Here is a 56797-nt window from a genome sequence, read left to right on the forward strand (position 1 = left end):
TGAGCAGCGCCATCACGCCGCCGATCAGGAAGAACACGAACGACGTCGTGAGATACAGCGTGCCGATCGTCTTGTGGTCGGTGGTCGTCAGCCACTTCACCACGACATTGCCGGGCTGCTTGCGCCTGACCGGCAGCTCGCTCTCGTACGAGTCTTCAGCTGCCGCGGCACCCTGGGGTTCGTTGAGGATGCTCACAGGTTTGTCGTCTCCCGGTTCTTCTCGTGGCTCGTCTGCGCGATGCCGGCGGGAATGTAACCGGTCTGCCCCTTCTTGGCGAGGTCCTTGAGGTGTTGCTCGTAGCGCTCGGGGGAGACGACCTTCACGTTGAACAGCATCCGGGAGTGGTCGACGCCGCAGAGCTCGGCGCACTTGCCGAGGAAGGTGCCCTCCTCATTGGGGGTCACCTGGAAGGCGTTGGCGTGGCCCGGGATGACGTCCATCTTCATCAGGAACGGCACCACCCAGAAGGAGTGGATGACGTCTCGCGAGGTGAGGACGAAGCGGACCGTCTCACCCTTCGGGAGCCAGAGTGTCGGGCCCGGGTTGCCGGTCTGCGGGTTCCTGGTGGCCGGCGTACCGACGTCGTAGACACCGCCGGCGTTCGCGGGGAACACGTCCTTGAACCGCGCCGGAATGGCGTCCAGGTTCTTGTCGGTCTTCGCGTCGCCGGTCACACCTGGGACGTTCTCGACGTAGTTGAAGCCCCAGCTCCACTGGAAGCCGACCACGTTGATCGTGACGTCCGGCTTCTTGGAGAGGCTCAGCAGCTTCGTCTCGTCCCGTGCCGTGAAGTAGAACAACACCGAGATGATGATGATCGGGACCACCGTGTACAGCGCCTCGATCGGCATGTTGTACCGGGTCTGCGGAGGAACCTCGACCTTGGTCCGGCTGCGCCGGTGGAAGATGGCACTCCACAGGATCAGGCCCCACACCAGCACGCCGACGGCGAGCGCGGCGGCCCAGGAGCCCTGCCACAGGGAGAGGATCCGCGGAGCCTCTTCGGTGGCCGGGGTGGGCATACCAAGGCGGGGGAAGTCCTTGTATGTGCAACCGGTGGCGGTCGCCAGGACCAGGCCCGCGGTCATTGCCATCAGCAGCTTCCGCCGCATCGGGCGCCGCGACTTGGGGGTCCCGCCCACGCCCTTCAGGCGGTGGGGGAGGTCGGAGCCGTTGGGACTCACGTAGCGCCTTCCCGAGAGTCTCGCCCGCGCGGTCGGCTGCGGCCTTCTCGCTGGTCGGTCGCCGCCCTGCGACGGGCAGGGGTTTGGATGTTTATGCGGACCAAACCCTAGCCCACCCCCTCCGGGGCGTTGCGGGGAGGGTGCCGTACGCGCCGCGGGTCGTGCTGAAAGGGGTGAGGGCCCCGGTGGGGCGCCCGATGACCCGGTGGGTTTCGGGTTTCCGGCGGGTGCGGGTACGGCGTGGTTGATCACGCGGTTCCCCAAGCCGCTTCGGGGCGTCTAGCGTTGCCGTATGGCTTATTTCGATGCCGCTTCCGCCGCTCCGCTGCATCCCGTCGCGCGGCAGGCCCTGCTGGCCGCGCTCGACGAGGGGTGGGCCGATCCGGCGCGGCTGTACCGGGAGGGGCGGCGGGCCCGGCTGTTGCTCGACGCGGCGCGGGAGACCGCGGCGGAGGCGGTGGGGTGCCGGCCGGACGAGCTGGTGTTCACCTCGTCCGGGACCCGGGCCGTGCACACCGGGATCGCGGGGGCGCTGGCCGGGCGGCGGCGGGCCGGGCGTCACCTGATCGTGTCAGCCGTCGAACACTCCTCGGTGCTGCACTCGGCCGAGGTCCATGAGCGGGACGGCGGGACGGTCACCCGAGTGGCCGTCAGCCGGGCGGGGACGGTGGACGCTTCGGCGTACGCGGCGGCGGTGCGGCCGGACACCGCGCTGGCCTGTCTCCAGTCGGCCAACCACGAGGTGGGCACCGAGCAGCCGGTGGCGGCGGTGGCCGAGGGCTGCCGGGCGGCCGGGGTGCCGCTGCTGGTGGACGCGGCCCAGTCGCTGGCCTGGGGGCCGGTCGAGGGCGACTGGTCACTGCTGACGGGGAGCGCCCACAAGTGGGGCGGGCCGCCCGGGGTGGGCCTGCTCGTGGTGCGCAAGGGGGTGCGGTTCGCGGCCCAGGGCCCCCTGGACGAACGGGAGTCGGGGCGGGCGGCGGGTTTCGAGGACATCCCGGCGATCGTGGCCGCGGCGGCCTCGCTGCGGGCGGTGCGGGCCGAGGCCGCCCAGGAGGCGGTACGGCTGCGCGCCCTGACGGAGCGGATCCGGACCCGGGTGCCGGCGGCGGTGCCGGACGCGGAGGTGGTCGGCGATCCGGACCGCCGGGTGCCCGGGATCGTCACGTTCTCCTGTCTCTATGTCGACGGTGAGGCGCTGCTCCACGCGCTGGACGCGGAGGGTTTCTCCGTCTCGTCCGGCTCGTCGTGCACCAGCAGCACGCTGACGCCGAGCCATGTGCTCACGGCGATGGGCGTGCTGAGCGAGGGGAACGTGCGGGTGTCACTGCCCATGGGGACGGCCGCGGCGGAGGTCGAGCGGTTCCTCGACGTGCTGCCGGGAGCCGTGGCGGGCGTGCGGGAGAAGCTCGGGGCGCCGGCTCCGGCGACGACCGTGCGGCGGGACGTGCTGGTCGTCGACGCTCTCGGCAAGCGCTGCCCGATCCCCGTCATCGAGTTGGCCAAGGTCATCGGCGACGTACCGGCCGGCGGCCTGGTCCGGGTCCTGTCCGACGACGAGGCGGCCCGGCTGGACATCCCGGCGTGGTGCGCCATGCGCGCGCAGGAGTACGTCGGTGAGGAGCCGGCGGACGGCGGCACCGCCTATCTGGTCCGCCGGCTGACCTGACCTTCCCCCGCGCCGCCCGCTCAGCCGAGGTGCTTGCGCACCTCGGCCGCCGCCTCGTCGCCGTACGCCTTGGTGAACCGGTCCATGAAGTGCCCGCGCCGCAGCTGGTACTCCTGCGTGCCCACGGTCTCGATGACGAGGGTCGCCAGCGTGCAGCCGACCTGCGCGGCGCGCTCCAGCGAGACGCCCCAGGCCAGGCCCGACAGGAACCCCGCACGGAAGGCGTCGCCGACGCCCGTGGGGTCGGCCTTGCGCTCCTCCTCGGGGCAGCCGACCTCGATCGGGTCCGCGCCGTCCTGCTCGATCCGCACGCCGCGCGAGCCGAGCGTGGTGACGCGGGTGCCGACCTTGGCGAGGATCTCGGCGTCGCTCCAGCCGGTCTTGGACTCGATGAGGCCCTTCTCGTACTCGTTCGAGAAGAGGTACGTCGCGCCGTCCAGCAGTATCCGGATCTCGTCGCCGTCCATGCGGGCGATCTGCTGGGAGAAGTCGGCGGCGAAGGGGATCCGGCGCGAGCGGCACTCCTCGGTGTGCCGGAGCATGCCCTCCGGGTCGTCGGCGCCGATCAGTACCAGGTCGAGGCCGTCGACGCGGTCCGCGACGGTCTTCAGCTCGATCAGGCGCGCCTCGCTCATCGCGCCCGTGTAGAACGAGCCGATCTGGTTGTGGTCGGCGTCGGTGGTGCACACGAAGCGGGCGGTGTGCAGGGTCTCGGAGATGCGGACCGAGTCGGTGTCGACGCCGTGCCGCTCCAGCCAGGCGCGGTACTCGTCGAAGTCGAAGCCGGCGGCGCCGACCAGGATCGGCTCGGTGCCCAGCTGGCCCATGCCGAAGGCGATGTTCGCGCCGACGCCGCCCCGGCGGACGTCGAGGTTGTCGACCAGGAACGAGAGCGAGACGGTGTGCAGCTGATCCGCGACGAGCTGGTCGGTGAAACGACCGGGGAACGTCATGAGGTGGTCGGTGGCGATGGAGCCGGTGACTGCGATGCGCACGGCGAGAACTCTCCTGGAGGGAGGCGGTTTGACAGTTCACGCTACCCGGTTCGAGAGGCGCGCTGAAGGCGGGTAAACTACCCGAAAGTAGACCTTTCTTCGCGCGTTCTGGCGTGCCTACGGTGCCTTTATGGTGAACTTCAAGATCTGCTCCACCGCCCCGGCCGACCCCGACGGCGACCTGGCTTCGCTGCGCGGCGACGGCGCGCGGATGGCCGCGCGCTGGGCGGCGCCCCGGCAGGCCGACCCCCGTCCGGTGCCGCCGTCGCTCATCCACGGGGTGACCGTCCCGGCGCGCTCCGCCCGGCTGCTGGACGCGATGTCGGACTACGGCGACTGAGCAGCCCGCCGCCGCCCGGCCGCGACCGTGCGCCCGCGGGGACCGCTGCCGGGTGAGCCCGAACAAGCCCGGCCGGGCAGACCACCGCGTCCGCGCCGCCCGCGGGAACCGCACGCTCCCGCTCCGCGTCCCATCGGCGTCCCCGAGAAAGGGCGATGCGGGATACGACCCCACCAAGGGAGCGATGCGGTGAACAGCGAGCGACCTGGCAAGCCGGACATCCCCGACCGGGACGACGAGGACGCCGCCGCGGGTACCACCGGGGACACCGACTCCCCCGGCCGGGCGACGGGCCCCGGCAGCGGGACCGGCGCCGGGGAGGCCACCTCCGGGACCCGGGCCCCAAAGGAGAAGGAGACCGGGAAGGCGACCGGGCAGGGGGCACGCGGCGGGTGGCGGCGGTCTCCCGTGGTCCTCGCCTCCGTGGCCGCGGCCGTGGTGCTGGCCGGAGGCGGCGGGGCCTGTCTCGCCGCCACCGCGAACGGCGGTTCCGGCCCGGCGGCGGCCGGCCCCGGCCGCACTCCCCCGCCCCCGCTCGCGCTGGACGGGTATCCCGGCCCGTCGGCGGCATCGGGCGGTACGAACGGCATCGCGCCCGGCGAGCCCGCTCCGTACGGCGTGCGGTACGAGGCCGGCGGCGACCTGCCCGGCGGGCCCGGCTCGGCTCCCGTGTACCGGCCCGCGGGCGAGGTCGGCGCGGACGAGGTGGCCCGGCTGGCGAAGGCGCTCGGGGTGGCCGGGACGCCGGTGGCCGAGGGAACGGGCTGGCGGGTCGGGAGCGGCAAGGACCTCTTCGGACCGAGCCTGAGCGTGGCCGCGAAGGCGCCGGGCGACTGGACCTTCCAGCGGTACGCGCCCGGCACCGACGACTGCAAGGGCGGCACCGTCTGTTCGCAGGACCCCGCGGGACCCGCCGACCCGGTCAGCGGACCGGCCGCCGAGAAGGCCGCGGCACCGGTCCTGAAGGCGCTCGGCCAGGACGACGCGAAGCTCGACACGAGCCAGGTCATGGGCGCCCAGCGGGTGGTGAACGCCGATCCGGTGGTGGCCGGCCTGCCCACGCACGGCTGGACGACCGGGCTGACCGTGAGCGGACAGGGCGAAGTGGTCGCGGGCAGCGGGCTCTTGACGGCGCCGGAGAAGCCGGAGAAGCCGGAGAAGGGGGACACCTACCCGGTGCTGAGCGCGCGGCGGACGCTGGACCTGATGAACACGGCACCCCCGGGCGATCACCGTATGGGCATCGGCGGCTGCGCCAGTCCCGTACCGCTGCGGGACCGGCTGGAGCAGCCGTGCGGGGCCGGGGCGTCGACGGCGGCGTCGCGGCCGGACACGGCGACCGTGCGCAAGGCGGTCTTCGGACTGGCCGCGCACTCCGTCGCGGGGCGGCCGACGCTGGTGCCGTCGTGGCTGTTCGAGGTACGGGGGCCGGGTGCGCGGGATACCTACACGGTGGCGTACCCGGCGGTGGACCCCCAGTACCTGAGCGGGCCGAGCCCGTCGGCGACGCGGCCCGCGGCGCCGGACAAGCCGAAGTCACGGGACACCGCGGTGGCCGGCTACACGGCCACCGACTCGGAGCTGACCGTGCGCTTCTCCGGCAGCGTGTGCTCCGACTACACGGCCTCCGCCGACGAGAGCGCGGACCGGGTGAAGGTCACGGTGACGGAGCGGTACGACCCGGGCACGGTCTGCATCCTGCTCCTGAAGGGCTACCAGCGGACGATCCCGCTGGACGAGCCGCTGGGCGACCGGACGGTGGTCGGCACCGACGGCAAGCCCATCCCCGAGGGCAAGCAGGGAACGGGCCTGCCTCAGGCCCGCTGAGCGGGTGGGCGAAGTCCGCGCGGGGTGAGCCGGTCACCCGGACCGACCGGCTCACCCGGGCCGATGGGCCACCTGGACCAACCGGTCACCGGACCGCGAAGGCGGCGGCCCTCCGCGGGGAGGGTCGCCGCCTCGTGAGGTGCGGTGCGCGGCTCAGCTGAAGGAGTCGCCGCAGGCGCAGGAGCCGGTCGCGTTCGGGTTGTCGATCGTGAAGCCCTGCTTCTCGATCGTGTCCACGAAGTCGATCGTGGCGCCGCCGAGGTAGGGGGCGCTCATGCGGTCGGTGACGACCTTGACCCCGCCGAAGTCCTTCTCCACGTCCCCGTCGAGGGAACGCTCGTCGAAGAAGAGCTGGTAGCGCAGGCCGGAGCAGCCGCCGGGCTGGACGGCCACGCGCAGCGCGAGGTCGTCACGGCCTTCCTGGTCGAGCAGGGCCTTGACCTTGGACGCGGCGGCGTCGGTCAGGACGATGCCGTCGGTGACGGTGGTGGTCTCGTCCGATACGGACATCTACATCTCTCCCGGGTTGTACGGAGACTGCTTGCCGACGAGTGCAACCGGCGGGTCCGCGGATTCATTCCGGGCCGGGCGTTCTCGTTGTCGCATTTTTCCTCTGAGTTCATGCTCGCACACGCCCGCGGACGCGGACAGTGGCCGTCGAGCGACCCGACCGGGATTCATGTCACATGGACATAATGGCGATCGTCAAAGTGACGTGAACCAGTTATGATAGATAGCGTCAGTTCGACGAAAACTAGAAAGGGTGTGTGCCGTGACCACCGCCCATCCCTCCGAGCTCGACATACAGCCGAGCCCGCTCGCCCTGCTGCTCCTCGGCCGGCAGGCCGACCCGACGAGCGAGCGCGGTGTCGAGTGTCCCGGCGAGTTGCCCTCGCCGTCCGACCCCGATCTAATCGAGCGCGCGCGGGCGGCCAAGGAGAAGCTCGGGGACAAGGTCTTCGTGCTCGGCCATCACTACCAGCGTGACGAGGTCATCCAGTTCGCCGACGTCACGGGTGACTCCTTCAAGCTGGCCCGGGACGCGGCGGCCCGCCCGGAGGCCGAGTACATCGTGTTCTGCGGTGTGCACTTCATGGCGGAATCCGCGGACATCCTGACCAGTGACGCCCAGAAGGTCGTCCTGCCCGACCTCGCCGCGGGCTGCTCGATGGCCGACATGGCCACCGCCGAACAGGTGGCGGAGTGCTGGGACGTGCTCACCGAGGCCGGGATCGCCGAGCAGGTCGTGCCCGTCTCGTACATGAACTCCTCCGCCGACATCAAAGCCTTCACGGGCCGGCACGGCGGCACCATCTGCACGTCGTCGAACGCGCAGCGGGCCCTGGAGTGGGCCTTCCAGCAGGGGGAGCCCTCGAAGACGAAGGTGCTCTTCCTGCCCGACCAGCACCTGGGCCGCAACACCGCGGTGCGCGACCTGGGCATGTCCCTGGCGGACTGCGTCGTCTACAACCCGCACAAGCCGAACGGCGGGCTGACGGCGGACGAGTTGCGCGACGCCCGGATGATCCTGTGGCGGGGGCACTGCTCGGTGCACGGGCGGTTCAGCCTGGAGTCGGTGAACGAGGTGCGGGAACGGATCCCCGGCGTCAACGTGCTGGTCCACCCGGAGTGCCGGCACGAGGTCGTGGCCGCGGCGGACCACGTCGGTTCGACCGAGTACATCATCAAGGCCCTCGAGGCCGCGCCCGCCGGGTCCAAGTGGGCGGTCGGCACGGAGCTGAACCTGGTACGGCGGCTGGCGAACCGTTTCGCCCCCGAGGGCAAGGAGATCGTCTTCCTCGACCGCACGGTCTGCTTCTGCTCGACGATGAACCGCATCGACCTGCCGCACCTGGTCTGGGCGCTGGAGTCGCTGGCCGAGGGGAACCTCGTCAACCGCATCGTGGTCGACATGGAGACGGAGGCGTACGCGAAGCTGGCGCTGGAGCGGATGCTCGCGTTGCCGTAGGCGGAGGCGGGGTTCGGGCGCGCTGGGGGGAGGGCGCCCGCCGTCCACGGATCCGGACCGTAACAGCAGAGACGGGTGCGGGGCCTGCCGCCCGGCGGCAGGCCCCGCACCCGGATCCCGGTCTCAGACCCCCACGGGTTCCCGTACCTCCGGCTCGCCCGCGGCCCGCTTCGCCGCGCGCTTCTTCGCCCGTCGCTCCTTGCGGAGTTCGAGCATCGCGTACAGCGTCGGGACCAGCAGCAGCGTCAGCAGGGTCGACGTGATCAGCCCGCCGATCACCACCACCGCGAGCGGCTGGGCGATGAAGCCGCCCTCGCCGGTGACGCCGAGTGCCATCGGCAGCAGGGCGAAGATGGTGGCCAGTGCCGTCATCAGGATCGGGCGGAGCCGGTGCCGGCCGCCCTCCACCACGGCTTCGACAACGCCGTAGCCCTGGCGCCGGTACTGGTTGATCAGGTCGATCAGCACGATCGCGTTCGTCACCACGATGCCGATCAGCATCAGCATGCCGATCATCGCGGGGACGCCCATCGGCGTACCGGTCAGGACGAGCAGGCCGAGCGCGCCGGTCGCCGCGAACGGCACGGACACCAGCAAGATCAGCGGCTGGACCAGCGAACGGAACGTACCCACCAGCAGCAGGAAGACGATCGCGATCGCCGCGATCATCGCCAGGGCCAGGTTCTTGAACGCGCTGTTCTGGTCCGAGGTGACGCCGCCGATCTTCGCCGTGGCGCCCTCCGGGAGCTTCAGCGCGTCGATCTTGGACTGGAGCTTGGTGCTCACCGCGCCGGTGTTGTCACCCGTCGGCCGCGCGGTGATGGTCGCGGCGCGCTGGCCGTCGATCCGGGTGATCGAGACCGGGCCGTCCACCAGCTTCACCGTCGCGATGTCGCCCAGCTTCACCGGGCCCAGTTTCAGCGCCCGCAGCTGCGCCAGCGTCTCGGCCGGCTTCGCCGACTTGACCACGATGTCACGCTCGGTGTCGTCCAGGGTCGCCTTCGCGGCCGTCTTGGTGCCGCCGACCGCCTGGGACACCGCGGCGCCCAGCGTCTGGTCGTTGAAGCCCGCGGCGGCGGCCTTCGCGTTCGCCGTGACCGAGACCCGCGGCACGCTCTGCGTCAGGTCGCTGGTCACGTCCGTGACGTCGCTCAGTCCGGCCACGGTCTTGCGCACCTGCTCCGCCGCCGTGCTCAGCACGTTCTGGTCGGCCGCCTTCACGACCACGCTGAGGTCCTGGCTGCCGAAGCCGTCACCGGCGGACACCGTGGTGGAGCCGATGCCCTTCAGCTGGGCCAGGCCGTCCTCGATGTGCGTCTGCACGTCGTCGGAGGACGCCGAGTCCTCCAGCATCACCTGGTACGACGCCTGGTTGGTGTCCGTACCGCCGCCGAAGGCCGCCATGAAGCCGGACGAACCGATCGTGACCTGGTAGTCCTTGACGCCCTTGGTGTCGCCGAGCAGCTTCTCCACCCGTTTGGCCTGCTCGTCGGTGGCCGCGAGGCTGGTACCGGGCTTCAGCTCCTGCTTGACGCTGAGCACCTGCTGCTCGCCCTGGTCGAAGAAGTTCGTCTTCAGCAGCGGGGCCATGCCGAAGGTGGCGAGCAGCACCACCACGGCGATCACGACGCTGGTGAAGCGGCGGCGCGTGGCGAACCGCAGCACCGGGACGTAGACGCGCTGGAGGCGGCTGTTGGCCTCCTTCTCCTCCGCCTTGCGGCGGGCCTGCTCGGTGTCCTCGGGGGTGCCCTTCGGGGCGCGCAGGAACCAGTACGACAGGACCGGCACGACCGTCAGCGACACCAGCAGGGACGCCAGCAGCGCGGCGGTCACAGTGAGGCTGAACGAGCCGAACAGCGCGCCCACCATGCCGCCGACCAGACCGATCGGCAGGAAGACGGCGACCGTGGTGAGGGTCGAGGCGGTGACCGCGCCGGCCACCTCGCGGACCGCGCCGAGGATCGCGGACTGGCGTTCCTCGCCGTAGCTGAGGTGCCGCTTGATGTTCTCCAGGACGACGATCGAGTCGTCGACGACCCGGCCGATGGCGATGGTCAGCGCGCCCAGCGAGAGCATGTTCAGGGACAGCCCGCGCGTCCACAGCACGATCAGGGCGAGGACGACGGAGAGCGGGATGCTGACCGCCGTCACCAGCGTCGACCGCAGCGACGCCAGGAAGACCAGGATGACCAGGACGGCGAAGAGCAGACCCAGGGCGCCCTCGACGGTCAGGCCGTTGATGGACTTCGACACCGCCGGGCCCTGGTCGCTGACGACGGTGATCTGCGAGCCGGAGCCGAGTTGCTTGCGCAGGTCGGGGAGCTTGTCCTTGACCGCGTTGGAGATGGAGACCGCGCTGCCGTCGTGGTTCATGGTGACGCTGACGGCCAGGCTCGGCCGGCCGTCGGTGCGGGTGATGGAGTCGGCGGGGGCCGGCTGCTCCTTGACCGTGGCGACGTCGCCGAGGCGCACCGGCTTGCCGCCGGGCTGCTGGCCGGTGACCATCAGGTCCTGGATCGCCGCGAGCGAGGTGAAGCCGGCGCCGACCTGGACGGTGCGGTTGGCGCCGTCCTCGTCGAAGGAGCCGGCCGGGACGCCGGCGCCGCCCGCCTGGAGCGCCTGGCCGATGGCGGCGGCGTTGAGGCCCGCCGCGGCCAGCTTCTTGTCGTCGGGGGTCACCGCGACCTGGAGGTCCCGCACGCCGTCGACCTGGACGCGGCCGACACCGCTGATGTCCTTCAGATCCGGTACGACCGTCTTGTCGAGCTGGTCGGCGAGGGTCTGCTGGTCCTTGTCCGAGGTGACGGCGAGGACCACGGTCGGGATGTCGTCCGTCGACCCGGAGACCACCTGCGGTTCGACGCCGGCCGGGAGCTGGGCGCGGTTGACGGCCTGCTGAACGTCGTTGACCAGCTGCTTGGTGTCGTTGCCGTAGTCGAACGACGCCATGATCACGGCGTTGCCCTCGCTGGCCGTGGAGGTGACGCCGGAGATGTTGTTGACGGCTTCGAGGTTGTTTTCCAGGGGTTCGACGACCTGCTTCTCGACGACGTCGGGGGACGCGCCCTGGTAGGGCACGATGACCGACACCAGCGGCAGGTCGATGTTGGGCAGCAGCTGCTGTTTGATCTGGGGTATCGCGATCGCCCCGAAGACGAGGGCGATGATGGACATCAGCCCTATCAGGGCCCGTTGCGCGAGGCTGAAGCGTGACAGCCAGGACATGGGTCAGGGTCTCTCTTCTGTGAGCGGCAGAAGGGCGGGTGACCGCCCACATCACACCACTCTGGGCCATCCGCGAGAGCCGATCCGTCAGCCGGAGGTCCATTTCCTTACCCCGGTCCTACTCCGCCCGGAGTACGCCCGGGTGGAGGTCAGTCCATCCTCGGACGTACCAGCCCTGACTCGTAGGCGATGACCACCAGCTGGGCGCGGTCCCGTGCGCCCAGCTTGGCCATGGCCCGGTTGACGTGGGTCTTCACCGTCAGCGGGCTGACCTCCAGGCGCTCGGCGATCTCGTCGTTGGAGTGGCCGCCGGCGACCTGCACCAGTACCTCGCGCTCCCGTCCGGTCAGCGCGTCCAGCCGGTCGGAGCGTGCGGGGTCGCGGCCGTCGTCGGCGGCGTCGCCCTGGGCGAGGAAGCGGGTGATGAGGCCCTTGGTGGCCACCGGGGAGAGCAGGGCGTCGCCGTGGGCCGCGATCCGTATGGCGCTGAGGAGTTCGTCGGGTTCGGAGCCCTTGCCGAGGAAGCCGGAGGCGCCCGCGCGCAGCGCCTGCACCACGTAGTCGTCGACCTCGAAGGTGGTCAGGATGACCACGCGGACGTGCGCGAGGGCGGGGTCGGCGCTGATCAGCCGGGTGGCCTGGAGGCCGTCGGTGCCGGGCATCCGGATGTCCATGAGGACGACGTCCGCCCGCTGCTGTCTGGTCAGCCGCACCGCTTCCGCGCCGTCGGACGCCTCCCCCACCACCTCCATGTCCGCCTCGGAGTCGACGAGCACGCGGAAGGCGCTGCGCAGCAGTGCCTGGTCGTCGGCGAGCAGGACACGGATCGTCATGCGGGCTCCCCCGTGGCGGCGGTGCGGTTGGTGAGGGGCAGGATCGCATGGACGCGGAAGCCGCCTCCGTACCGGGGACCGGTGGTGAGGCTGCCGCCGAGGGCGGTGGCCCGCTCCCGCATGCCGATCAGCCCGTGTCCGCCGCCGGCGGCGGGGGCGCCGTCCGGTGCCGTGCCGTCGTCGAGGACGGTGACCTCGACGAGCGGTCCCACGCGGACCACGCTGACCTCGGCCTTGGCGGCGGGGCCCGCGTGCTTCTGCACGTTGGTCAGGGCCTCCTGGATGATCCGGTAGGCGGCCAGGTCGACGGTCGCGGGCAGGGCCTCGCCCTGGCCGGCGTGGGCGACCTCCACCTGGAGGCCGGCGTTGCGGAAGGTGTCGGCGAGTTCGTCGAGGCGGCTGAGGCCGGGGGCGGGTTCGGTGGGGGCCTCGGGGTCGCCGGACTGGCGCAGCAGGCCGACGGTGGCACGCAGTTCGTTGAGCGCGGACCGGCTGGCCTCCCGTACGTGGCCGAGGGCCTCCTTCGCCTGGTCGGGGCGCTTGTCCATGACATGGGCTGCGACTCCGGCCTGGACGTTGACCAGGGCGATGTGGTGGGCGACGACGTCGTGCAGATCGCGGGCGATGCGCAGGCGTTCCTCGGCGACGCGGCGCCTGGCCTCCTCCTCGCGGGTGCGTTCGGCCCGTTCGGCGCGTTCCCGGATGGCCCGGACGACCGCGCGGCGGCTGCGGACGGCGTCGCCCGCGGTGGCGCCGATGCCGGTCCAGGCGATGATGGCCAGGTTGTCCTGGGCGTACCAGGGCAGCGGTCCGGCGAGCATGGCGGCGCCGGTCAGCACGGTCATGGTGAGCAGGCCGACCCGCCAGGTGGTGGCGCGGTCGGTGGTCGCGGCGACCGTGTAGAGGGCGATGACGGCGGTCATCGCGACGGGGGTGCGCGGGTCGCCGGTGACGCTCTCGACGAGCGCCATGGCGCCGGTGACGCCGAGGACGGTCCGCGGGGCGCTGCGGCGGAAGACGAGGGCCGCGGCACCGACGGTCATCAGGACCAGGCTGAGCACGTCCGGGGTGCGCACGGCCCAGGTGACGCCGTGCTTCGCGGGGCCGGCGAAGGACCCGGCCACCATGCACACCAGCGCGCCCACCGCGATGGCCGTGTCCAGCGCGAAGGGGTGCGCGGTGAGCCGGTGGCGGGCGCGCTGGAGAGTGCTCACGTCGGGAACGGTACGGGGCCGCGGGTGCCTGACGGACCGGGGCCGCTGGTGCGCGACGGTACGGGGCCGCGGTGGACGGGGCGGCACCTGGCCGGTGTCATCCCGGGATCAGGCCGTCGTTGCGCAGCAGCTCCCGTACCTCCTCCAGGGTCGCGTCGGGGGACGGCAGGATGAGGTCGGACGGATCCAGGGAGTCGTCGGGCAGTGGTTCGCCCAGTTCGTGCACCTTGGCGAGGAGGTCCTGGAGGGTGCGGCGGAAGCCGGGGCCGTCGCCGTTCTCCACCTCGGCCAGGAGTTCGTCGTCCAGCTTGTTCAGCTCGGTGAGGTGGCTCTCGGCCAGCCTCACCTGTCCCTCCCCCATGATCCGTACGATCATGTCCGCCATCTCGTCCTCCAGCCCGTCGGCTCGTGCGTCCCTACTGCTTGTCGAAGCGCGGGGTGTCCTGCGGCTGCTGCTGGGACTGCGGCTGGGCGGTGCCGCCCTCGATCGCCTGCTGCGGCGAGCCGGAGGCCAGTTCCGCCTTCATCCGCTGGAGTTCCAGCTCCACATCCGTACCACCGGAGAGGCGGTCCAGCTCGGCCTGGATGTCGTCCTTGGCCATGCCGGAGGGGTCGTCGAGGGCGCCGGAGGCGAGCAGTTCGTCGATGGCGCCGGCCCGCGCCTGGAGCTGGGCGGTCTTGTCCTCGGCGCGCTGGATGGCCAGGCCGACGTCGCCCATCTCCTCGGAGATGCCGGAGAACGCCTCGCCGATCCGGGTCTGGGCCTGGGCCGCGGTGTACGTCGCCTTGATGGTCTCCTTCTTCGTACGGAAGGCGTCCACCTTGGCCTGGAGGCGCTGGGCCGCCAGGGTGAGCTTCTCCTCCTCGCCCTGGAGCGTGGCGTGCTGCGTCTCCAGGTCCGTCACCTGCTGCTGGAGGGCGGCGCGGCGGGAGAGCGCCTCGCGGGCCAGGTCCTCACGGCCGAGCGCGAGCGCCTTGCGGCCCTGGTCCTCCAGCTTGGAGGACTGCTGCTGCAACTGGTTCAGCTGGAGTTCCAGGCGCTTGCGGGACGTCGCCACGTCGGCGACGCCGCGGCGGACCTTCTGGAGCAGCTCCAGTTGCTTCTGGTACGAGTAATCGAGGGTCTCGCGCGGGTCCTCGGCCCGGTCAAGGGCCTTGTTCGCCTTCGCGCGGAAGATCATCCCCATACGCTTCATGACACCGCTCATGGGCTTCGCGCGCCCCCTTCTGACGGACTCCAGCTCACAGATCTGCGACAGAACCCACAGTACGGGCCCTGCCTCCATTACCGCACTGTTCGGGGACCGATGCGCTCATCCCCAAGGACGACTGCCTACGGTCCCGCTCCGGCGTAGGGAGTAGGTGGTCCCCGGGGTGACCGCCGGATGAACCGTCTGCAACGTCCCCTCTGTCCCTCTACAGACGACTGATGCGGCCGGATCGTTCCCTGCCGGGGCGTCGTCCATACCCGCCCGCCGACCACCGTCGGCCCGGGATTTCGGGGGACCTCCGGCCCCACGCGGCTTGTTTACCCTTTACCCTTGGCTTTTGTGTTCCGTAGCCGTGCCAAGGAAGAGAAGGCCCCGTCCGCAGTGACAGCGGCGGTGACCGACTCCAAGCAGCCCCGTGATCCGCAGGCCCCCAAGGGCCGCCCCACCCCGAAGCGCAGTGAGGCCCAGTCTCAGCGCCGCAGCGTGGCCAATACGCCGACGACGCGCAAGGAGGCCGCCAAGCGGCAGCGCGACGAGCGGCGTGTCCAGCTGGAGCGCCAGCGTCAGGCGCTGGCCAGCGGCGACGAGCGGTATCTGCCCGCGCGGGACAAGGGCCCGGTCCGCAAGTTCGCCCGGCAGTGGGTCGACTCGCGCTTCAACGTCGCGGAGTTCTTCCTCCCGCTGGCCGTGGTCATCCTGGTGCTGAGCGTGGTGCGGGTGCCCATGCTCCAGAGCATCGCGCTGCTGCTGTGGCTGGTCGTGATCGTGCTGATCGTGCTCGACGCGGCCTTCAGCGGCTTCCGGCTGAGGAAGCGGCTCGGCGAGCGCTTCCCCGACCAGAACCGCCGGGGCGCGGTCGCCTACGCCCTGATGCGGTCCCTGCAGATGCGTCGGATGCGGCTGCCGAAGCCGCAGGTCAAGCGTGGAGAACGGCCCTGAGCGCAGCCTCTTTCTCCGACGGCGCGGCCGCGACCTGGCTGAGCGGGCTCGGCGGTCTGCGCAACGTCGTGCGGCAGGAGCTGGTGGCGCGGCAGCTCGACGAGCAGATGGCCGGGCGGTTCCCGGTCGGGCAGCGGCTGCGGGTGCTCGACGTCGGGATGGGCCAGGGCACCCAGGCGCTGCGGCTGGCCCGGGTCGGCCATCAGGTGACCGGCGTGGAGCAGGACGCGCGGATGATCGCGGCGGCCCGTCAGGCGCTGATGGCGGAGCCCGAGGGGATCCGTGAGCGGGTCCGGATCGTCCAGGGGGACGGCCAGGACACCGGGGTGCATTTCCTGCCGGGCAGTTTCGACGTGGTGCTGTGCCACGGGGTGCTGATGTACGTGGCGGACCCGGATCCGCTGGTGGCCGGTCTCGCCCGGGTGCTCGCCCCCGGCGGGCTGCTGTCGCTGCTGGTGCGCAACGGCGACGCGCTCGCGATGCGGCCGGGGCTGGCCGGGGACTGGGCGGGGGCGCTCGCCGCGTTCGACTCGACCGCGTACACCAACCGGCTGGGGCTCCAGGTGCGGGCCGACCGGCTGGAGGCGCTCACGACGACGCTGGCCGGGATCGGGGCCCCGCTGCACGCCTGGTACGGCGTGCGGGTCTTCACCGACCTGGCGGCGGACGACGCGGAGGCCCCGGCGGGGCTGGAGGCGCTGCTGGCCGCCGAGGAGCGGGCCGGCCGGACGGATCCGTACCGCGGGGTGGCGGCGCTGCTGCACCTGTGCGGTGTGCGGGGCTGACGGCCGGGGCCGGGACGCGCCCGTTCGGCGGTACTCCGCGGGCCCGGGGCTTCGCCCCGCGGTGAGACTCGGGACATGGACGTTTCCCGTACCCGTGCCCGTGCCCCGCGGGCCGTCGCCCTCCTCGCCGCACTCGGGTGCTCCGCCGTGCTCGTCACCGGATGCACCTCCGAGTCCGCCCCGGCGGGCGAACGGGAGCCTGCCACGCCGGCCGCGGTCCCGCTGAGCAGCAACGACCTTCAGAACGCCTACCAGCGGGTGATCAAGGACGTGCTGCCGTCGGTGGTGCAGATCCGGGGCACCCGCGATCTGGGGTCGGGGGTGGTGTACGACGACAACGGACACATCGTCACCAACGCCCACGTGGTCGGCGACGAGAAGATCTTCCGGGTGACCACCGCGAACAGCGAGACACCGCTGACCGCGCGGCTCGTGTACTCCTACCCCGAGCAGGATCTCGCGGTGGTCAAGCTGGACCGGATCCCGGAGGGGCTGAAGGGGGCCCGGTTCGGGAACTCCGAGAAGGTGGAGGTCGGGCAGATCGTGCTCGCCATGGGTTCGCCGCTCGGGCTGTCGTCCAGCGTGACGCAGGGCATCGTGTCGGCGACCGGGCGGACGGTCAGCGAGGGCAGTTCGGGCGGCGGCACGGGGGCCACCATCGCGAACATGGTGCAGACGTCGGCGGCGATCAACCCGGGCAACAGCGGGGGCGCCCTGGTCAACCTCGACGGAGAGGTCATCGGCATTCCGACGCTCGCCGCGGCCGATCCCGAACTCGGGGGCAGCGCGGCGCCCGGCATCGGCTTCGCCATCCCGGCGTCGATGGTGAAGACGGTCGCCGACCAGATCATCAAGCAGGGCCGGGTCACCGACTCGGGGCGGGCCGCGCTCGGCATCACCGCGCGGGACGTGGTCGACGACTCCTTCCGGCCCGCCGGGGTCGCCGTGGTCGCGGTGCAGCCCGGGGGCGCCGCGGAGAAGGCCGGTATCCGGCCCGGGGACGTCATCACCAGGGTCGGCGACATCGACATCACCACGATCACCTCGCTCTCCGAGGCACTGGCGAGGGACCGTCCGGGCGGGCGGACGACGGTCACGTACACCCGCGACGGCACCGAACAGACGGTGACCGTCACCCTGGGCGCGCAATAACCCGCGCAACCCGAAGGGGGCGCGGGAAACTACGCGGCCAGCCCCGGAAAGGGGCGCGGGGAACTGCGCGCCCAGCCCCCACCCACCCGCAGCCGAGACACAACCACCCCAAACACGCCCCTCTCACCACCACCGGCCAGGGCCAACACCCCCGAAGGGGCGCGGGGAACTGCGCAACCAGCCCCCGCCCACCCGCGGCCGAAACACAACCGCAGAGCAGAACACCCCACCCGGCACCCCCAGCGGAGCGCCTATGCGTGCAGGCTCATAGGCCCATAGATCTCCGTGGCGTCCTCGAACAGCCGCACCTGGTCGGCACCGCCCGCGAGCAGGTCCTTCCAGTACTCGCCGATCCAGGACTCGGCGTCCCCCTGGGTGGTGAACTCCTCGGGCCGCACCGCCGGCTGGACCTCCGTCCCGTCGGCCTTCTCGAACTGCCACGTCCATGCCGCCATGTACGCCTCCTGGTGTCAGCACCTGCGAAACGGAGCGGACCCGGATCCGGGTTCCGGCCTCCGGCGGCAGCCTAGTGCGCCGACCGGATGCGCGAGACCTGCGGCGACAGGTCAAAATCGGTCCGTGGACGTGACTGTGCTCGGTACCGGTGCCCCGGCGGGGCTGCCCCGCCCCGACTGCCCCTGCGCGGCGTGCGCGACTGCGCTCGGCGTGGAGGCGCGGGCGGCCACCTCGGTGCTCGTGGACGGGGTGCTGCTGCTCGACCTGACGCCGGGCGTGGCATTCGCGGCCGTACGGGCCGGGCACTCGCTCGGCGGCGTACGCCAGGTGCTGCTGTCGCATCCGCACGAGGGGCCCGCGGTGGAGGTGCCGGCCGGGCTGCCGCAGCCCGTGCGGGTACCGGACGGACGGGAGTTGACGCTGCTGACCGGGCAGCGGGTGCGGGCGCTCGCGATGGACGCGGGCGGCACCGGGTACGCGGTGACCGGGCCGGGCGGGCAGCGGCTGCTGTATCTGCCGCCGGGCGGTGCCCCGGCGGGGCTCGCGGCGGGCGCGGAGCCCGTCGTGCCGTACGCCCTGGTGCTCACGGACGTGGTGGGGCGGCCGGACGCGCTGGCCCGGCTGCGTGCGGTGGGGGCGGTCGGTCCGGGGACGGACGTGGTCGCCGTGCATCTGGACCACGACGTGCCGCCGGGCGGCGAGGTGCGGCGCCGGCTGGCCGCGGCGGGCGCCCGGGTGGTGCCGGACGGTACGACGCTGACGCTGGGCGCGTACGCGAAGGTGCCGGAGGTGCCGCGCCGGACGCTGGTGCTGGGCGGCGCGCGCTCCGGGAAGTCGGTGGAGGCCGAGCGGCGCCTCGCGTCCTTCCCCGAGGTGCTGTACGTGGCCACGGGCGGCTCCCGGAGCGGGGACACCGAGTGGGCCGCCCGGGTGGCGGCGCACCGGGAGCGCCGCCCCGGGTCCTGGCTCACGGCGGAGACCTGCGACCTCGTGCCGCTGCTCGCCAAGGACGGCCCGCCGCTGCTGATCGACTGCCTGTCGCTGTGGCTGACGGACGCGATGGACGCCGTCGGGGCGTGGGACGACGCGGAGTGGGCGTCCGGCGGGGAGCGGGCGCTGCGGGAGCGGGTACGGGAGTTGACGTGTGCGCTGCGCGCGGCCCGGCGGACGGTGGTGGCGGTGTCCAACGAGGTCGGCTCGGGGATCGTCCCCGCGACCGCCTCCGGGCGGCGCTACCGGGACGAACTCGGCCGGCTGAACGCGGCGTTCGCGAACGAGTGCGAGCACGTGGTGCTGGTGGTCGCCGGGCAGGCGCTGGTGCTGCGGGGGTGACCCGTGCCCGGCGCGCGTGCGGGCGCCTCCCCGGTGCCCGGCGGGCGCCCGGAGGTCCGGGGAGGCGGGGCCGCCCGTGCCGCCGGGCACCCGTCGGGCGCGGTGCCTCGGCGGCGGTCACCGCGGGCCCTTGCGGGCGATGATCCGGTAGGCGTTGGCGAACCGGGTGCGGCGCAGCAGCGGGGCCAGGGCGCGGTCCAGGGCCGCCGCCGCGGCCACCGGCGGCACGGTCGCCCGGCGCGGGCCCGCGGGCAGGGTGTGGGCCAGCGCGAGGAGCAGGGCGGCCGACAGGTCGTAGGGGATGTGCGGGGCGCGGCGGTCCGTGGCGACGATCGTGCAGCCCAGGTCCGCGAGTTCCGCGCGCAGGTTGTCCAGCGGCGGCAGGTGCGGGTGGCGGGGCTGGCCGTGCGGGAGCCACCACTTGCCGAGCAGGGCGGCGAACGCGCTGGCCGGGTCGGGGACTTCGACGAGGAGATGGCCGCCGGGGCGCAGGACGGCGAGGGCGGCGCGGAGTTCCTCGCGCGGGTCGGGCGCGTACTGGAGGTGGTGGAACATGCTGACCACGTCGTAGCGGGCGCGCAGCCGGGCGGTGAGGGGCGGATCGGTGAGCCGGCCGACGTACGCCTCCTCGATCCGGCCCACCGTGCGGGCCCGCACCACCCGCGAGGTGGCGTCGAGGCCGTCGAAGGACGTGTACGGGAACACCTCGCGCGCCGCCTCCGGGAAGCGGGCGTGGCCCGTGCCCACGTCCAGCCAGCTCTCCGGTTCGGCGAACCCGGGGGAACGGAGCAGCGCCCGGGCCGCGGCGCGGTGGCGGCGGGCGGTGCCGAGGCGGTCCACGAGCGGCTGTACGCGCGTGTCGTGGAACTCGCGGTGGTGGAAGGCCAGGCCCTCCGGGGTGAGGCGCGGGTTCTGGAAGATGTGGGCGCAGTCCCGGCACTCCTCGATCACGAAGGTGCCCGGGGCGCGGTAGCGCAGGTCGGGCGTGCGCAGCCGGACCCGCAGCCGCGGCGAACCGCACCAGGGGCAGTCCGGGCGGCGCGGCTCGTGGAAGGGGGCGGTGACCCGGCGGGCGGTGGCCCTGGGGGCGGGGAGCGCGGGCGCCTGCGCCGACGGCACGGGCGGCTGCGACGACTGCTCGGGCGACTGCCGCGACTGCTCGGGCGGCTGTCGCGGCGGCATGGCCGGCTCCGCCGCCATGGGTGGCTCGGGCTGGATGGACGGCTCCGGCGGCATGGGTGCCTCCCTGTACGACAATCCGCTGCAAAACGGAACGTATGGGATAGCGATCTTGGGTGCAAAGACGCCGTGCGGATGCCATGACGACGTGGCGCGCGACCGGCACGGAACCGTTCGTTCGCTGCCGGTACTGTTCGGCGAATGAGCTCGCTGAATCTCGACGACTTCACCGATCTGATCGAGCGCCCGGACGGCGGTGTGCGCCGTGACGCAGAGACGCGCCGGGAACGTCTGATCGTGCCGCCCGGGTCCCTGGGCCGCCTGGACGACCTGGGCGAGTGGCTGTCCGCCGCACAGGGCGCCGTACCGGTACGGCCGGTCGGACGGCCGCGGGTCGTGCTGTTCGCAGGCGACCACGGAATCGCTTCCCTCGACGTGTCCGCGCGCCCCGCGGGCAGCGCGGCTCAGCTGGTGCGGGCGGTCCTGGAGGGCGGCAGTCCGGTGTCGGTGCTCGCGCGGCGGCTCGGGGTGCCGGTGCGGGTGGTGGACCTGGCACTGGACTGCCCGCCGGACGCCTTCCCCGAGGACGTCGTACGGCACCGGGTGCGGCGCGGCAGCGGCCGGATCGACATCGAGGACGCGCTGACCCCCGAGGAGGCCGAGGCCGCCTTCCGGGCGGGCATGGCGGTGGCCGACGAGGAGGCCGACTCCGGTACGGACGTGGTGGTGCTCGGCGACGTCAGCGTGGGCGGGACCACCGCGGCGGCCGTGCTGGTCGCCGCGCTGTGCGGGACCGACGCCTCCGTGGTGACCGGGCGCGGCGGCCTCGCGATCGACGACCTCACCTGGATGCGCAAGTGCGCAGCGGTCCGGGACGCGCTGCGCCGGGCACGGCCGGTGCTCGGGGACCAGTTGCAGCTGCTGGCGACGGTGGGCGGTGCCGATCTCGCGGCGATGACCGGGTTCCTGTTGCAGTGCGCGGTGCGGAAGCTGCCGGTGATCCTGGACGGGGTGGTGGCGGCCGCGTGCGCGCTGGTCGGGCAGCGGATCGCCTTCCGCGCGCCGGACTGGTGGCTGGCCGGGCACGACAGCGGGGAGCCGGGGCAGGCGAAGGCGCTGGACCGGATGGCGCTGGAGCCGCTGCTGGACCAAGGGGTCAGGGTCGGCGAGGGCACCGGCGCGCTGCTGGCGCTGCCCCTGGTGCAGGCGGCGGCCGCGCTCGCCGCGGAACTCCCGGAGCAGCCGGCACAGGAGCCCGGCGAAGCGGCCGAGGAGCCGGGCGACTCGGTGCCGGAAGCCGGGGAACCGGCACCGGAAGCCGGCCGGGCGGCCGGGGAACCGGCACCGGAGACCGTACGGGCGGCCGGGGAGTCGGCGCAGGAGGCCGGGCCGGCCGGGGAGTCGGCGCAGCAGGAGTAGCGGCTTTCCGCGGCCGGGTATGAGCGGTTCACCGACACATCACCCATATCATCCTTCATCATGGGAGATGCCCGAAATGCCGCGAAGCAGGATGCCGCTCCGGCGTCGTCAGGTGACGGGGCGCGGCCGGACGGCACGGCCTCGGCGCGCGCCGCCGCCTGCGCCGTCTGGTACCTGCGGGCCGTCGCCTTCGTCAACTTCCTCAGCGCCGTGTGGGTCTCCCTCGGGCAGGACGTGCGCCGCCACAACCAGGAGAACCTCTTCACGCCGTACCTGCTGACGGCCGGCTTCGCCTCGGGCCTGTTCACCGCCTTCCTGGCGATCACCATGCGGCGCCGCAAACGGGCCGCCTGGATCCTGAACCTGGTGCTCAGCGGCGCCTTCCTCGCGCTGTTCGCGTTCGCCATGGCCTTCCCGGAGATCCGGCAGTACGCGCAGAACTGGGTCTCCCTCGTGCTGACCGCCGCCTTCGTCGCCGCGCTGCTCGTCGGGCGCCGCGAGTTCTACGCCAAGGGCGACCGGTCCAACCCCAGGCTCGCCGCCACCGTCGCGGTCGGCGGCGGGCTCGCCGCCTCGCTGCTGGCCGCGCTGCTGGTGTCAGTCACCAACCGGGCGCCGGACGCGGGACGCTCGACGTTCCCGGAACGCTGGCACTACGGCACGCTGCGGCTCGTCTCGGTCGCCGCCGGCGAGACGTACTTCCCCGGGATCTCGACGCCCAACTGGGTCAACGTCGTCATCAACGTACTGAGCACGGTCCTCGTCCTCGGCGTGTTCTATGCCGCCTTCCGTTCCCGGCGTGCCGTCGACCCGCTCACCGGGGACGACGAGAAGCGGCTGCGGGTGCTGCTCGACGGATACGGCGAGCGGGACTCGCTCGGCTACTTCGCGCTGCGCCGGGAGAAGAGCGTGGTGTGGTCGCCGACCCGGAAGGCGGCGGTGGCCTACCGGGTCGTGGGCGGGGTGTCGCTGGCCTCCGGGGATCCGCTGGGCGACCCCGAGGCGTGGCCCGGGGCGATCGCGCCGTGGCTGGCCCAGGCGCGGGCGCACGGCTGGATCCCGGCCGTGATGGGGGCGAGCGAGGAGGCGGGGACCGTGTACGCGCGGCACGGTCTGGACGCGCTGGAACTCGGGGACGAGGCGATCGTGGAGGTGGCCGAGTTCACGCTGGAGGGCCGGGCGATGCGCACCGTGCGCCAGGCCCACAACCGGGTCGGACGGGCCGGGTACACGGTGCGCGTCCGGCGGCACGAGGAGATCCCGGCGGACGAGATGGCGTATCTGGTCCAGCGGGCCGACGACTGGCGGGACGGGGCCACCGAGCGCGGGTTCAGCATGGCGCTCGGGCGGCTCGGGGAGCGCGGGGACGGGCGCTGCGTGATGCTCGAATGCGCCGCCGCTGACGGCGAGTTGAAGGCGCTCCTCTCCTTCGTGCCCTGGGGGCCGCACGGGCTTTCACTCGACCTCATGCGGCGGGACCGGAACTCCGACAACGGGCTGGTGGAGTTCATGGTCATCGAACTGCTGCGCCGGGCCGGGGAGATCGGGATCACCCAGGTCTCGCTCAACTTCGCGATGTTCCGGTCCGTCTTCGAACGCGGCTCCCGCCTCGGCGCGGGCCCGGTGCTGCGGCTGTGGCGCTCCCTGCTCAGTTTCTTCTCACGCTGGTGGCAGATCGAGTCCCTGTACCGCGCCAACGCCAAGTACCGGCCCATCTGGGAACCGCGGTTCCTGCTGTTCGAGAAGACCGCGGACCTGCCGCGGATCGGTCTGGCGTCGGCGCGCGCGGAGGGCTTCCTGGAGGCGCCCGGACTGCCCAGGTGGCTGCACCGCAGACACCTGGAGACCCACGGATGAGGCCCGCCGGATGACCAGGGCCGCCCGCTGGGCCCGCACCGAGTGGGGTCCGCTGTACGTCACCGTGCGCGAGCCGCTGCTCGCGCCGGGCCGGCCCGGCGCGGTCCTCCGCACGCGGGCGAGGGCGTGGGGAAGCGCGGCCCCGATGACGCTCACGGCGGTGTGCCTGACGGCGCTGCTCCAGGCGGCGCAGAACCAGCCGTGGGGCTACCGGCTGGTGCAGGAGGTGGGCGCCGTGCGGGCCGCGGACCCACTGGGCCCGGCCCTGCTGCGCACCCCGCTGTCGCTGTTCGTACCGGCGCTGGACCTGCCGGTGTGGGGCGCGCTCGCGCAGCTCCTGTTCGTGTTCGGCATCGCGGAGATCTGTCTCGGCTGGCGGCGGACGCTGACCGTCGCGTACGTCGCCACGCTCGCCGGGACGCTGTACGCGCGCGTGGGCATCGCGCTGGGCCCGGACTCCTGGCTCGGCCTGCCGGCCTCGGACGCACAGGTCGTGGACACCGGCCCGTCGGCGGCCGTGGTGGGTCTGGCCCTGTATCTGTGCCTGCGCTACCGCGCCCGCGCGACGGCGGCCGCGGTGGTTCTGGCGATGGTGACGGAGGTGCTGGTGAAGGACAACCTGGCAGGCAAGGAACACATCGCGGCCCTCGCAGGCGTGGCAGCCCTGTGCGGAGCCCTCTCCAAGAGAGCACGGGACATCGTGCGCCCAACCCCCACCCCCGACACAGAACCCCCCGGCCCGCGGCCCGCCAACACCCCCGAAGGGGCGCGGGGAACTGCGCAACCAGCCCCCGCCCACCCGCACCCGAACGACGACCCCCCACCCCCCACCACATCCGCACCCCACCCCCGCAGCGGCCGGCGCACCGGCCCGCCCGGATACCCTGCGCCGGTGCCCCCACCGCCCCTCACTCCGCCCACCCCACCCGCCTCACCCCCGGAGGGCCTCCGCTTCGCGTTCGGCACCCTCACCGCGCTCCCCGTCACGGTGACCCGCTGGGACCGCGGCGCCGCCCGCCTCGGCATGCTGGCCGCCCCACTGGTCGGGCTGGTCGTGGGCGCCTGTGCGGCCGCCACCGGGCTGCTGCTGCTCCTGTTGGGCGCGGCCGCGCCGCTCGCGGCCGTCGCCACCGTCGCCGTACCGGCCGTCCTGACCCGCGGTCTGCATCTGGACGGACTCGCCGACACCGCGGACGGGCTCGGCAGCGGAAAGCCCGCCGAGGAGGCGCTGCGGATCATGAAGCGGTCCGACATCGGCCCGTTCGGCGTGATCACGCTGATGCTGGTGCTGCTGGCTCAGGTGGCGGTCCTGACGCAGGCGTACGCCGACTCGTGGGCCCGGGGCGCGCTCGCCGCCGTGGTCGCGGCGACCGCCGCCCGGCTGGCGCTGACCACCGCCGCCCGCACCGGGGTGCCGGCCGCCCGGCCGGAGGGGCTGGGCGCGGCGGTGGCCCAAGTGGTGCCGACCGGCCGTGCCCTGACGGTCGGGGTCGCGGTATTGGCGGCGGCCGGGGCCGGGGGCGCCCGGTTCGGGACGTACGGCGCCGTCCAGGCCGCCCTCGCGGTCGCCGTCTCGGCCGCCGTCGCCGAACTCCTGCTGCGCCACTGCGTGCGCCGGTTCGGCGGGGTCACCGGAGACGTGTTCGGCGCGCTCGCGGAGACGGCGGCGACGGCGGCCCTCGTGGTCCTGGCGCTGGGCGGCTAGCGCCGGGACCGCCACGGCCGTGCCCCACCGCCTCACGAACACGACGTCTCCCGGCGGAATTCGGCGTTCCGGGAGAAAACCCACCACCCCCTCGCGAAGGACACGGACGGCATCGGTGAGAATTCAGCGAAGAGACGGGCGGATCGTCCGTCCGGAACCGGCGAGTGTGTCTCAGGTCACCGCAGTGGAGGGGGATATGTGGCCATGACGTCACTCGCGGGTGAACGCCCGGGGTAATGAGCAAGCGCACACACACGCGTAGGCTCGTCCCGGGTGCTCGCCGACAGGGCGAAGGCCCCGGTCACGACGCGCCCTGAGGCCAGAGCCAGGGTCGGTCCCCGGGCCCGGTCGACCCACCCATTCGGCCACAGCAACTTCACATCGGAAGCGAGATTTCACCACCGTGACTGCTCTCACTCTCAGCACCGCCGCGGCGCCCGGCCTACGGGCCGACGCGATCGTCGTCGGTGTCGCAAAGGGCGCCAAGAGCCCCGTCGTCGCGCCGGGCGCCGAGGCCGTGGACAAGGCGTACGACGGCAAGCTCGCCGGCGTCCTGGAGACCCTCGGTGCCACCGGCGCCGAGGGCGAGCTGACGAAGCTGCCGGCCCCGGCCGGCTTCAAGGCGCCGCTCGTGGTGGCGGTGGGCCTCGGCGAGGAGCCCGCGAAGGACGCCGCCCACGGCACCGAGGCGCTGCGCAAGGCCGCCGGTGTCGCCGCACGCGCGCTGGGCGGCGCCAAGAAGGCCGCCTTCGCGCTGCCGGTCGCCGACGCCGCCGCCGTCTCCGCGATCGCCGAGGGCGTGCTGCTGGGCGCGTACTCGTTCGACACGTACAAGGAGAACGGCAACGGCAAGGGCGCGAAGGCCGGCAACGGCAAGGCCCCGCTCGCCGAGGCCGCACTGCTCGGTGCCAAGCCCCGCGACAAGGAGCACAAGGCGGCCCTCACGCGTGCCACCGCCGTCTCCGAGGAGCTGAACCGCGCCCGCGACCTGATCAACACCCCGCCGAACGACCTCACTCCGGAGTCGTTCGCCGCCATCGCCCAGGCCGCGGCCAAGGAGCACGGCATCAAGGTGCAGGTGCTCGACGAGAAGGCGCTGGTCAAGGGCGGCTACGGCGGTCTGCTCGGCGTCGGCGCCGGCTCGGCGGCCGGACCGCGTCTGGTGAAGCTGTCGTACACGCACGCCAAGGCGAAGAAGCACCTCGCCTTCGTCGGCAAGGGCATCACCTACGACTCGGGCGGCATCTCGCTCAAGCCGGCCGGTCACAACGAGACGATGAAGTGCGACATGAGCGGCGCCGCCGCGGTGTTCGCCGCGGTCGTCGCCGCCGCCCGGCTCGGCCTGGAGGTCAACGTCACCGGCTGGCTGGCGCTCGCCGAGAACATGCCGTCGGGCACGGCGACCCGCCCCGGCGACGTGCTGCGCATGTACAGCGGCAAGACCGTCGAGGTGCTCAACACGGACGCCGAGGGCCGGCTGGTCCTCGCCGACGCGCTGTGGGCCGCCTCACAGGAGAAGCCGGACGCGATCGTGGACGTCGCGACCCTGACCGGCGCCATGGTGCTGGCACTGGGCAGCCGCACCTTCGGGATCATGGCGAACGACGACGCGTTCCGCGGCACCATCCACCAGCTCGCGGAGGAGGTCGGCGAGCCGGCGTGGCCCATGCCGCTGCCGGACCACCTGCGCAAGGGGATGGACTCGCCCACGGCCGACATCGCCAACATGGGCGAGCGGATGGGCGGCGGGCTGGTCGCCGGCCTGTTCCTGAAGGAGTTCATCGGCGACGGCATCACCTGGGCGCACCTCGACATCGCCGGTCCGGCGTTCAACGAGGGCGGCCCGTTCGGGTACACGCCGAAGGGCGGCACGGGCACCGCGGTACGCACGCTGGTGCGGCTGGCCGAGCAGACCGCGGACGGCGCCGAGGGCTGAGCCCGCCCGTCGGCCCGGCAGCTCAGGGGCCCGGGGCGACCGCGGACCGGGTACGTCCGGTCACGCGGTGGCCCCGGGCCCCTGAGCGTCGCCGTGCGCGCCGGCCGGGACGTGGGGTGTCTCACACCCGGGCCCCGCGTCCCGTACACCCTCGGCAGGTGCGAAGATGGAGCCCGGCAGGACAGGGCCCCACCCAGGGCCGAAGAACGAGCGGCCGGACACCAGCCGACCGACCGGTCAACCCCCCGTTTGGTACCAGGGGCCCGGCGTACGGCGCACATGCATGGAGGACGTGACGTGGCGAACGACGCCAGCACCGTTTTCGACCTAGTGATCCTCGGCGGTGGCAGCGGCGGTTACGCCGCGGCGCTGCGCGGGGCTCAGCTGGGACTGGACGTCGCCCTGATCGAGAAGGACAAGGTCGGCGGTACCTGCCTGCACCGGGGCTGCATCCCCACCAAGGCCCTGCTGCACGCGGGCGAGATCGCCGACCAGGCCCGCGAGAGCGAGCAGTTCGGCGTCAAGGCCACTTTCGAGGGCATCGACGTACCGGCCGTCCACAAGTACAAGGACGGTGTGATCTCCGGGCTCTACAAGGGCCTCCAGGGCCTGATCGCCTCGCGCAAGGTGACCTACATCGAGGGCGAGGGCCGTCTGTCCTCCCCGACCTCCGTCGACGTGAACGGTCAGCGGATCCAGGGCCGCCACGTCCTCCTGGCGACCGGCTCCGTGCCGAAGTCCCTGCCCGGCCTGGTGATCGACGGCGACCGGATCATCTCCTCCGACCACGCCCTCGTCCTGGACCGCGTCCCGCAGTCCGCGATCATCCTGGGCGGCGGTGTCATCGGCGTCGAGTTCGCCTCCGCGTGGAAGTCCTTCGGCTCGGACGTCACGGTCATCGAGGGCCTCAAGCACCTCGTCCCGGTCGAGGACGAGAACTCCTCCAAGCTTCTTGAGCGCGCCTTCCGCAAGCGCGGCATCAAGTTCAACCTGGGCACCTTCTTCCAGAAGGCCGAGTACACCCAGAGCGGCGTCAAGGTCACCCTCGCCGACGGCAAGGAGTTCGAGGCCGAGGTGCTGCTCGTCGCCGTCGGCCGCGGCCCGGTCTCCCAGGGCCTCGGCTACGAGGAGCAGGGTGTCGCGATGGACCGCGGCTACGTCCTGGTCGACGAGTACATGCGGACCAACGTCCCCACCATCTCCGCCGTCGGCGACCTGGTCCCGACCCTCCAGCTCGCCCACGTCGGCTTCGCCGAGGGCATCCTGGTGGCGGAGCGCCTGGCCGGTCTCAAGACGGTCCCGATCGACTACGACGGTGTGCCGCGGGTGACGTACTGCCACCCGGAGGTCGCCTCCGTCGGCATCAGCGAGGCCAAGGCCAAGGAGATCTACGGCGCGGACAAGGTCGTCGCGCTGAAGTACAACCTGGCGGGCAACGGCAAGAGCAAGATCCTGAACACCGCGGGCGAGATCAAGCTCGTCCAGGTCAAGGACGGCGCCGTGGTCGGCGTCCACATGGTCGGCGACCGCATGGGCGAGCAGGTCGGCGAGGCCCAGCTGATCTACAACTGGGAGGCGCTGCCCGCCGAGGTGGCCCAGCTCATCCACGCCCACCCGACGCAGAACGAGGCGCTCGGCGAGGCGCACCTGGCCCTGGCCGGCAAGCCCCTCCACTCCCACGACTGAGCCTTCGGTCGACAAGCGCGACGACACAGACTTCCGCAATCCGTTAGGAGCACCCGAAACCATGGCGGTTTCCGTAACCCTTCCGGCGCTCGGTGAGAGCGTCACCGAGGGCACTGTCACCCGCTGGCTGAAGGCCGAAGGCGAACGCGTCGAGGCCGACGAGCCGCTGCTCGAAGTCTCGACCGACAAGGTCGACACCGAGATCCCCTCGCCCGCCGCCGGCGTGCTGGCCTCCATCAAGGTCGCCGAGGACGAGACCGTCGAGGTCGGCGCCGAGCTGGCCGTGATCGACGACGGCACCGGTGCCCCGGCCGCCGCCCCGGCCCCCGCCGCCGCCGCGGCGCCCGCACCGGCTCCGGCCGCCCCCGTGGCCGCACCGGTGGCCGCTCCGGCTCCGGCTCCGGCCGCCCCCGCGCCCGCCGCCGCTCCGGCCGGCGGCGCCCAGGGCACGGACGTGGTCCTGCCCGCGCTCGGTGAGTCCGTCACCGAGGGCACCGTCACCCGCTGGCTGAAGTCGGTCGGCGACAGCGTCGAGGCCGACGAGCCGCTGCTCGAAGTCTCGACCGACAAGGTCGACACCGAGATCCCCTCGCCCGTCGCGGGCGTGCTGCTGGAGATCGTGGTCGGCGAGGACGAGACCGCCGAGGTCGGCGCCAAGCTCGCCGTCGTCGGCGCCCCGGGTGCCGCCCCGGCCGCCGCTCCGGCACCGGCCGCTCCGGCTCCCGCCCCCGCTGCCCCGGCCCCGGCACCGGCCCCCGCCGCTCCGGCACCGGCACCGGCCGCCCCCGTGGCCGCCCCGGCGCCGGTCCAGCCCGCCGCACCGGCGCCCGCACCGGCTCCGGCTCCGGTTGCCCCCGCGCCGGCCGCCCCGGCCCCCGTCGCGACGGCCGGTGACGACGGCGCCTACGTGACCCCGCTGGTGCGCAAGCTCGCCGCCGAGAACGGCGTAGACCTGGCCATCGTCAAGGGCACCGGCGTCGGCGGCCGTATCCGCAAGCAGGACGTCATCGCCGCCGCCGAGGCCGCGAAGGCGGCCGCCGCCGCTGCCCCGGCTCCGGCTCCGGCCCCGACGGCCGCCCCGGCGGCCCGGAAGGCCGCGCCGACGCTGGAGGTCTCCCCGCTCCGCGGCCAGACCGTCAAGATGCCCCGCATCCGCAAGGTCATCGGCGACAACATGGTCAAGGCGCTGCACGAGCAGGCCCAGCTGTCGTCGGTCGTCGAGGTCGACGTCACCCGCCTGATGCGGCTGCGCGGCCAGGCGAAGGACTCCTTCGCGGCCCGCGAGGGCGTCAAGCTCTCCCCGATGCCGTTCTTCGTCAAGGCCGCCGCGCAGGCCCTGAAGGCCCACCCGGTCATCAACGCCAAGATCAACGAGGCCGAGGGGACCATCACCTACTTCGACACCGAGAACGTCGGTATCGCGGTGGACTCCGAGAAGGGCCTGATGACCCCGGTCATCAAGAGCGCCGGCGACCTCAACATCGCGGGTATCGCCAAGGCCACGGCCGACCTGGCGGGCAAGGTCCGGGCCAACAAGATCACCCCGGACGAGCTGTCCGGCGCGACCTTCACCATCAGCAACACCGGCTCCCGCGGCGCGCTGTTCGACACGATCATCGTGCCGCCGGGCCAGGTCGCGATCCTCGGTATCGGCGCCACGGTCAAGCGTCCGGCCGTCATCGAGACGGAGGAGGGCACGGTCATCGGCGTCCGCGACATGACGTACCTGACCCTCTCCTACGACCACCGCCTGGTGGACGGCGCCGACGCGGCCCGTTACCTGACCGCGGTCAAGGCGATCCTGGAGGCGGGCGAGTTCGAGGTCGAACTGGGCCTGTAACCCACCCACCCCCACGGTGCCCCCCGCCCGACCCCGGGCGGGGGGCACCGTCATATCCCCCGAGGGCACAGCCGCACAGAGGGGCGCGAGGAACTGCGCGACCAGCCCCCACAACCCGCACGCACCCCACACCCCGACCACCCCCCACAGGGGCGCGCCCAACCCCCCGCAACCCGCACACACACCCGCCCCACCCCCACCACCCCCAGGGGTGCGGGGAACTGCGCGACCAGCCACAACGCACCCGCAGCCGCACAACACCCCGTCCCGCCCCCACCTCGTCCCCACCCCGTCCCCGCGCCCCCCACACCCCCTGTAAGCCTCATCTCACCTGCACGACAGCACCCCAACCAGCCCCACCCGCGGAGCGAACCGGCCTTATTGTCTAAACGTCAGTGCCCCGGGGCCGATGGGCGGCCCCTCCCGAAGGAGTCGTCATGACCGCGCCCGTCGTCCACTCGCTGCGCGAGCAGATCCGCGAGCACATCGTGGAGGGAATCGTCAGCGGGCGCTGGAAGCCGGGCGAGCGGATCGTGGAGCGCCGGATCGCCACCGAGCTGGAGGTCAGCCAGACCCCGGTGCGGGAGGCCCTGCGGGAACTGGAGTCGCTGCGGCTCATCGAGTCGTCGCCGAACAAGGGCGTACGCGTGCGCAACCTGACGGCCGCCGACCTGGAGGAGAGCTACCCGGTGCGGGCCGGCCTGGAGGCCATCGCGGCGGAGCTGGCCGCGGAGCGGCTGGCACAGGACTGCTCGGCGCTGGAACCGCACGTCGCCGCCCTCTACGAGGCCGACCGGGACTCCGACGGCACGGCCCAGGTGCGGCACACCGTCGCCTTCCACCGCGAGCTGGTCCGCGCGGCGGGCAACTCGGTCCTGCTGCACACCTGGGAGGGCCTCGGCATCGAGGTGTTCACCGCCCTCTCGATCCGCTGGCTGGGCACGGTGCAGCAGTCCTACGCCGAGGAGCACGAGGATCTGGTGGCCGCGTTCAAAAGACGGGATCCGCGCATCGCCGAGTTGGTGAAGGCCCATGTACTGGGGTGCGCGCCGCGGGCCTAGCCCATGATCGGCCGTCGGATCCACCGCGGTGTAGGTTGATCCAGACACGTCTCCACCTGCGGGAACGTGGGGCCGCACCCGTCACCCGGTGCCATTGGCAGGGGCACCCCGTGCCGAGTTTCTCGTAATCGAGAGGTTTTGCCCCTCAACCCTTTGATCGATCATCGATCACGGGGTTAGAGTCCTGACGGACTTCCACCCGAGTCCACGCCCTGTCCTGCCAAAGACCAAGGGCACCCCGAACCCTTACCGATGAGGGAACCCCCTTCGACTGAGGAAGGCGGCGACATGACCGACCCCAACGCCATCCAGCCGAGCGCGCTCGACCAGCTCCCGGACCGCGACCCCGAGGAGACCGCCGAATGGCGGGCCTCACTCGACGCCGTCGCCCGTGAGGCCGGGCCGCACCGCGCCGCGTACCTGATGCGGCGCACGCTGGAACAAGCCGAGGCGGACGGCATCGCGCTGCCGAAGCTCCTCGAAACCGACTACATCAACTCCATCCCGACCGCCGCCGAACCGGCCGTACCCGGTGACGAGGCGATGGAGGCCCGGATCACCGCGTGGAACCGCTGGAACGCGGCCGCGATGGTGACCCGCGGCAGCAAGCACGGCGTCGGCGGCCACATCGCCACCTTCGCCTCCGCAGCCTGGCTGTACGAGACGGGCTTCAACCACTTCTTCAAGGGCAAGGAGTCCGCCGAGGCACCCGGCTCCGGCGACCAGATCTACGTCCAGGGCCACGCCTCCCCCGGCATCTACGCCCGCGCCTTCCTGGACGGCCGCCTCGACCGGACCCAGCTCGACAACTTCCGCCAGGAGGCCGGCGGCAACGGCCTGCCGTCCTACCCGCACCCGCGCCGCCTGCCCTGGCTGTGGGAGTTCCCGACGGTGTCGATGGGCCTCGGCCCGCTGTCGGCGATCTACCAGGCACGCTTCAACCGCTACCTGACCAGCCGCGGCATCAAGGACGTCGCCGCCTCGCACGTGTGGGCGTTCCTCGGCGACGGCGAGATGGACGAGCCCGAGGCGACGGCCGCCCTCGCGCTCGCCGCGCGTGAGGAGCTGGACAACCTCACGTTCGTCATCAACTGCAACCTCCAGCGCCTCGACGGGCCGGTGCGCGCCAACTTCAAGATCGTGCAGGAGCTGGAGGCCCAGTTCCGCGGCGCCGGCTGGAACGTCGTCAAATCCCTGTGGGGCTCCGCCTGGGACGAGCTGTTCGCGCTCGACACCACGGGCGCGCTGGTACGCCGGCTGCGCGAGGTGCCGGACGCCCAGGTACAGACGTACCAGACCCGGGACGCGGCCTACATCCGCCAGGACTTCTTCGGCAAGGACCCGGCCCTCGTCGAGCTGGCGAAGCTGCTGAGCGACGACAAGATCCTGGAGTGCTTCCACCTGTCGCGCGGCGGCCACGAGCCCCGCAAGGTCTACGCGGCCTACCGGGCGGCCCTGGCGCACAAGGGCGGGCCGACCGTCATCCTGGCGCAGACCGTCAAGGGCTTCACCCTCGGCGAGGGCTTCGCGTCGAAGAACGCCAACCACCAGATGAAGAAGCTGACGGTGGACGAGTTCAAGACGATGCGCGACCTGCTGGGGCTGCCGATCCCGGACAGCGACTTCAGCGACGGCCAGGTGCCCTACGGCCACCCGGGCGCCGACTCCGCGGAGGTGCGCTACCTCCAGGAGCGCCGCGCGGCCCTCGGCGGCCCCGCCCCGGCCCGCCGCGTGCACCCGCTCCCCGCGCTGCCCGCGCCCGCCGACAAGGCGTTCGCCGCGTTCGACAAGGGCTCCGGCACGCAGAACCTGGCGACCACGATGGCCTTCGTCCGTCTGGTCAAGGACCTGGTGCGGGACAAGGAGACCGGGAAGCGCTGGGTGCCGATCGTCCCGGACGAGGCGCGCACCTTCGGCATGGAGTCGCTGTTCCCGTCGCTCGGCATCTACTCGCCCAAGGGCCAGACGTACGAGCCGGTCGACCGCGACCAGCTGATGTTCTACAAGGAGGCCAAGAACGGCCAGATCCTCAACGAGGGGATCACCGAGGCCGGTTCGATGGCCGACTTCATCGCCGCTTCGACGTCGTACGCGACGCACGGCGAGGCGATGATCCCCTTCTACATCTTCTACTCGATGTTCGGCTGGCAGCGCACCGGCGACCAGATGTGGCAGCTCGGCGACCAGCTGGGCCGCGGCTTCCTGGTCGGCGCCACCGCCGGCCGCACCACGCTGACCGGTGAGGGCCTCCAGCACGCCGACGGCCACTCCCCCGTCATCGCCGCGACCAACCCGGCGGCGCTGACGTACGACCCGGCGTTCGCGTACGAGATCGCGGCGATCGTCAAGGACGGCCTGCGCCGGATGTACGGCGAGGCCGCGCCGGACGAGGACCAGAACGTCTTCTACTACCTGACCGTCTACAACGAGCCGCTGCCGCAGCCGGCCAAGCCGTCCGCAGCCGGTGTCGACGAGGGCATCGTCAAGGGCCTGTACCGCTTCAACACGGCGGAGTCGGCGGGGCTCACCCCCACGGCCAACGCCCCGCGCATCCAGCTGCTGGGTTCCGGTACGGCGATCCACTGGGCGCTGACCGCGCAGAAGCTGCTCGCCGAGGAGTGGGGCGTGGCGGCCGACGTCTGGTCGGCGACGTCCTGGACGGAGCTGCGGCGGGACGCCATGGCGGCCGACGCGGCACTGCTGCGCGGCGAGGACCGGGTGCCGTACGTCCGTCAGGCGCTCCAGGGCGCCGAGGGCCCGGTGCTCGCGGTCTCCGACTACATGCGCCAGGTGCCGGACCAGATCGCGCAGTGGGTCGAGCAGGACTACACCTCGCTGGGCGCCGACGGCTTCGGCCTGTCGGACACCCGCCCGGCCGCCCGCCGGCACTTCGGTGTCGACGCCGAGTCGATCGTCGTCGCGGCGCTGGCCCAGCTCGCCCGGCGCGGCGAGGTGAAGGCGGCGGCGGTGAAGGAGGCCCGCGAGCGCTACGGGCTGTAGGACCTCCGAGGGCGTGCGGGGCGGGCCCGGTGGCGATCCGGCCCCGCCCCGCGCACCCCGTTCGAGCGCCGCGGCCCCGCACTCCGCCCCGCCCCCATACCCCCGTGACGACCCCACCGCACCGGGGGCCGTCGCGGGGCCGCCGCCGCACCGGAGGACCGGTGGCCGCCCGTTGTCAGAGGCGAGCGGCATCATGAGGGGATGCGCGCTGCCCGGCTGATCAAGATGGTGCTTCTGCTCCAGTCCCGTCCCTCCATGACCGCCGCCGAGCTGGCGCAGGAGCTGGAGGTGTCGGAGCGGACCATCACCCGCGACGCGCAGGCCCTCTCGGAAGCGGGCGTCCCGGTGTACGCGGACCGGGGGCGGGCCGGGGGGTACCGGCTGATCGGCGGGTACCGGACCCGGTTGACAGGGCTGGCGCGCGGCGAGGCCGAGGCGCTGTTCCTGAGCGGGGTGCCGGGGGCGCTGCGGGACATGGGGCTCGCGGACACGGTCTCGGCGGCGCGGCTGAAGGTGTCCGCCGCGTTGCTGCCCACCCTGCGGGACGCCCCGCAGACCGCCGCGCAGCGGTTCCATCTGGACGCGCCGGGCTGGTTCCGGGAGCCGGAGACGCCCGCGCTGCTGCCCGCGGTCGCGGAGGCGGTCTGGGACGACCGCTGTCTCACGGCCGGCTACCGCCGCGGCGAGACCGAGGTGGAGCGCGCCCTGGAGCCGTACGGGCTGGTGCTGAAGGCCGGCGCCTGGTACCTGTGCGCGCGGGTCCCGGACGCGGGGGTGTTCCGGACCTACCGGGTGGACCGGTTCACGGCCGCCCGCGCCGCGGGCCCCCGCTTCTTCCGCGACGAGGACTTCGACCTGCCCGGTTTCTGGGCGGCGCAGGCCGAACGGTTCGCCCGGTCGATCCTGCGCGCCGAGGTCGTCGTACGGCTGTCCGCCGAGGGCGTGCGGCGGCTCGGGTACGTCGTCGATCCGCTCGCCGCGCGCGAGGCACTGCGCACGGCGGGCGGGGCGGACGCCGCGGACCCGGACGGCTGGGTGACCGCGACGCTGCCGGTCGAGTCCGAGGACGTGGCGTACACGCAGCTCACCGCGCTCGGCCCGGAGGCCGAGGTGCTGGCGCCCGACACCCTGCGCAACCGGTTCGCGCGGGACGCCGCCCGGCTCGCCCGGCTGTACAGCGGTTGACGGCCCGCACTCCGCGTGCGTGGCGCCCGGACAGGCCCGATGCTTGACCCGTGATGGACGAGACGGAGTTCTGGGACCTGGTGGACGCCGCCCGCGAGACCGCCGAGGGCGACCCGGAGGAACAGGCGGACCTGCTCGTGGAGCGCCTCGCCCAGCTCGACCCGGACGCGGTGCTGGACTTCGCCCGTCACTTCGAGGCCCGCTACAACCGCGCCTACCGCTGGGACCTGTGGGGCGCCGCCTGGGTGCTGCTGGACGGGGCCAGCGACGACGCCTTCGACTTCTTCCGGTGCTGGCTGATCGGTCAGGGCCGGGACGTCTTCGAGGGCGCCCTGCACGACCCGGACTCGCTGGCCGACCTGCTGGACGACTTCGACGAGGAGATCGACGGCGACGGCGAGGAGCTGGGCTACGCGGCGGACGAGGCGTATGAGCAGCTCACCGGCACCGTCGCGCCGGACCTCGGCCTGGCCCCCGCGCCCGCCGAACCGGAGGGCGAGCCGGTCGACTTCGAGAGCGAGCAGGCCCTCGCCGGACGCTATCCCAAGCTGTGGGAACGGTTCCGGGGGTGAGGCCGCGGGGACGGTGCGGTGCCGGGGTGCGGCGGGGACGTCGGGACGTCAGGCGGTGCCGCGGCCGGTGTCCGCGGGCAGGTGGCCCTGGGACTGCTGGGCCCGTACCGCGTGGTGCAGCGGCGCCTTGTTGGCCTGGTCGAGAGCGGACGCGGTGGCGGCGGCCGGACCGAGGAACACGGCGGCAACGGCACACAGGACCGTCCAGGACGCGCGGTCGAACCGCAGGCCCCCGGCGGCCGTACCCCCTGCCGCCTCCCGCTCCCGACCTCCCGCCCTCGCCTCTGCCGTCTCTGCCGTCCCTGTCGTCCCCGCACGGCTGCTGTGCATGCTCCCCACCTCCGGTCGGCTGCTGTCGTCCCGACCGTAGGGCGGGCGGCTCTGCGGGGGCTGCGCGGCTGCTGTGGCGCCGCTGTGAGCGGTCGTCACCGCCGTCCCTGGAGACGTGCCGCGGCCTTCCTGATCTCGGGGAGCCGGGCGGTCAGGGCGGCGCCTGGGCAACTGGTGCGGTAGCCGGCGTCGTGGCCGGAGACGGCGGGCAGGGTGGCGGCGGCACCGACCGGGTAACGGCTGAGGGCGCTGCTGGAGACGAGGCGGGCGGCGGAGCGCGGATCCACGCCGGACAGGCCCAGCTTCCAGGCGATCAGGGCGGCGATGGCGTCGGTCATCGCACGGGGCACGACGGTGCCCCGGGTGAAGGTGCCGATGGCCGCGATGCCGGCGGTGCGGTGGTTGAAGCCCTGGGAGTGGGCGCCGATGACGGCGCGTTCGACGCCGCCCGCGCGGCCCTCGTAGATGGTGCCGCAACGGTCGACCAGGAAGTTGTAGCCGATGTCGTCCCATTTGCGGGCGGTGGTCTGGCCCGCGTACACGCGGCGGATGACTTCCGGCGTGTCGGCGCAGCGGTAGGTGTTGGGCGAGTCAGTGTGGTGGACGAACACCGCGACCACCGCGTCGTCGTAGCGCGGGGGCGGCTGCGTCCTGCGCACGGTGGCGTTCAGCCAGTCGGAGCGCGGCAGGATGCGGGGCTGGGCCGCCCGGTACAGCGGCGCGCTGCGCGGCGCCGGCGGCTGGGCGTGCCGGGGTGGGGCCGGGGGGCCGTGCACGCCCCGGACCCACAGCAGCAGTGCTCCGGTGGCGGCGGCGCCCGACAGGCAACCGATGAGCAGCAGAGCCGGTCCGAGCAGGCGGCGCCTGCCCCGTGGCCGTCTCCGCCGTTGTCTTCGCGATCTTCTGAAGGCCCACATGGGTCCCACTCTGGGTGTCTCCCGGCACGCCCGCGATGTGTGGTGTGCCACCCGGTGGAACCATCGTCCCGGTCCGGTGCGTTTTTGTGGGTAACGCGCGCGTGGCGAGGTCCGGACCGGGACGTCCCGCGCGCGGCTGATCACCGGGACCGTCCCGCCCGTAATCAGGGGTCCGAGAGAAAGGCGGCTCCGTGGACCTGCTCGATGTGCTGCTCGTACTGGTGATCCTCGCGTACGCCGGCTCGGGGTACCGGCGCGGTCTGGTCGCCGGATGCGTCTCGCTGGCCGGTTTCGTGGGCGGCGCGGTCGTCGGCGTGTGGATCCTGCCGTGGGTGATGAACCTGGTCACCCGGGGGACGACCACGGCGACGGTGACCGCCGTGCTGACGGTGCTGATCCCGGCGGCGGTGGGACACGAACTGGCCGGGCGGCTGGCGTTGCGGCTGCGCCGGGAGTTGGACCGGGGGCCGTTGCGGGTGGCCGACGGGCTGGGCGGGGCCGCGGCGAACACGGTCGCGGTGCTGATCGTGGCCTGGGTCGCGGCGAGCGTGCTGGGCGCCTCGTCGTCGCCGGTGGTGACGTCCGCGATCCGGAACTCCGCGCTGCTGGGCGCGGTGCAGAAGGCGATGCCGGACACCACGCCCGCCTGGTTCTCGCGCGCCACGTCCGCGCTCACGGAGGCGGGCTTCCCGCAGGTGTTCAATCCGTTCGAGAGCGACTCGACGGCCAATGTCGCCCGCCCGTCCGGCGACAACGTGACCGCCGCCGCCACGAACGCCGCGCGGCTGAGCACGGTGAAGATCGAGGGCTCCGCGGGCACGGAGGGCCGCGAGGGCAGCGGGTTCGTGTTCGCGCCGCAGCACGTGATGACCAACGCGCACGTGGTGGCGGGCATCGACGGCCCCAGCGTACGGATCGGCGGCGTCGGGCCGGCGTACGCGTCCCGGGTGGTGCTGTTCGACCCGCAGCGGGACGTGGCGGTGCTGTACGTGCCGGGGCTGCACGCGCCCACGCTGGGCTTCGACGACAGCGCGGCGCGCGGGGACTCGGCGGTGGTCGCCGGCTATCCGCAGGACGGCGGTCTGAACCTCCAGGCGGCCACGGTGGCGAACCGGGTGGAGGCGACGGGCCAGAACATCTACAACGACGCCACGGTCACCCGCGAGATCTACTCGATCCGCTCGACGGTGCGTCCCGGCAACTCCGGCGGCCCGCTGCTGACCACCGACGGCCGGGTGTTCGGTGTGGTGTTCGCCCGCTCGACCTCCGACAACGAGACGGGCTACGTCCTGACGGCGGACGAGGTGGCGGGCGACGCCGCGCGCGCCGCCACGGCGACGACGGCGGTGGACACGGGGAGCCTGGTCACGTCGTGAGGCTCACAGGGAGCGCCCCATGAGAACGTCGTCGACGTAGGCCCCGTCGAGGAAGAACTCCCCGGGCAGCACCCCTTCGACCGCGAACCCCTCGGACTCGTACAGCGCCCGGGCCGGGGCGTTGTGCCCGAGGACGCGCAGGGTGATGCGCCGGGCACCGCGCCGCCGCGCCTCGTCCTGCACCGCCCGCAGCAGCGCCCGGCCGACCCCGGCACCGCGTGCCGAGTCGGCGACGGCGAGCCCCTGGATCTGGCGGACGTGCGCGTTGCAGGCCAGTTCGGTGGGGAGGGCGAGCTTGATGTAGCCGACGACGAGGCCGTCGAGTTCCGCGACGAGGTGGTCCCCGGGCCCGGAGCGCTCGGAGAAGAAGGGCCGGTAGGGCGGCTGCGGCCGGGGCTGCACCGCGTGCAGCGGCGACCAGGTCTCCCGGTCGAGCAGGCTCAGGGCCGCCTCGTCCTCGGACCTGGCGAGGCGTATGTACGGGTCGGGCATGGCGGCAACTTTAGGACGGACGCGGGGAGCCCGGCAGGACGGGGTCCGGAAGCGCGGCGGGCTCGGGGAATGGGGAGCGTTGGCGGGCGGGGCATGGCAGGGGGCGCGGGAAGCCCGCCGGGCAACGGCTTGCAGCGGACGGCAGACAGCAGACGGCAGGCGGCGGGAAACCGGCCGGGCCACGGCCGACGACGCACGCCGGACCACGCCGGACCATGAAGGATCACGACAGGCTACGACGGTCCCCGACGGACCACGACGGACCACGACGGACCACGACGGACCACGACGGATACGGAAACCGGCCGGAGCCCTGCGGGAGGGTCCGGGGAGTCGTCCGGAGATCTGCCCGGCTCGCCGGGCAGGATGAAGCCATGGAACGTTCGCGAATCGCGGTGGCCGGGGCGTCCGGCCTCATCGGCAGCGCTCTGGTGCGGTCCCTGACCGCGGACGGGCACGAGGTGGTGCGGCTGGTCCGCCGAGCGCCCGAGGGCCCGGGCGAGGTCCGCTGGGACCCGCAGCGGCAGCAGGTGGACGCGGCCGGGCTGACCGGCTGTACCGCCGTGGTCAACCTGGCGGGCGCCGGGATCGGCGACCACCGCTGGACGGACGCCTACAAGCGGACGATCCGGGACAGCCGGGTGCTGGGCACGGCGGCGCTCGCGGAGGCCGTCGCGGCGCTGGAGGAGCCGCCGCGGGTGTTCGTGAACGGCAGCGCGATCGGCTACTACGGCGACACCGGGGACCGGGCGGTGGACGAGGCGGCGCCGCCCGGGGACGGTTTCCTGCCGTCCCTCTGCGTGGAGTGGGAGGAGGCGACGGCGCCCGCCCAGGAGGCCGGGATCCGGACCGTGTACGGCCGCACCGGGCTGGTGGTGGCCCGCCGGGGCGGTGCCTTCGGGCGGCTGTTCCCACTGTTCCGGGCCGGGCTCGGCGGACGGCTCGGGGACGGGCGGCAGTACTGGTCGTTCATCGCGCTGCACGACGTGGTCGCCGCGCTGCGTCACCTCGTCGACACCGAGGAGCTGTCGGGCCCGGTCAATCTGACCGCTCCGGAACCGGTGACGAACCGTGAGATCACCGCGGCGCTGGGCCGGGTGCTGCACCGGCCGACACTGTTCGCGGTGCCCGAGCCCGTGCTGCGGACGGCGCTGGGCGAGCTGGCCGGGGATGTGCTCGGCAGCCAACGGGTGGTGCCCAAGCGGCTGCTGGAGTCGGGTTTCACCTTTGCGTTCCCCGGGGCCGAGGACGCCGTCCGTGCTGCGTGACGCACTCGTGTGACCGTATGCGACCGTCGTGCGACCGTGCCCTGTTGATGCGCGACTGTCCTTGACCGATCACCGCCCTACCCTCGACCCGAACTCGGGTATCCCTGCAGCCTGTCGGGGCATCGGGCCCCACCGGCCGCGCAATGTCGAGGAGGGGCCTCGTGCTTGAGCCCGTGAACCAGGCGGACGTAGTCGTCGTGGGAGCCGGGATCGCCGGACTGTCGGCGGCCCATCGCCTCACCAGCGCAGGTGTGACGACCGCGGTCCTGGAGACCGCCCCTTGCGTCGGCGGCCGCATGTCGACGGAGAAGGTCGACGGCTTCCGGCTCGACCGGATCGGACAGCTCCTGTTCACCTCGTATCCCGAACTGCGGCTGACTCCGGGGCTCGACGCCCTCGTCCTGCGCACCTTCGCGCCGGGCGTGGTGCTGCACCACGACGGGCGCCTGCACCGCGTGGGCGCACCGGCGGGCGCGGGGAGCGCAAGGGGCGCACTCAACGCTGTGCGCGCCCTGGCGACCGCCCCCAGGGCCGCGGGCATACCCAGGACCACCGCCGCGCCCCGGAGCACGGGCATACCCAGGAGCACGGGCGGGCCCGCCACCCGGCCCGGGGCCCGTGTCCTCGACATCGGCGCGCCGCTCCGGCTGCGCGCCCTGCTCGGCCGGCTGGCCACGACCCCCGTGGAGCGCCTGCTGGCCCGCCCCGAACTCCCCGCCGACCAGGCCCTCACCGCCCGCGGGACTCCCGCGCGTACGGTCGACGGCTTTCTGCGGCCGCTGCTGGCCGCCCTGCTGTGCGACCCGGAGCTGACCACGTCCAGCCGGTGCGCCGACCTCGCGCTGCGCTCGTTCGCGGGCGGCCGGATGTGCGTGCCGGAGGGCGGGGCCGAGGCGCTGCCGGAGCTGCTGGCCGCCGCGCTGCCACCGGGCACGGTGCACACCGGTGTGCGGGTCACGTCCGTCTCGACGACCTCGGTGACCACCGCGGAGCACGGCGAGATCCGCTGCCGGGCCGTGCTGCTGGCCACCGACGCGCGCGCCGCCGCCGAGTTGCTGCCCGGCCTGCGGGTGCCGGACTTCCACCCGGTGACCGTCGTCCACCACACCACGGACGAGCCCCCGGCGACCGGCGCCGCGCTGCTGCTGGACGCCGACCGCGGCGGCCCGGTCGCGCACACCGCGGTGGTCAGCCACGTCGACCCGAGCCGCGCGCCCGCGGGCCGCGCGCTGATCTCCTCGACGGTCCTGGGCGCTCCCCCGGAGGGCGTCGACACCGCCGTACGCATGCACCTGTCCCGGCTCTACGGGACCTCGACCCACCGCTGGGAGACCCTTGCCGTGCACCACACCCCCGAGGCGGTGCCCGCGATGCGCCCCCCGCACGACCTGCGCCGCCCGGTCCGGCTGCTGGCGGGCCTGTACGTGTGCGGCGACCACCGCGACACCAGCACCGTCCAGGGCGCCCTGCACTCGGCCCACCGCGCCGCCTCAGCGATCCTGACAGACCTGGGCACAGGCTCGATGAACCGCGCAGAACCCCTACCCACCATACGAAAAGCAGCCTGACCCACCCTCTGGCAGAGGCACGAAAAACTGCGCGTCCACCCCCAACCACCCCCCATAGGGGCGCGAGGAACTGCGCGACCAGCCACCCCCAACCCGCACCCGACCAACCACCCCCCAGGGGCGCGAGGAACTGCGCAAACCACCCCCCAACCACCCACACCCAACCACCCACCCCACGCAAGCCCCCCCATAGGGGCGCGGGGAACTGCGCAACACCACCCAGCCGCCCGCAGCCGAACAACAACCGCACCCCCACCCACCCCGAACCACCGGCGCCGGGCCAAAGCGGGGGGCCGGAGCGGGGGGGCCGGACCTCAACCCCGCCCCGCCCCCACCCACCGCCCCCACCGCTCAGCCAAGCGCAGCGACCTTGTCGCGATACCCCCGCACCGGCGCAGCATCCTTGTACGGCTCCAGCCGCCGCTCGAAGTCCCTGACATACTCCAGCGCCCGCACGGACCGCATCTCCGTCGCCTGCCCCGCGGCCTCCGCACCCAGCGCACACGCCTGGTCGAGTTCGCCGAGGCCGAGGCGGGCGGTGGCGAGGACGACCTGGCAGAACAGCCGGCTGCGGGCGTACGCCGGCGCGCGCAGTTGCAGGGAGCGCTCGGCGTGCTGGGCGGCGGCCCGGTACTGCTGAAGGTCCCGGTGGCAGTGCCCGAACTCGTCGGCGAGCTGCGCCTCGTCGAAGAAGCGCGCCCAGTGCGGTACGTCGTCACCGGGCCGGGACACCTCCAGGGCTCGCTCGGCCCGCACCAGCGCGCCGGTGCACGCCCGCACCTCGCCCAGCAGCCCGTGCGCACGCGCCTCGACGGAGTGCAGCAGGGCCTGCACGACGGGCGGGGCGCCGCTCCCGACCCCTTGCTGCGCCACCCGCGCCAGCTGGACGGCCTCCCGCCCGTGCCCGAGGTAGACGGCCTGCCGGCTCATGGTGACCAGGACGTAGGAGCCGTAGGCACGGTCGCCGGCCGCCTGGGCGAGCCGCAGTGCCTGCACGAAGTAGCGCTGGGCGAGTCCGTGCGCGGCGATGTCGTACGACGTCCAGCCGACGAGCCGGGTGAGGTCGGCGGCCGCGGCGAACAGCCGGCGGCCGGTCTGTTCGCCGTACACGCCGCGCAGCATCGGCTCGCACTCGTGCTCCAGGTAGCGCACGAGCGCCTGCCGGGCGTGGCCGCCGCCGTACTGGTCGTCGAGGACGCGGAACAGTTCGCCGACCGACCGCAGGGCGGCGATGTCACCGCCGGTGACCTTGTGGGCGGGTCCACGGTCGGCCTGGCCGCGCAGCCGCGGCGGCAGGGGCAGCGCCCGCGCGGCGGCCCCGGGACGGCCCTGCGCGGGCACCCGGGCGACGGGCTCGCCGCGGGCGACCTTGTCGTCGGCCCGGCCGATCAGCCAGTCCCGGCTGGGCACCACGAGGCCCGCCGCGGTGAACGCGATCTTGCGCAGCTCGGCATGGCTGCCGGAGTCCTTGCGCCACAGCCCGCTGACGATGTCGACGGCCTCCTCGGGGCCTGCCGCGAACTCCAGCCCGGCGTACACCGGCGCGCAGGCGTCGAGACCGAGGTCCTGGGCGGTGAGCCGGCGCCCGAGCCGGCGGGTGAAGACCTCGGCGATCAGCGCGGGCGTGGTGCCCCGCGGCTGCTGCCCGCGGAGCCATCTGGTCACGGAGGTCTTGTCGTATCTGAGGTCCAGTCCGTGTTCCAGACCGAGCTGGTCCACACGACGGGCCAGACCCGCGTTGGAGAACCCCGCCTCCGCGATGAGCGCGGCGAGCTGGCGGTTGGGAGTGCGCTGCGCGGGTCGTTCCGTCATGTGCGGTACGGTCTCCTGCCTCCCGGGCCGACTTGCCCGGATTGCCTGTGAGCAGCCCTTATGGCCTCATGGACGGCGCGAATGTAGCGGAGAGTGAGCAAGCGGTCGCAGATCTCAGCACTCATTCATCCGATCGTGTGAGGATTGGCCGCAGGGCTGACGCGTGACGGCCGGACGTACAGTGACTTGGGCGCGTTACGCGCCTGACATTGCCAACGCCCTAGGGAGGCGCTTGCCGTGAGTGAGTTGCGGTTCGTCCGCATGGGATTCGGCGCGCACGCGGTCGAGTACCAGGAGGCATGGGACGAGCAGCGCCGGGTGCACGCGGCGCGGTTCGCCGGCGAGGTCCCGGACACCGTCCTGCTCCTTGAGCACCCCCCCGTCTACACGGCGGGCCGCCGCACCGAGGACAGCGAACGCCCGCTCGACGGCACCCCGGTCATCGACGTGGACCGCGGCGGCAAGATCACCTGGCACGGTCCGGGCCAGCTCGTCGGCTACCCGATCCAGCAGCTCCCGCGCCCGGTGGACGTCGTCGCGCACGTGCGGCGCCTGGAGGAGGCGCTGATCCGCACCTGTGCGGAGTACGGCCTGGAGACCACCCGGGTCGAGGGCCGCAGCGGGGTGTGGGTGCTCGGCGACCCGGTCGAGCGGCGCCCGGCGATCGGAGGGCTCACCCTCGACCTCGACCCGCGGCTGGGCGACGACGAGTTCGACCCGCGCCTGGGCGGCCCGGAGTACGCCCCGTCCAACGCCGGCCAGCGCCGCGAGGACCGCAAGCTCGCGCAGATCGGCATCCGGGTCGCCAAGGGCGTCACGATGCACGGCTTCTCCTTCAACGTGAACCCCGACACCACCTGGTTCGACCGGATCATCCCGTGCGGCATCCGGGACGCGGGCGTCACCTCCCTCGCCGCCGAGCTGGGCCGCGACATCGCGGTCGAGGAGGTGCTGCCCACGGTGGAACGGCACCTGCGGGAGGTCCTGGAGAACGCGGAGCTGAAGCCGCGGGAGATCGAGCGGAATCCGGCGGCACAGCCGGCGGCGTGACGCGGCGGCATAAAACCGCCCGCCCGACGCTTGACCGCAGGGGTGGTTCCGGCCGGGACAGAAGCCGACGGGCGGCAGCCGCCGGCGGGGCAGCACCACCGCCGGGCATTCAAATCAACGGGCGTACCCTGAAAGTCGCCGAAGAATCAATCGCTAGGAGCCGGTCGTGTCCGCAGTCGCACCAGACGGACGCAAGATGCTGCGCCTGGAGGTCCGCAACAGCCAGACCCCCATCGAGCGCAAGCCCGAGTGGATCAAGACCCGCGCGAAAATGGGTCCCGAGTACACGAAGATGCAGAACCTGGTCAAGAGCGAGGGTCTGCACACGGTCTGCCAGGAAGCCGGCTGCCCGAACATCTACGAGTGCTGGGAGGACCGCGAGGCGACCTTCCTCATCGGCGGCGACCAGTGCACCCGGCGCTGCGACTTCTGCCAGATCGACACCGGCAGGCCCGAGGCGCTGGACCGCGACGAGCCGCGCCGGGTGGGCGAGTCCGTGGTCACGATGGACCTGAACTACGCCACCATCACCGGTGTGGCCCGCGACGACCTGGCCGACGGTGGCGCCTGGCTGTACGCGGAGACCGTGCGCGAGATCCACCGGCAGACCGCGGACCGCGAGGGCGGCCGGACCAAGGTGGAGCTGCTGGCCCCCGACTTCAACGCGGTCCCCGGGCAGCTGGCGGAGGTCTTCTCGGCCCGGCCCGAGGTCTTCGCGCACAACGTCGAGACGGTGCCGCGGATCTTCAAGCGGATCCGCCCCGGCTTCCGCTACGAGCGCTCCCTGAAGGTCATCACGGAGGCCCGCGACTACGGCCTGGTCACCAAGTCGAACCTGATCCTCGGCATGGGCGAGACCCGCGAGGAGGTCGGCGAGGCGCTGCGGCAGCTGCACGACGCGGGCTGCGAGCTGATCACCATCACCCAGTACCTGCGGCCGTCCGTGCGCCACCACCCCGTGGAACGCTGGGTCAAGCCGCAGGAGTTCGTCGAGCTGAAGGAGGAGGCCGAGCAGATCGGCTTCTCGGGCGTGATGTCCGGACCGCTGGTACGGTCCTCCTACCGTGCCGGGCGGCTGTACCAGATGGCCGTCGAGAAGCGCGGCGCGTTCGTCGCCGCCCAGGCCGTCTGACCGGCCGTCACTTCGCTTGCGCGGTAAGGGCCGTGGACTCGTATGAGTTCGCACACACCTCGTTACCCGCCAGTAGAGAACGGATGAACCGCGGCCCCGGCCGTCCTCCCAGATGGGAGGCGCGCGCCGGGGCCGCGTCACCGTTTCGGCCCCCGTATCCAGCCTTCATCGGTGTTTGACCGGTCGGTCACGCCCTGGTAACACCGAACAGTGACCTTGGATTCACACCACGTGCACCCGTTCCCGGAGCCGTTTCGAGGGGGGACCTCCACCATGCAGGCCGCGCCCGTTCGCGCCACCGCCATCCCGAGCTTCACCGGCGCGCTCCGCGCCGTCGAGTCCCTGCTCATGAGCGCCGGTCAGCGCACCGCCCGCCGCAACGCCTGGACCTCGGTCCTGGAGGACCGCCGCCGCGCCCAGGACCGGGTCGAGGCGGAGCGCGTCCTGGAGCGGGCCGCCACCCGCTCCTGACGCCCGGCCGCCCGGATCCGGCCGCCAAAGCGACCGAAGCCGCCAAATTCACCAAGTTCGCCAAGTTCGCCAAAGCCGCCAAAAACACTGCCGTCGAAGGCGCTTCCGGAGCCACGTAGACTTCGTGGCATGGCGAGGAAGGAATCCGCAGCGGACGCTGCGAACCCCGGGCGACTGAAACAGATCGCCCTGACGTACAAGATGACCCGCAAGGTCGACAAGACGATCGGTCTTGTACTCGCGGCTGTCGGCATCGTCACCTTCGGTGTCCTCCTCGCGATCGGCTTTCTGATCGGTCACCCGGTCTATCTCGGCATCCTGGGCCTGCTGCTCGGCTTCCTCGCGGCGGCGATCGTCTTCGGCCGCCGCGCCGAGCGGGCCGCCTTCGGGCAGATGGAGGGCCAGCCGGGCGCCGCCGCGGCCGTGCTCGACAACATCGGCCGGGGCTGGACGACGACCCCCGCGGTGGCGATGAACCGCAGCCAGGACGTCGTGCACCGGGCCGTCGGCAAGGCCGGCATCGTGCTGGTCGCGGAGGGCAACCCGAACCGCGTCAAGACGCTGCTGGCCGCCGAGAAGAAGAAGATGAACCGCGTCGTGGCGGACGTGCCGGTGCACGACGTGATGGTCGGCACCGGCGAGCACCAGATCGCGCTGAAGAAGCTGCGCACGACCATGCTGAAGTTCCCGCGCGTCCTGAGCGGCCCGCAGGTGACGGCCACCAACGACCGGCTGCGCGCCATGGGCGACCTGATGAGCAACATGCCGCTGCCGAAGGGCCCGATGCCCAAGGGCATGCGGATGCCGAAGGGCGGACAGAAGCCCCGCTGACCCGTACGACGAAACCGGTCCCGGTACGGCGACCGGACGACGACCGCGAACGAAGAGCGAGGGGGCGGCCGGATCACTCCGGCCGCCCCCTTCGTCGTATGCGCCCGTCAGCTGCGGACCGTCGTGTGCGACCGTCAGCTGCGGATTTCGACCGTGCGGGCCAGGCGGTCGTGCAGTCCGCGGCCGTCGCGGTCCCAGATCAGCGCCGGGAGGGCGAGGAACAGCAGGACCGTACGCAGCAGGACGCGCAGCGGGTTGACCCGGCCGGTGTCCAGGGCGACCACACGGAGGCCGAAGATCCGCTTGCCCGGCGTGAAGCCGATCGTACCGACGGTGAGCAGGATCAGGACGAACAGGATGAGCGGGGCCCAGACCTGGGCCGCCCGGTTGTAGCTGTCCGTGATCAGGCCGTATGCGATCAAGAGGCACAGCCCCCAGTCCACGGCCAGCGCGCCGAGGCGCCGGCCCGGGCCGGCGATCGAGCCCGGACCCGTCTCCGGCAGACCGAGCCGTTCACCCCGGTGCCCGAAGTCGGCACCCGCCTCTTCCAGGGCGGCGCGGGGCCCGGAGAGCCACGATCCCATTGCTTGCCTGTTGTCCACCCGTCCACGGTACTGCGCCCGCAATCGACCGGGAGACGGCGGGGGCCGCCGGGGCTACGGTGGAACCTGGGCCGGTTAACTTCAGCGAAACAAATGGGTCACGCCCGAGAAACCACCCGTCCCTAGGGTCGACCCAGCGTGTGCCACCGCACTGGCCGCACGAACGATCTACCACCCCGGCGACAGGACGGTCGGGAGTAGGAGGAGCTGGATGTTCCAGAACGCCGACGAGGCCAAGAAGTTCATCGCGGACGAGGACGTCAAGTTCATCGACGTCCGCTTCTGCGACCTGCCGGGCATGATGCAGCACTTCACGGTGCCCGTCGATGCGTTCGACCCGGACGAGGAGCTGGCCTTCGACGGATCCTCGATCCGTGGTTTCCAGGCCATTCACGAATCCGACATGGCGCTGCGCGCGGACCTGTCGACCTCCCGGGTCGACCCGTTCCGGCGCGACAAGACCCTCAACATCAACTTCTTCATCCACGACCCGATCACGGGCGAGCAGTACTCCCGTGACCCGCGCAACGTGGCGAAGAAGGCGGAGACCTACCTCGCCTCCACCGGGATCGCGGACACCGCGTACTTCGGCCCCGAGGCCGAGTTCTACGTCTTCGACTCGGCCCGCTTCGAGACCCGGGCCAACGGCTCCTTCTACGAGATCGACTCCGAGGCCGGCGCCTGGAACACCGGCGCGCTGGAGGGGAACCGCGGGTACAAGGTCCGTTACAAGGGCGGCTATTTCCCGGTCCCGCCGGTCGACCACTTCGCCGACCTGCGCGCCGAGATCTCCCTGGAGCTGGAGAAGAACGGCCTGAAGGTCGAGCGCCAGCACCACGAGGTGGGCACCGCCGGCCAGGCCGAGATCAACTACAAGTTCAACACGCTGCTCGCCGCCGCCGACGACCTCCAGCTCTTCAAGTACATCGTGAAGAACGTCGCCTGGCGCAACGGCAAGACCGCGACCTTCATGCCGAAGCCGATCTTCGGCGACAACGGCTCGGGCATGCACGTCCACCAGTCGCTGTGGACCGGCGGTGAGCCGCTGTTCTACGACGAGCAGGGCTACGCGGGCCTGTCGGACACCGCCCGCTACTACATCGGCGGCATCCTCAAGCACGCCCCGTCGCTGCTGGCCTTCACCAACCCGACGGTGAACTCGTACCACCGCCTGGTGCCCGGTTTCGAGGCCCCGGTCAACCTGGTCTACTCGCAGCGCAACCGCTCCGCGGCCATGCGCATCCCGATCACGGGTTCCAACCCGAAGGCCAAGCGCGTCGAGTTCCGCGCGCCCGACTCCTCCGGCAACCCGTACCTCGCCTTCTCGGCGCTGCTCCTCGCGGGCCTGGACGGCATCAAGAACAAGATCGAGCCGGCCGAGCCGATCGACAAGGACCTGTACGAGCTGGCCCCCGAGGAGCACGCGGGCGTCCCGCAGGTCCCGACCTCGCTCCCGGCCGTCCTCGCGTCGCTCGAAGCCGACCACGAGTTCCTGCTCCAGGGCGATGTCTTCACCCCGGACCTGATCGAGACGTGGATCGACTACAAGCGCACGAACGAGATCGCTCCGCTCCAGCTGCGTCCGCACCCGCACGAGTTCGAGCTGTACTTCGACGTGTGATCTGACGCGCACGCGAGGCTCCGGCGCCCCCGTCCCTGTTTTGCAGGGCGGGGGCGCCGCCGTATGGTGTGCTGCACAGTTGTTCGACAGGAACCATCGGGACGCAGGGGGGCTCCGGGATGTCCGAGCGGGACGATCTCGAACGCGAGTTCGATGTCAAGTGGGCCGACGAGGCCGAGCACAAAGAGCCCTCCGCCCGGGCCAGGATGCTCGCCGCCCGCTGGAAGGAGAACCCGCCCGACCCCGCCCCGTTCCGTGCCGACCCGGAGCGGAACGCCCCGCGCCGCTCCTCCTGGACATCGACGGCGATCGTGCTCGGCTGCGTCGCCGTGGTGATCCTGCTGCTGGGCTGGGCCCAGACCCGGTCGCCCTACTGACGTCGCCCTGTCGGCACCGCCGGCACCTCCGGCACCGAATCTTTGCCCGTCCCAGGGCCGATCCCGACGCCACCTTCACACCCGCCAGGTGCACACTGGACAGCGGGACGAGTGCGTGACTGCGGGGTGATGCAGATGCAGAGCCGCTTTAGGAGCGACCGACGGCTGACCGTGCGAATGGTGACCACACTGTTCCTGCTCGGGCTGCTGTACGTGGCCTTCGTGGCCGTGCTGATCACAGTGTTGAAGTCGTGGCTGCTGGTCGTGGTGATCGCGGCCGGGGTCCTCCTTGCCCAGTACTGGTTCTCCGACCGGGTCGCGCTGTACGCCATGCACGGCCGGATCGTGGAACGCGAGGAGTATCCGGACCTGCACGGCGTGATCGACCGCCTGTGCGCGCAGGCGGACATGCCCAAACCCGTGGTCGCCGTGTCGGACATCGACATGCCGAACGCGTTCGCGACCGGCCGCAACGCCGATCACGCGGTGATCTGCGTGACCACCGGCCTGCTGCGCCGGCTGGAGCCCGCGGAGCTGGAGGGCGTGCTGGCGCACGAGCTGTCGCACGTGGCGCACCGGGACGTCGCCGTGATCACCGTCGCGTCCTTCCTCGGCGTCCTGGCCGGTCTGATGGTGCGGTTCGCCTTCTACTCGGAGCTGTTCCGCGGACGCCGGGACCAGAACACCCTGGCGATCTTCGCGATCATCATGGGCGTCTCCGCGGCCGTGTACGCGATCAGCTTCATGCTGATCAGGGCGCTGTCCCGGTATCGCGAGCTGGCCGCCGACCGCGCCGCCGCCTTCCTGACGGGCCGCCCCTCGGCCCTCGCGTCCGCGCTGACCAAGGTCGACGGGGACATCGCCCGGATCCCGACGAAGGACCTGCGCACGGCGCAGGCGTTCAACGCCTTCTACTTCAGCCCGGCGCTGGGTGCCGAGCCGGGCCTGTCGCGGCTGTTCTCCACCCACCCCAGCCTGGAGAAGCGGCTGGAGCAGCTGAGCCGGATCTCCGCCGAGCTGGGTGAGGCGGCCATGCCGGGCAAGGCGGGCTGAGCATGGGGTTCCTGGACATCCTCCTCGGGCGTACGAAGCCCGTCGCGCCCGACCTCGACCAGTTGTTCGCGCTGCCCTCGGCGGCCGTGACGCTGGAGGCCGCGGCCGGGTTCACCCCGACCGGCGGCGGCGCGGTGTGCTTCGCGTCGGTCGAGGGCGCGGCCTTCGAGCAGACGCAGCGCGAGGTACGGGCCCTGCTGGACGCGGACGCCGAGCGCGAGGGGTCGCCGCTGCACGAGCGGGGCGCGGCGCCCGGGGCCCCGCCGGTGGAGCTGCGGCAGGACGACTACGGCTACTCCTGGCTGGTGTCGCAGCGCACGCCGGGCCAGCTCCCCGAGCTGGTCAACGACCTGCACGCGGTGAACAGCTCGATGGAGGTCAACGGCTTCGGCCCGCAGCTGCTGTGCTCGCTGGCCGGGTTCGAGAACAAGGACGCGGTGGGCGGCCGACGGCGGCTCGCCCTGGTCTACCTCTACAAACGGGGCACCTTCTACCCGTTCGCCCCGCTGCCCGGCGCCGCCGAGCGGCGCGACAACGCGCTGGAGCTCCAGGTGAAGTCGGCCCTCGCGGACGATCTGCGGATCGAGGAGGACCTGAGCCGCTGGTTCCCGGTGTGGGGCGCACCCGGGCTGTGACCGGGGACCCGGAATCCCCGGAATCCCCGGGACCCTGAACCCGGCCGAACCCGGGGGTTCCGGGTCCGGGGCGTCTCCGTCACCTCAGCTGCTCCCGGCTCGGCCCGGCTCCACCTGCCCCGGCGCCCTTTACCTGCCTGCTGTCCCAGCACCGCTCCACACCCGCCCGGCCCGCCACCCCAACGCCCCTCCCGCCCACAGGCCCACGGCGACGGCGACGGCGACGGCGACGGCGACGGCGACGGCGACGGCGAGCATCCACCCGTGATCCCCGGGTCGCGAAGTCCGGCCCGGCGACCCGGACCGGTCAGAGCCCGGGGGTCGCCCGTACCACCCCGGCGGCGACGGCGGCGCCGAGGGCCGCGTGGTCGGCGTCGGTCTGGTCGGTGTAGCGGAGCGCGAAGTCGGCGACCGCGTGGTCGAAGGTCTCGGCCGTGCCCAGGTAGGAGGCGATGGCGACGCGGTCGCCCGAGCGGGCGTGGGCGCGGGCGAGCGCGGTGCCGCACAGCCGCCCGTAGCCCAGGAGGCGGTTCGGGCTCATTCCGGCCACCTCGGCGACGCCCTTCACGTCGCGCAGCTGGCGCCAGTAGAAGGCGCGGCCCTGCGGCCCCGTCATCCAGCCGAGGAAGACGTCCCCGGCGGCCTGGAGCAGCCGCTGCCCGGCGACCACCCGGTGTCCGGGATGGACGTAGGGGCCGCTCGGCAGGTGCTCCTCCAGGATGGCCTTGCGGGCCTCCTTGATCCGCAGCAGCAGCGGATCGTCGGCGCCCTGCCCGGCCAGCAGCACGACGAAGCAGCGGATACCGACGCTGCCGACGCCGACGACCTCCCGCGCGGCGTCGACGAAGCGGTAGCGGTCGAGGAGGAGGCGGCGTTCCTCGGACAGCGTGGAGCGGTAGTCGCTGAAGATCTTGCGCAGGGAGGCCGCGTCGCCCGGCCCGGCGGGTTCGAGCAGCGGCGGGTCGTGGATGATGCGCCGCTGCCCGTCCACCACCTCCGTGAGCTTGTGGAGGGCCTGGAGACTGGTGCGGCGGCGGGCCCGGGTGAGACTGGGCCCGGGACGCCGGGAGCCGTGGGCCGCACGGACCAGGGGCAGCAGGCTGTCGGCGTCGATGCGCTCGTACCAGACGGCCAGTTCACCGAGGCGGGCCAGCCGCCGCATCGAGGTGCGGTAGGCGGCGGCGGTCTCGCGCACCGCCCGGTGGGCCCGCGGGTCGGAGTGCCCGTTCTCGCGGGCGGCCACGGCCACGGAGGCGGCGAGCCGTTTGACGTCCCATTCGAAGGGGCCGCGGAAGGTTTCGTCGAAGTTGTTGAGGTCGAACAGCAGGGACCGCTCCGGGGAGGCGTACACGCCGAAGTTGAGCAGATGGGCGTCGCCGCACAACTGCACGGTGAGCCCGGTGTGCGGCTGCGCGGCCAGATCGGCGGCCATGACGGCGGCGCCACCGCGCAGGAAGGCGAACGGCGAGGCGGCCATCCGCCCGTACCGGACCGGCAGCAGCTCCGGCAGCCGGTCCCGGCCCTGCCGCTCCAGCAGCGCGACCGGGTCGGGCCGGTCCACGGGCGGCAGCCACCCGGCGTGCGCGGAGCGGGACACCCGTTTGCGGGCGGCCTTGCCGCTGTCTGCGCGGTCCACGGCTGTGGGCATGCGACTCGCCTCCCTGGCTCCCGTCACCTCCTGATCTGATCGAAGTGAAGTCGGCATGCCGCGCGTCCGCATGTCCAGCCCGGCGAACGGGTGACGGTGCGCGCGCCGACGGCCGGCGCGCGCACCGTCGGCCGGACGGCGGCGGGCACCCCGCGGGGCGGGGCGCCCGGCACCGGCCTCAGCGGCTGTAGCGCATGAACGCCCGCACCATGTGGCACGTCATGTCCGACGGCGGGTGGACGCCGATCTGTTCCGCCGTGCTGCGGATCGTCTCGTTGTGGGCCTGGCGGGGAACGTAGACGCCCGAGTCGAGCAGGGCTATGGCGAGCCGCATCGCCTTGAGGCGGCGGTTGTGCGTCACGTACCACTCACGCGGGCGGCCGGGCGGCAGTGGACGTTTCATCACCGGTGCGTACGGCAGTTCGAGCTGGACGGGGCGCTTCGCGGTGGATTGGGTCGGCAACGGTTTCGGCTTCAGTGCGGCAGCGGGCACGGACATCCTCCTGTCGCGTTCTCGAACACTGCCTCCATTCTACTGCCCGCCACTGACATTCGAGGAGCCCGCAGATCCATCAAAGTCGCTGGTGGGAACTGAAATTGACAGCCTGTCACGGCAGTTCGGGGTGGGACGGGAGGGGAGTCAGGAAATTCGAACAGAGGGGGGGCGCGCACCTCCGGCAGGAGCGGTTCAGGGGTGCCGCGAGCCGACGCAGAGGCAGCGCGTGCCGCTCGCGGGCGCCGCCGTGGTGGCGGGGGTCGGCAGCCCTCCTTTCCGCGTTCCCGCCGTAGACAACCCGCGGGCGCCGAGGCCGGCCGCGCCCGTGCGACCGGCCGCCGAAGATCCGAGGCGGGCGGGGCGAGCACGGGTACGGGGCACGGTGGAGGGTCCGCCCTACCCCGCACGGGCCACCCCGGAACGTGAGCCGCAGCACAGGGCCGCCGGGTAACACGGGGTTCACAGCCGGGCAATGACCGGGAAATCGCCCGTTGACAGGCTGCCCGGCAAGAGACGCGGCGCCCCAGTGCCGTAGCGCCGCGGCACCCGCAAGTGCGCCCAGACCCACCTCGAAGGATGTGGCCCGTGAGCTTCAAGGCTGAGTACATCTGGATCGACGGCACCGCGCCGACGGCCAAGCTGCGTTCCAAGACGAAGATCCTTGGTGACGCCGCGAAGGGCGCCGAGCTGCCGATCTGGGGCTTCGACGGGTCCTCCACCAACCAGGCCGAGGGGCGCGCCTCGGACTGCGTGCTCAAGCCGGTCCTCAGCTGTCCCGACCCGATCCGCGGCGGCGACGACATCCTGGTGCTGTGCGAGGTCCTGAACACCGACCTCACCCCGCACGCCTCCAACACGCGGGCCGCGCTGGCCGAGGTGGCCGAGCGGTTCGCCGCGCAGGAGCCGGTGTTCGGCATCGAGCAGGAGTACACCTTCTTCGAGGGCTCCCGCCCGCTCGGCTTCCCCGAGGGCGGCTTCCCGGCCCCGCAGGGCGGCTACTACTGCGGCGTCGGCGCCGACGAGATCTTCGGCCGCGAGGTCGTCGAGGCCCACCTCGACCACTGCCTGAAGGCCGGACTCGGCCTCTCCGGCATCAATGCCGAGGTCATGCCCGGCCAGTGGGAGTTCCAGGTCGGACCGCTGTCCCCGCTCCAGGTCGCCGACGAGCTGTGGGTGGCCCGCTGGCTGCTCTACCGCACCGCCGAGGACTTCGGCGTCTCCGCCACCCTCGACCCGAAGCCGGTCAAGGGCGACTGGAACGGCGCGGGCGCGCACACCAACTTCTCCACCAAGGCGATGCGCGAAGGACCCGAGGGCTACGCCGCGATCATCACCGCCTGCGAGTCGCTCGGCGAGGGCTCCAAGCCGCTCGACCACGTCAAGCACTACGGCGCCGGCATCGACGAGCGCCTGACCGGGCTGCACGAGACCGCCCCGTGGGACAAGTACACCTACGGCGTCTCCGACCGCGGCGCCTCGGTCCGCATCCCGTGGCAGGTCGAGAAGGACGGCAAGGGCTACATCGAGGACCGCCGTCCCAACGCCAACGTCGACCCGTACGTGGTGACCCGTCTCCTGGTCGACACCTGCTGCGCCGCGCTGGAGAAGGCCGGCCAGGTCTGATCCGCGCCAAGGCCGCGCGCAGGGGCGCCCACCGCTGGAGACAGCCGGTGGGCGCCCTTTCGCGTGGCCGCCCGCGCACCGCCGGAGCCGCCGGGCGGCGCCGGCCGGTACCGGGCGGCGCCGAGCAGCACCGGGCGCAGCAGGGCTGTCCGCCATGTGGGACGGCGATCGGGACAGCAGGTCCGAGATCACGTCCCTGGCCCCGGGCGGAGGCCCGGCGACCGGCAGCGGGCTGTGTCAACTTCCCGCCAAGGAAGCGTCCGAGCAGTGAGAGGAGGGTCCTGTTGCGGGCCGGTGTCTGCTTCAATGGGCCCATGGCCAGCTTCCAGGAACACACCGCGACGGGTCGTTACGACCTTGAGCCGTTCTGGCCTTCCCGTCAGCACCACGACTTCGACCGGGTGTGTTGCCGCGCGCGGAACGCGCGGGCCCTCTAAAGCCGTACATCCCGGCCTTCGGCCAGCGCGAAACGACGAACGTCCCCGGCGTGCCCGACCACGAATCGGCCGTCGACCCGCCCGACGAACCTCTCGCGCGAAAGAGCTGACCTCTCATGGCGACCACGCGTCCTCTCAATACCGCCACCCTCCCCGCCGCGTCCCAGCCGTCCGGCACCCGGCACCGGCTGCGCGCCGTCGACCGGGACGAGGAATGGGCCCCGCCCCGCCCCGCCCCGGTCGAGAACCTGAACAACGTCGCGGGCCTGCTGCCGCCGGGCACCACCTGGCTGCCGGCACCGCAGCACACCGTGCCCACCCTGCCCGGGCAGCCGCCGATGGTCGGCTACCTGGTACTGGTCCCGGCCGACCGGCAACTGCCCTTCCCGCCGGTCGTGGTGCCCGACAAGGCGGAGACCGGGCCCGCCCCGGACCCCGCGCCCGCGGGCGACCCGCTGGTCCGCATCGACACCGCCCAGCGCACCG

The 56797-nt window shown here is 72.5% G+C and carries 50 protein-coding genes and 1 pseudogene (1 of these 51 cut by a window edge); 32 read left to right on the top strand and 19 right to left on the bottom strand.

What is annotated here, in order from left to right:
• Positions 1-196, bottom strand: a pseudogene (locus ACFY2B_RS34315) (cytochrome ubiquinol oxidase subunit I); the annotation flags it as partial.
• On the bottom strand, positions 193-1185 hold the full coding sequence (gene coxB / locus ACFY2B_RS34320; protein WP_390766976.1) for a cytochrome c oxidase subunit II: 993 nt from the start codon (positions 1183-1185) through the stop codon (positions 193-195). The pseudogene ACFY2B_RS34315 and the gene coxB, both read right to left, overlap by 4 nt.
• A gap of 292 nt (positions 1186-1477) precedes the next feature.
• Here coxB and ACFY2B_RS34325 point away from each other — a divergent pair, with 292 nt between their 5' ends.
• A complete protein-coding gene (locus ACFY2B_RS34325) occupies positions 1478-2854 on the top strand; it encodes a cysteine desulfurase/sulfurtransferase TusA family protein (protein WP_390766977.1) in 1377 nt (458 codons plus the stop codon).
• Positions 2855-2874: 20 nt separating this feature from the next.
• On the opposite strand, the gene ACFY2B_RS34330 is transcribed toward ACFY2B_RS34325, so the two are convergent.
• The gene (locus tag ACFY2B_RS34330; protein WP_390766978.1) at positions 2875-3849 is read right to left on the bottom strand and encodes a carbohydrate kinase family protein; all 975 of its coding nucleotides are present in this window, start codon (positions 3847-3849) and stop codon (positions 2875-2877) included.
• 130 nt (positions 3850-3979) lie between these two features.
• On the opposite strand from ACFY2B_RS34330, the gene ACFY2B_RS34335 reads away from it, so the two are divergent.
• On the top strand, positions 3980-4189 hold the full coding sequence (locus ACFY2B_RS34335) for a hypothetical protein (protein ID WP_390766979.1): 210 nt from the start codon (positions 3980-3982) through the stop codon (positions 4187-4189).
• Positions 4190-4378: 189 nt separating this feature from the next.
• Positions 4379-6016, top strand: coding sequence for a hypothetical protein (locus tag ACFY2B_RS34340; RefSeq protein ID WP_390766980.1), 1638 nt, complete (start codon positions 4379-4381; stop codon positions 6014-6016).
• A 153-nt stretch (positions 6017-6169) separates the two neighbouring features.
• On the opposite strand, the gene ACFY2B_RS34345 is transcribed toward ACFY2B_RS34340, so the two are convergent.
• A complete protein-coding gene (locus tag ACFY2B_RS34345; RefSeq protein ID WP_111002424.1) occupies positions 6170-6526 on the bottom strand; it encodes an iron-sulfur cluster assembly accessory protein in 357 nt (118 codons plus the stop codon).
• 262 nt (positions 6527-6788) lie between these two features.
• On the opposite strand from ACFY2B_RS34345, the gene nadA reads away from it, so the two are divergent.
• The gene (gene nadA / locus ACFY2B_RS34350; protein ID WP_390766981.1) at positions 6789-7985 is read left to right on the top strand and encodes a quinolinate synthase NadA; all 1197 of its coding nucleotides are present in this window, start codon (positions 6789-6791) and stop codon (positions 7983-7985) included.
• 123 nt (positions 7986-8108) lie between these two features.
• Here nadA and ACFY2B_RS34355 read toward each other — a convergent pair whose 3' ends face one another.
• The 5 genes from ACFY2B_RS34355 to ACFY2B_RS34375 form a co-directional block, all read right to left on the bottom strand.
• Complete coding sequence (locus tag ACFY2B_RS34355; RefSeq protein WP_390766982.1) at positions 8109-11210, bottom strand: efflux RND transporter permease subunit; 3102 nt, start codon at positions 11208-11210, stop codon at positions 8109-8111.
• Between the two features lie 149 nt (positions 11211-11359).
• Positions 11360-12043: a response regulator gene (locus tag ACFY2B_RS34360; RefSeq protein ID WP_390766983.1), complete on the bottom strand. Its 684-nt coding sequence runs from the start codon at positions 12041-12043 to the stop codon at positions 11360-11362.
• On the bottom strand, positions 12040-13257 hold the full coding sequence (locus ACFY2B_RS34365) for a sensor histidine kinase (RefSeq protein ID WP_390766984.1): 1218 nt from the start codon (positions 13255-13257) through the stop codon (positions 12040-12042). The genes ACFY2B_RS34360 and ACFY2B_RS34365 overlap by 4 nt, the downstream gene beginning before the upstream one ends.
• Positions 13258-13354: 97 nt before the next feature.
• Positions 13355-13633: a hypothetical protein gene (locus ACFY2B_RS34370; RefSeq protein WP_376538184.1), complete on the bottom strand. Its 279-nt coding sequence runs from the start codon at positions 13631-13633 to the stop codon at positions 13355-13357.
• Between the two features lie 40 nt (positions 13634-13673).
• On the bottom strand, positions 13674-14465 hold the full coding sequence (locus tag ACFY2B_RS34375; RefSeq protein ID WP_376538154.1) for a PspA/IM30 family protein: 792 nt from the start codon (positions 14463-14465) through the stop codon (positions 13674-13676).
• Between the two features lie 342 nt (positions 14466-14807).
• Here ACFY2B_RS34375 and ACFY2B_RS34380 point away from each other — a divergent pair, with 342 nt between their 5' ends.
• From ACFY2B_RS34380 to ACFY2B_RS34390, 3 genes are all read left to right on the top strand, one after another.
• Positions 14808-15407, top strand: a complete 600-nt coding sequence (locus tag ACFY2B_RS34380) for a DUF3043 domain-containing protein (RefSeq protein ID WP_390766985.1) — start codon at positions 14808-14810, stop codon at positions 15405-15407.
• Between the two features lie 83 nt (positions 15408-15490).
• Positions 15491-16192 carry a class I SAM-dependent methyltransferase gene (locus ACFY2B_RS34385; RefSeq protein ID WP_390766986.1) on the top strand — a complete coding sequence of 234 codons (702 nt, stop codon included), beginning with the start codon at positions 15491-15493 and terminating at the stop codon, positions 16190-16192.
• 75 nt (positions 16193-16267) lie between these two features.
• On the top strand, positions 16268-17344 hold the full coding sequence (locus tag ACFY2B_RS34390) for a S1C family serine protease (RefSeq protein ID WP_390766987.1): 1077 nt from the start codon (positions 16268-16270) through the stop codon (positions 17342-17344).
• 251 nt (positions 17345-17595) lie between these two features.
• Here ACFY2B_RS34390 and ACFY2B_RS34395 read toward each other — a convergent pair whose 3' ends face one another.
• Complete coding sequence (locus ACFY2B_RS34395; RefSeq protein ID WP_376538162.1) at positions 17596-17799, bottom strand: hypothetical protein; 204 nt, start codon at positions 17797-17799, stop codon at positions 17596-17598.
• 124 nt (positions 17800-17923) lie between these two features.
• On the opposite strand from ACFY2B_RS34395, the gene ACFY2B_RS34400 reads away from it, so the two are divergent.
• On the top strand, positions 17924-19132 hold the full coding sequence (locus ACFY2B_RS34400; protein ID WP_390766988.1) for a bifunctional adenosylcobinamide kinase/adenosylcobinamide-phosphate guanylyltransferase: 1209 nt from the start codon (positions 17924-17926) through the stop codon (positions 19130-19132).
• Positions 19133-19249: 117 nt separating this feature from the next.
• On the opposite strand, the gene ACFY2B_RS34405 is transcribed toward ACFY2B_RS34400, so the two are convergent.
• Positions 19250-20314, bottom strand: coding sequence for a class I SAM-dependent methyltransferase (locus tag ACFY2B_RS34405; RefSeq protein WP_390766989.1), 1065 nt, complete (start codon positions 20312-20314; stop codon positions 19250-19252).
• On the opposite strand from ACFY2B_RS34405, the gene ACFY2B_RS34410 reads away from it, so the two are divergent.
• From ACFY2B_RS34410 to ACFY2B_RS34460, 11 genes are all read left to right on the top strand, one after another.
• Positions 20313-20516 (top strand): hypothetical protein, encoded by a 204-nt coding sequence (locus ACFY2B_RS34410; protein ID WP_390766990.1) that lies wholly within the window; start codon positions 20313-20315, stop codon positions 20514-20516. The genes ACFY2B_RS34405 and ACFY2B_RS34410 overlap by 2 nt on opposite strands.
• A complete protein-coding gene (gene cobT, locus ACFY2B_RS34415; protein ID WP_390766991.1) occupies positions 20513-21730 on the top strand; it encodes a nicotinate-nucleotide--dimethylbenzimidazole phosphoribosyltransferase in 1218 nt (405 codons plus the stop codon). The genes ACFY2B_RS34410 and cobT overlap by 4 nt, the downstream gene beginning before the upstream one ends.
• A 60-nt stretch (positions 21731-21790) precedes the next feature.
• The gene (locus ACFY2B_RS34420; RefSeq protein ID WP_390766992.1) at positions 21791-23587 is read left to right on the top strand and encodes a phosphatidylglycerol lysyltransferase domain-containing protein; all 1797 of its coding nucleotides are present in this window, start codon (positions 21791-21793) and stop codon (positions 23585-23587) included.
• 892 nt (positions 23588-24479) lie between these two features.
• Positions 24480-25292, top strand: a complete 813-nt coding sequence (locus ACFY2B_RS34425) for an adenosylcobinamide-GDP ribazoletransferase (RefSeq protein WP_390767064.1) — start codon at positions 24480-24482, stop codon at positions 25290-25292.
• Between the two features lie 403 nt (positions 25293-25695).
• A complete protein-coding gene (locus ACFY2B_RS34430) occupies positions 25696-27228 on the top strand; it encodes a leucyl aminopeptidase (protein WP_390766993.1) in 1533 nt (510 codons plus the stop codon).
• Between the two features lie 297 nt (positions 27229-27525).
• Complete coding sequence (gene lpdA, locus ACFY2B_RS34435; RefSeq protein ID WP_376538176.1) at positions 27526-28914, top strand: dihydrolipoyl dehydrogenase; 1389 nt, start codon at positions 27526-27528, stop codon at positions 28912-28914.
• Between the two features lie 61 nt (positions 28915-28975).
• On the top strand, positions 28976-30754 hold the full coding sequence (sucB, locus tag ACFY2B_RS34440) for a 2-oxoglutarate dehydrogenase, E2 component, dihydrolipoamide succinyltransferase (RefSeq protein WP_390766994.1): 1779 nt from the start codon (positions 28976-28978) through the stop codon (positions 30752-30754).
• Positions 30755-31191: 437 nt separating this feature from the next.
• The gene (locus tag ACFY2B_RS34445; RefSeq protein ID WP_376538180.1) at positions 31192-31815 is read left to right on the top strand and encodes a GntR family transcriptional regulator; all 624 of its coding nucleotides are present in this window, start codon (positions 31192-31194) and stop codon (positions 31813-31815) included.
• Between the two features lie 288 nt (positions 31816-32103).
• Positions 32104-34815: a pyruvate dehydrogenase (acetyl-transferring), homodimeric type gene (gene aceE, locus ACFY2B_RS34450; protein ID WP_390766995.1), complete on the top strand. Its 2712-nt coding sequence runs from the start codon at positions 32104-32106 to the stop codon at positions 34813-34815.
• Positions 34816-35016: 201 nt separating this feature from the next.
• Positions 35017-36000, top strand: a complete 984-nt coding sequence (locus ACFY2B_RS34455) for a helix-turn-helix transcriptional regulator (RefSeq protein WP_390766996.1) — start codon at positions 35017-35019, stop codon at positions 35998-36000.
• A gap of 53 nt (positions 36001-36053) precedes the next feature.
• Positions 36054-36572: a DUF4240 domain-containing protein gene (locus ACFY2B_RS34460; RefSeq protein WP_390767065.1), complete on the top strand. Its 519-nt coding sequence runs from the start codon at positions 36054-36056 to the stop codon at positions 36570-36572.
• A gap of 48 nt (positions 36573-36620) precedes the next feature.
• Here ACFY2B_RS34460 and ACFY2B_RS34465 read toward each other — a convergent pair whose 3' ends face one another.
• Both ACFY2B_RS34465 and ACFY2B_RS34470 read right to left on the bottom strand, forming a co-directional pair.
• A complete protein-coding gene (locus ACFY2B_RS34465) occupies positions 36621-36902 on the bottom strand; it encodes a hypothetical protein (protein WP_390766997.1) in 282 nt (93 codons plus the stop codon).
• 95 nt (positions 36903-36997) lie between these two features.
• A complete protein-coding gene (locus ACFY2B_RS34470; RefSeq protein WP_390766998.1) occupies positions 36998-37819 on the bottom strand; it encodes a peptidoglycan recognition protein in 822 nt (273 codons plus the stop codon).
• Positions 37820-38010: 191 nt separating this feature from the next.
• On the opposite strand from ACFY2B_RS34470, the gene ACFY2B_RS34475 reads away from it, so the two are divergent.
• The gene (locus ACFY2B_RS34475) at positions 38011-39195 is read left to right on the top strand and encodes a MarP family serine protease (protein ID WP_390766999.1); all 1185 of its coding nucleotides are present in this window, start codon (positions 38011-38013) and stop codon (positions 39193-39195) included.
• A 3-nt stretch (positions 39196-39198) separates the two neighbouring features.
• Here the strand turns inward: ACFY2B_RS34475 and ACFY2B_RS34480 are convergent, their stop codons facing one another.
• Positions 39199-39687 (bottom strand): GNAT family N-acetyltransferase, encoded by a 489-nt coding sequence (locus ACFY2B_RS34480; protein WP_390767000.1) that lies wholly within the window; start codon positions 39685-39687, stop codon positions 39199-39201.
• A 374-nt stretch (positions 39688-40061) separates the two neighbouring features.
• Here ACFY2B_RS34480 and ACFY2B_RS34485 point away from each other — a divergent pair, with 374 nt between their 5' ends.
• Together ACFY2B_RS34485 and ACFY2B_RS34490 are read left to right on the top strand one after the other, a co-directional pair.
• The gene (locus ACFY2B_RS34485; protein ID WP_390767001.1) at positions 40062-40955 is read left to right on the top strand and encodes a TIGR01777 family oxidoreductase; all 894 of its coding nucleotides are present in this window, start codon (positions 40062-40064) and stop codon (positions 40953-40955) included.
• 161 nt (positions 40956-41116) lie between these two features.
• Positions 41117-42523, top strand: coding sequence for an NAD(P)/FAD-dependent oxidoreductase (locus tag ACFY2B_RS34490; RefSeq protein WP_390767002.1), 1407 nt, complete (start codon positions 41117-41119; stop codon positions 42521-42523).
• 351 nt (positions 42524-42874) lie between these two features.
• Here ACFY2B_RS34490 and ACFY2B_RS34495 read toward each other — a convergent pair whose 3' ends face one another.
• Positions 42875-44335 (bottom strand): regulator, encoded by a 1461-nt coding sequence (locus ACFY2B_RS34495; protein ID WP_390767003.1) that lies wholly within the window; start codon positions 44333-44335, stop codon positions 42875-42877.
• Between the two features lie 237 nt (positions 44336-44572).
• Between ACFY2B_RS34495 and lipB the strand changes: the two genes are divergently transcribed.
• The 4 genes from lipB to ACFY2B_RS34515 all read left to right on the top strand — a co-directional run bounded on the left by lipB (position 44573) and on the right by ACFY2B_RS34515 (position 47819).
• Positions 44573-45385, top strand: a complete 813-nt coding sequence (gene lipB, locus ACFY2B_RS34500; RefSeq protein ID WP_390767004.1) for a lipoyl(octanoyl) transferase LipB — start codon at positions 44573-44575, stop codon at positions 45383-45385.
• A gap of 166 nt (positions 45386-45551) precedes the next feature.
• Positions 45552-46517 carry a lipoyl synthase gene (gene lipA, locus ACFY2B_RS34505; RefSeq protein WP_390767005.1) on the top strand — a complete coding sequence of 322 codons (966 nt, stop codon included), beginning with the start codon at positions 45552-45554 and terminating at the stop codon, positions 46515-46517.
• Positions 46518-46790: 273 nt separating this feature from the next.
• Complete coding sequence (locus ACFY2B_RS34510) at positions 46791-46988, top strand: hypothetical protein (protein WP_376526290.1); 198 nt, start codon at positions 46791-46793, stop codon at positions 46986-46988.
• A 129-nt stretch (positions 46989-47117) separates the two neighbouring features.
• Complete coding sequence (locus ACFY2B_RS34515; protein ID WP_390767006.1) at positions 47118-47819, top strand: DUF4191 domain-containing protein; 702 nt, start codon at positions 47118-47120, stop codon at positions 47817-47819.
• Between the two features lie 134 nt (positions 47820-47953).
• Here the strand turns inward: ACFY2B_RS34515 and ACFY2B_RS34520 are convergent, their stop codons facing one another.
• A complete protein-coding gene (locus ACFY2B_RS34520; protein WP_390767007.1) occupies positions 47954-48421 on the bottom strand; it encodes an RDD family protein in 468 nt (155 codons plus the stop codon).
• A 211-nt stretch (positions 48422-48632) separates the two neighbouring features.
• Here ACFY2B_RS34520 and glnA point away from each other — a divergent pair, with 211 nt between their 5' ends.
• From glnA to ACFY2B_RS34540, 4 genes are all read left to right on the top strand, one after another.
• Positions 48633-50042, top strand: a complete 1410-nt coding sequence (gene glnA / locus ACFY2B_RS34525) for a type I glutamate--ammonia ligase (protein ID WP_390767008.1) — start codon at positions 48633-48635, stop codon at positions 50040-50042.
• 119 nt (positions 50043-50161) lie between these two features.
• A complete protein-coding gene (locus tag ACFY2B_RS34530; RefSeq protein ID WP_390767009.1) occupies positions 50162-50419 on the top strand; it encodes a hypothetical protein in 258 nt (85 codons plus the stop codon).
• A 135-nt stretch (positions 50420-50554) separates the two neighbouring features.
• On the top strand, positions 50555-51472 hold the full coding sequence (htpX, locus tag ACFY2B_RS34535) for a zinc metalloprotease HtpX (RefSeq protein WP_390767010.1): 918 nt from the start codon (positions 50555-50557) through the stop codon (positions 51470-51472).
• A gap of 2 nt (positions 51473-51474) precedes the next feature.
• Positions 51475-52107: a hypothetical protein gene (locus tag ACFY2B_RS34540; RefSeq protein ID WP_390767011.1), complete on the top strand. Its 633-nt coding sequence runs from the start codon at positions 51475-51477 to the stop codon at positions 52105-52107.
• Positions 52108-52236: 129 nt separating this feature from the next.
• Here the strand turns inward: ACFY2B_RS34540 and ACFY2B_RS34545 are convergent, their stop codons facing one another.
• The 3 genes from ACFY2B_RS34545 to ACFY2B_RS34555 form a co-directional block, all read right to left on the bottom strand.
• A complete protein-coding gene (locus tag ACFY2B_RS34545) occupies positions 52237-52365 on the bottom strand; it encodes a hypothetical protein (protein WP_390767012.1) in 129 nt (42 codons plus the stop codon).
• A gap of 49 nt (positions 52366-52414) precedes the next feature.
• The gene (locus ACFY2B_RS34550; RefSeq protein ID WP_390767013.1) at positions 52415-53755 is read right to left on the bottom strand and encodes a DUF2252 domain-containing protein; all 1341 of its coding nucleotides are present in this window, start codon (positions 53753-53755) and stop codon (positions 52415-52417) included.
• A gap of 178 nt (positions 53756-53933) precedes the next feature.
• On the bottom strand, positions 53934-54248 hold the full coding sequence (locus tag ACFY2B_RS34555; RefSeq protein ID WP_390767014.1) for a hypothetical protein: 315 nt from the start codon (positions 54246-54248) through the stop codon (positions 53934-53936).
• A 588-nt stretch (positions 54249-54836) separates the two neighbouring features.
• On the opposite strand from ACFY2B_RS34555, the gene glnII reads away from it, so the two are divergent.
• Complete coding sequence (gene glnII / locus ACFY2B_RS34560) at positions 54837-55874, top strand: glutamine synthetase (protein ID WP_390767015.1); 1038 nt, start codon at positions 54837-54839, stop codon at positions 55872-55874.
• Between the two features lie 553 nt (positions 55875-56427).
• A protein-coding gene (locus tag ACFY2B_RS34565) for a winged helix-turn-helix domain-containing protein (RefSeq protein WP_390767016.1) crosses the window boundary here: on the top strand, positions 56428-56797 show its 5' portion. It continues 257 nt past the right edge of the window; 370 of the gene's 627 nt are visible here — the first part of the coding sequence; the start codon lies at positions 56428-56430; its stop codon lies beyond the right edge, outside the window.

It is taken from the genome of Streptomyces sp. NPDC001270 (assembly GCF_042896695.1).
GTDB lineage: Bacteria > Actinomycetota > Actinomycetes > Streptomycetales > Streptomycetaceae > Streptomyces.

What these genes read in the sequence shown, in the direction of transcription:
- ACFY2B_RS34405 (WP_390766989.1), bottom strand. Translation starts at nt 20,314, where the DNA reads ATGCCGCCGCGACAGCCGCCCGAGCAGTCGCGGCAGTCGCCCGAGCAG.
- ACFY2B_RS34480 (WP_390767000.1), bottom strand. Translation starts at nt 39,687, where the DNA reads ATGCCCGACCCGTACATACGCCTCGCCAGGTCCGAGGACGAGGCGGCC.
- ACFY2B_RS34460 (WP_390767065.1), top strand. Translation starts at nt 36,054, where the DNA reads ATGGACGAGACGGAGTTCTGGGACCTGGTGGACGCCGCCCGCGAGACC.
- ACFY2B_RS34530 (WP_390767009.1), top strand. Translation starts at nt 50,162, where the DNA reads ATGTCCGAGCGGGACGATCTCGAACGCGAGTTCGATGTCAAGTGGGCC.
- ACFY2B_RS34325 (WP_390766977.1), top strand. Translation starts at nt 1,478, where the DNA reads ATGGCTTATTTCGATGCCGCTTCCGCCGCTCCGCTGCATCCCGTCGCG.
- ACFY2B_RS34420 (WP_390766992.1), top strand. Translation starts at nt 21,791, where the DNA reads ATGGGAGATGCCCGAAATGCCGCGAAGCAGGATGCCGCTCCGGCGTCG.
- sucB (WP_390766994.1), top strand. Translation starts at nt 28,976, where the DNA reads ATGGCGGTTTCCGTAACCCTTCCGGCGCTCGGTGAGAGCGTCACCGAG.
- ACFY2B_RS34470 (WP_390766998.1), bottom strand. Translation starts at nt 37,819, where the DNA reads ATGTGGGCCTTCAGAAGATCGCGAAGACAACGGCGGAGACGGCCACGG.
- ACFY2B_RS34390 (WP_390766987.1), top strand. Translation starts at nt 16,268, where the DNA reads ATGGACGTTTCCCGTACCCGTGCCCGTGCCCCGCGGGCCGTCGCCCTC.
- ACFY2B_RS34550 (WP_390767013.1), bottom strand. Translation starts at nt 53,755, where the DNA reads ATGCCCACAGCCGTGGACCGCGCAGACAGCGGCAAGGCCGCCCGCAAA.
- ACFY2B_RS34495 (WP_390767003.1), bottom strand. Translation starts at nt 44,335, where the DNA reads ATGACGGAACGACCCGCGCAGCGCACTCCCAACCGCCAGCTCGCCGCG.
- ACFY2B_RS34370 (WP_376538184.1), bottom strand. Translation starts at nt 13,633, where the DNA reads ATGATCGTACGGATCATGGGGGAGGGACAGGTGAGGCTGGCCGAGAGC.
- aceE (WP_390766995.1), top strand. Translation starts at nt 32,104, where the DNA reads ATGACCGACCCCAACGCCATCCAGCCGAGCGCGCTCGACCAGCTCCCG.
- htpX (WP_390767010.1), top strand. Translation starts at nt 50,555, where the DNA reads ATGCAGAGCCGCTTTAGGAGCGACCGACGGCTGACCGTGCGAATGGTG.
- ACFY2B_RS34540 (WP_390767011.1), top strand. Translation starts at nt 51,475, where the DNA reads ATGGGGTTCCTGGACATCCTCCTCGGGCGTACGAAGCCCGTCGCGCCC.
- ACFY2B_RS34545 (WP_390767012.1), bottom strand. Translation starts at nt 52,365, where the DNA reads ATGCTCGCCGTCGCCGTCGCCGTCGCCGTCGCCGTCGCCGTCGCCGTC.
- ACFY2B_RS34455 (WP_390766996.1), top strand. Translation starts at nt 35,017, where the DNA reads ATGCGCGCTGCCCGGCTGATCAAGATGGTGCTTCTGCTCCAGTCCCGT.
- ACFY2B_RS34360 (WP_390766983.1), bottom strand. Translation starts at nt 12,043, where the DNA reads ATGACGATCCGTGTCCTGCTCGCCGACGACCAGGCACTGCTGCGCAGC.
- ACFY2B_RS34335 (WP_390766979.1), top strand. Translation starts at nt 3,980, where the DNA reads ATGGTGAACTTCAAGATCTGCTCCACCGCCCCGGCCGACCCCGACGGC.
- ACFY2B_RS34375 (WP_376538154.1), bottom strand. Translation starts at nt 14,465, where the DNA reads ATGAGCGGTGTCATGAAGCGTATGGGGATGATCTTCCGCGCGAAGGCG.
- ACFY2B_RS34515 (WP_390767006.1), top strand. Translation starts at nt 47,118, where the DNA reads ATGGCGAGGAAGGAATCCGCAGCGGACGCTGCGAACCCCGGGCGACTG.
- ACFY2B_RS34395 (WP_376538162.1), bottom strand. Translation starts at nt 17,799, where the DNA reads ATGGCGGCATGGACGTGGCAGTTCGAGAAGGCCGACGGGACGGAGGTC.
- ACFY2B_RS34510 (WP_376526290.1), top strand. Translation starts at nt 46,791, where the DNA reads ATGCAGGCCGCGCCCGTTCGCGCCACCGCCATCCCGAGCTTCACCGGC.
- ACFY2B_RS34345 (WP_111002424.1), bottom strand. Translation starts at nt 6,526, where the DNA reads ATGTCCGTATCGGACGAGACCACCACCGTCACCGACGGCATCGTCCTG.
- ACFY2B_RS34465 (WP_390766997.1), bottom strand. Translation starts at nt 36,902, where the DNA reads ATGCACAGCAGCCGTGCGGGGACGACAGGGACGGCAGAGACGGCAGAG.
- ACFY2B_RS34445 (WP_376538180.1), top strand. Translation starts at nt 31,192, where the DNA reads ATGACCGCGCCCGTCGTCCACTCGCTGCGCGAGCAGATCCGCGAGCAC.
- ACFY2B_RS34355 (WP_390766982.1), bottom strand. Translation starts at nt 11,210, where the DNA reads ATGTCCTGGCTGTCACGCTTCAGCCTCGCGCAACGGGCCCTGATAGGG.
- ACFY2B_RS34410 (WP_390766990.1), top strand. Translation starts at nt 20,313, where the DNA reads ATGGCCGGCTCCGCCGCCATGGGTGGCTCGGGCTGGATGGACGGCTCC.
- ACFY2B_RS34485 (WP_390767001.1), top strand. Translation starts at nt 40,062, where the DNA reads ATGGAACGTTCGCGAATCGCGGTGGCCGGGGCGTCCGGCCTCATCGGC.
- cobT (WP_390766991.1), top strand. Translation starts at nt 20,513, where the DNA reads ATGAGCTCGCTGAATCTCGACGACTTCACCGATCTGATCGAGCGCCCG.
- glnA (WP_390767008.1), top strand. Translation starts at nt 48,633, where the DNA reads ATGTTCCAGAACGCCGACGAGGCCAAGAAGTTCATCGCGGACGAGGAC.